This is a genomic window from Paramaledivibacter caminithermalis DSM 15212 (assembly GCF_900142245.1).
GTDB classification, from domain to species: domain Bacteria; phylum Bacillota; class Clostridia; order Peptostreptococcales; family Caminicellaceae; genus Paramaledivibacter; species Paramaledivibacter caminithermalis.
In genome coordinates, this window is the sequence record NZ_FRAG01000024.1 from 1 (window position 1) to 51,625 (window position 51,625).

52 protein-coding genes are annotated in these 51,625 nt (G+C 30.4%); 44 read left to right on the forward strand and 8 right to left on the reverse strand.

Annotated elements, in window-relative coordinates; all coding sequences use genetic code 11:
* The coding region (locus tag BUB36_RS10400; protein WP_408633780.1) for a transposase at nt 1-320 on the reverse strand (320 nt) is incomplete at its 3' end.
* A gap of 291 nt (nt 321-611) precedes the next feature.
* The gene (locus tag BUB36_RS10405; protein ID WP_242655766.1) at nt 612-1,397 is read right to left on the reverse strand and encodes a transposase; all 786 of its coding nucleotides are present in this window, start codon (nt 1,395-1,397) and stop codon (nt 612-614) included.
* A gap of 514 nt (nt 1,398-1,911) precedes the next feature.
* On the opposite strand from BUB36_RS10405, the gene BUB36_RS10410 reads away from it, so the two are divergent.
* Nucleotides 1,912-3,162: a serpin family protein gene (locus BUB36_RS10410; RefSeq protein ID WP_073149690.1), complete on the forward strand. Its 1,251-nt coding sequence runs from the start codon at nt 1,912-1,914 to the stop codon at nt 3,160-3,162.
* Between the two features lie 35 nt (nt 3,163-3,197).
* Here BUB36_RS10410 and BUB36_RS10415 read toward each other — a convergent pair whose 3' ends face one another.
* The gene (locus BUB36_RS10415; protein ID WP_073149692.1) at nt 3,198-3,434 is read right to left on the reverse strand and encodes a sodium ion-translocating decarboxylase subunit beta; all 237 of its coding nucleotides are present in this window, start codon (nt 3,432-3,434) and stop codon (nt 3,198-3,200) included.
* Between the two features lie 201 nt (nt 3,435-3,635).
* Nucleotides 3,636-4,997, reverse strand: a complete 1,362-nt coding sequence (locus BUB36_RS10420) for a sodium-dependent transporter (RefSeq protein WP_073149694.1) — start codon at nt 4,995-4,997, stop codon at nt 3,636-3,638.
* Nucleotides 4,998-5,850: 853 nt separating this feature from the next.
* On the opposite strand from BUB36_RS10420, the gene BUB36_RS10425 reads away from it, so the two are divergent.
* From BUB36_RS10425 to BUB36_RS10475, 11 genes are all read left to right on the forward strand, one after another.
* Nucleotides 5,851-8,550: a sigma 54-interacting transcriptional regulator gene (locus tag BUB36_RS10425; RefSeq protein WP_073149696.1), complete on the forward strand. Its 2,700-nt coding sequence runs from the start codon at nt 5,851-5,853 to the stop codon at nt 8,548-8,550.
* A gap of 243 nt (nt 8,551-8,793) precedes the next feature.
* Entirely contained in the window at nt 8,794-9,060 is a 267-nt protein-coding gene (locus BUB36_RS10430; protein ID WP_073149698.1) for an HPr family phosphocarrier protein, read from the forward strand.
* 41 nt (nt 9,061-9,101) lie between these two features.
* The gene (locus BUB36_RS10435; RefSeq protein WP_073149700.1) at nt 9,102-10,013 is read left to right on the forward strand and encodes an N-acetylglucosamine kinase; all 912 of its coding nucleotides are present in this window, start codon (nt 9,102-9,104) and stop codon (nt 10,011-10,013) included.
* Between the two features lie 48 nt (nt 10,014-10,061).
* Nucleotides 10,062-10,373 carry a PTS sugar transporter subunit IIB gene (locus BUB36_RS10440; RefSeq protein WP_073149702.1) on the forward strand — a complete coding sequence of 104 codons (312 nt, stop codon included), beginning with the start codon at nt 10,062-10,064 and terminating at the stop codon, nt 10,371-10,373.
* Nucleotides 10,374-10,456: 83 nt separating this feature from the next.
* Entirely contained in the window at nt 10,457-11,722 is a 1,266-nt protein-coding gene (locus tag BUB36_RS10445; RefSeq protein WP_073149704.1) for a PTS sugar transporter subunit IIC, read from the forward strand.
* A gap of 124 nt (nt 11,723-11,846) precedes the next feature.
* Nucleotides 11,847-13,157, forward strand: coding sequence for a 6-phospho-beta-glucosidase (locus BUB36_RS10450; protein ID WP_073149706.1), 1,311 nt, complete (start codon nt 11,847-11,849; stop codon nt 13,155-13,157).
* Nucleotides 13,158-13,184: 27 nt separating this feature from the next.
* On the forward strand, nt 13,185-13,490 hold the full coding sequence (locus tag BUB36_RS10455; protein WP_073149708.1) for a PTS lactose/cellobiose transporter subunit IIA: 306 nt from the start codon (nt 13,185-13,187) through the stop codon (nt 13,488-13,490).
* Nucleotides 13,491-13,522: 32 nt separating this feature from the next.
* Complete coding sequence (locus BUB36_RS10460; RefSeq protein ID WP_073149710.1) at nt 13,523-14,638, forward strand: DUF871 domain-containing protein; 1,116 nt, start codon at nt 13,523-13,525, stop codon at nt 14,636-14,638.
* Nucleotides 14,626-15,378 (forward strand): glucosamine-6-phosphate deaminase, encoded by a 753-nt coding sequence (gene nagB / locus BUB36_RS10465; protein WP_073149712.1) that lies wholly within the window; start codon nt 14,626-14,628, stop codon nt 15,376-15,378. Before BUB36_RS10460 ends, nagB begins: the two co-directional genes overlap by 13 nt.
* 381 nt (nt 15,379-15,759) lie before the next feature.
* Entirely contained in the window at nt 15,760-16,083 is a 324-nt protein-coding gene (locus BUB36_RS10470; RefSeq protein WP_084111943.1) for a DUF3870 domain-containing protein, read from the forward strand.
* Nucleotides 16,084-16,278: 195 nt separating this feature from the next.
* The gene (locus BUB36_RS10475; RefSeq protein ID WP_073149714.1) at nt 16,279-17,181 is read left to right on the forward strand and encodes a DUF4392 domain-containing protein; all 903 of its coding nucleotides are present in this window, start codon (nt 16,279-16,281) and stop codon (nt 17,179-17,181) included.
* 190 nt (nt 17,182-17,371) lie between these two features.
* Here the strand turns inward: BUB36_RS10475 and BUB36_RS10480 are convergent, their stop codons facing one another.
* A complete protein-coding gene (locus BUB36_RS10480; protein WP_073149716.1) occupies nt 17,372-17,575 on the reverse strand; it encodes a hypothetical protein in 204 nt (67 codons plus the stop codon).
* Nucleotides 17,576-17,887: 312 nt separating this feature from the next.
* Here BUB36_RS10480 and BUB36_RS10485 point away from each other — a divergent pair, with 312 nt between their 5' ends.
* The 18 genes from BUB36_RS10485 (at nt 17,888) to BUB36_RS10570 (ending at nt 35,572) form a co-directional block, all read left to right on the forward strand.
* Entirely contained in the window at nt 17,888-18,913 is a 1,026-nt protein-coding gene (locus tag BUB36_RS10485) for a LacI family DNA-binding transcriptional regulator (protein ID WP_073149718.1), read from the forward strand.
* Nucleotides 18,914-19,023: 110 nt separating this feature from the next.
* Nucleotides 19,024-19,692 (forward strand): deoxyribose-phosphate aldolase, encoded by a 669-nt coding sequence (gene deoC / locus BUB36_RS10490; RefSeq protein WP_073149720.1) that lies wholly within the window; start codon nt 19,024-19,026, stop codon nt 19,690-19,692.
* A 29-nt stretch (nt 19,693-19,721) separates the two neighbouring features.
* Entirely contained in the window at nt 19,722-20,111 is a 390-nt protein-coding gene (locus BUB36_RS10495) for a cytidine deaminase (RefSeq protein ID WP_073149722.1), read from the forward strand.
* Between the two features lie 59 nt (nt 20,112-20,170).
* Nucleotides 20,171-21,472, forward strand: a complete 1,302-nt coding sequence (locus BUB36_RS10500; RefSeq protein WP_073149724.1) for a pyrimidine-nucleoside phosphorylase — start codon at nt 20,171-20,173, stop codon at nt 21,470-21,472.
* A 723-nt stretch (nt 21,473-22,195) separates the two neighbouring features.
* Entirely contained in the window at nt 22,196-23,317 is a 1,122-nt protein-coding gene (locus BUB36_RS10505) for an AAA family ATPase (protein ID WP_073149726.1), read from the forward strand.
* A gap of 27 nt (nt 23,318-23,344) precedes the next feature.
* Nucleotides 23,345-24,583: a CpaF family protein gene (locus BUB36_RS10510; protein WP_073149728.1), complete on the forward strand. Its 1,239-nt coding sequence runs from the start codon at nt 23,345-23,347 to the stop codon at nt 24,581-24,583.
* The gene (locus tag BUB36_RS10515; RefSeq protein ID WP_242655774.1) at nt 24,570-25,460 is read left to right on the forward strand and encodes a type II secretion system F family protein; all 891 of its coding nucleotides are present in this window, start codon (nt 24,570-24,572) and stop codon (nt 25,458-25,460) included. The genes BUB36_RS10510 and BUB36_RS10515 overlap by 14 nt, the downstream gene beginning before the upstream one ends.
* Before the next feature lie 3 nt (nt 25,461-25,463).
* Nucleotides 25,464-26,327 carry a type II secretion system F family protein gene (locus BUB36_RS10520; protein ID WP_073149730.1) on the forward strand — a complete coding sequence of 288 codons (864 nt, stop codon included), beginning with the start codon at nt 25,464-25,466 and terminating at the stop codon, nt 26,325-26,327.
* 27 nt (nt 26,328-26,354) lie between these two features.
* Nucleotides 26,355-26,549 (forward strand): Flp1 family type IVb pilin, encoded by a 195-nt coding sequence (locus BUB36_RS10525; protein ID WP_242655776.1) that lies wholly within the window; start codon nt 26,355-26,357, stop codon nt 26,547-26,549.
* A gap of 42 nt (nt 26,550-26,591) precedes the next feature.
* Entirely contained in the window at nt 26,592-27,290 is a 699-nt protein-coding gene (locus BUB36_RS10530; protein WP_073149734.1) for a TadE family protein, read from the forward strand.
* A gap of 13 nt (nt 27,291-27,303) precedes the next feature.
* Nucleotides 27,304-29,679: a DUF5702 domain-containing protein gene (locus BUB36_RS20155; RefSeq protein WP_073149736.1), complete on the forward strand. Its 2,376-nt coding sequence runs from the start codon at nt 27,304-27,306 to the stop codon at nt 29,677-29,679.
* Between the two features lie 22 nt (nt 29,680-29,701).
* On the forward strand, nt 29,702-30,721 hold the full coding sequence (locus BUB36_RS10540) for a TadE family protein (RefSeq protein ID WP_131821243.1): 1,020 nt from the start codon (nt 29,702-29,704) through the stop codon (nt 30,719-30,721).
* Between the two features lie 246 nt (nt 30,722-30,967).
* On the forward strand, nt 30,968-31,369 hold the full coding sequence (locus tag BUB36_RS19710) for a prepilin peptidase (protein ID WP_278247824.1): 402 nt from the start codon (nt 30,968-30,970) through the stop codon (nt 31,367-31,369).
* Between the two features lie 32 nt (nt 31,370-31,401).
* On the forward strand, nt 31,402-32,955 hold the full coding sequence (locus BUB36_RS10550) for a DUF6382 domain-containing protein (protein ID WP_073149742.1): 1,554 nt from the start codon (nt 31,402-31,404) through the stop codon (nt 32,953-32,955).
* A gap of 38 nt (nt 32,956-32,993) precedes the next feature.
* Nucleotides 32,994-33,827, forward strand: coding sequence for a PP2C family protein-serine/threonine phosphatase (locus BUB36_RS10555; protein ID WP_073149744.1), 834 nt, complete (start codon nt 32,994-32,996; stop codon nt 33,825-33,827).
* 63 nt (nt 33,828-33,890) lie between these two features.
* Complete coding sequence (locus tag BUB36_RS10560; RefSeq protein ID WP_073149747.1) at nt 33,891-34,793, forward strand: serine/threonine protein kinase; 903 nt, start codon at nt 33,891-33,893, stop codon at nt 34,791-34,793.
* A 21-nt stretch (nt 34,794-34,814) separates the two neighbouring features.
* Nucleotides 34,815-35,054 (forward strand): hypothetical protein, encoded by a 240-nt coding sequence (locus BUB36_RS10565; RefSeq protein WP_073149749.1) that lies wholly within the window; start codon nt 34,815-34,817, stop codon nt 35,052-35,054.
* Entirely contained in the window at nt 35,051-35,572 is a 522-nt protein-coding gene (locus tag BUB36_RS10570; RefSeq protein WP_106406502.1) for an A24 family peptidase, read from the forward strand. Before BUB36_RS10565 ends, BUB36_RS10570 begins: the two co-directional genes overlap by 4 nt.
* Nucleotides 35,573-35,723: 151 nt before the next feature.
* Here the strand turns inward: BUB36_RS10570 and BUB36_RS10575 are convergent, their stop codons facing one another.
* The gene (locus tag BUB36_RS10575; protein ID WP_242655778.1) at nt 35,724-36,170 is read right to left on the reverse strand and encodes a DUF3842 family protein; all 447 of its coding nucleotides are present in this window, start codon (nt 36,168-36,170) and stop codon (nt 35,724-35,726) included.
* A 381-nt stretch (nt 36,171-36,551) separates the two neighbouring features.
* On the opposite strand from BUB36_RS10575, the gene BUB36_RS10580 reads away from it, so the two are divergent.
* Nucleotides 36,552-37,028, forward strand: a complete 477-nt coding sequence (locus BUB36_RS10580) for a DUF892 family protein (RefSeq protein WP_073149753.1) — start codon at nt 36,552-36,554, stop codon at nt 37,026-37,028.
* 135 nt (nt 37,029-37,163) lie between these two features.
* Here the strand turns inward: BUB36_RS10580 and BUB36_RS10585 are convergent, their stop codons facing one another.
* Nucleotides 37,164-37,955: a hypothetical protein gene (locus BUB36_RS10585; protein ID WP_131821245.1), complete on the reverse strand. Its 792-nt coding sequence runs from the start codon at nt 37,953-37,955 to the stop codon at nt 37,164-37,166.
* A gap of 231 nt (nt 37,956-38,186) precedes the next feature.
* Here BUB36_RS10585 and BUB36_RS10590 point away from each other — a divergent pair, with 231 nt between their 5' ends.
* Entirely contained in the window at nt 38,187-38,558 is a 372-nt protein-coding gene (locus BUB36_RS10590) for a hypothetical protein (protein WP_073149757.1), read from the forward strand.
* 283 nt (nt 38,559-38,841) lie between these two features.
* Here BUB36_RS10590 and BUB36_RS10595 read toward each other — a convergent pair whose 3' ends face one another.
* Entirely contained in the window at nt 38,842-39,177 is a 336-nt protein-coding gene (locus BUB36_RS10595; protein ID WP_073149759.1) for a YlbF family regulator, read from the reverse strand.
* A gap of 267 nt (nt 39,178-39,444) precedes the next feature.
* On the opposite strand from BUB36_RS10595, the gene BUB36_RS10600 reads away from it, so the two are divergent.
* The 12 genes from BUB36_RS10600 to BUB36_RS10655 form a co-directional block, all read left to right on the forward strand.
* Nucleotides 39,445-40,173, forward strand: coding sequence for a GntR family transcriptional regulator (locus BUB36_RS10600; protein ID WP_073149761.1), 729 nt, complete (start codon nt 39,445-39,447; stop codon nt 40,171-40,173).
* Between the two features lie 169 nt (nt 40,174-40,342).
* A complete protein-coding gene (locus BUB36_RS10605) occupies nt 40,343-41,545 on the forward strand; it encodes an SIS domain-containing protein (protein ID WP_073149763.1) in 1,203 nt (400 codons plus the stop codon).
* 19 nt (nt 41,546-41,564) lie between these two features.
* Entirely contained in the window at nt 41,565-42,422 is an 858-nt protein-coding gene (locus tag BUB36_RS10610) for a tagatose-bisphosphate aldolase subunit GatY (RefSeq protein WP_073149765.1), read from the forward strand.
* 14 nt (nt 42,423-42,436) lie between these two features.
* The gene (pfkB, locus tag BUB36_RS10615; protein WP_073149767.1) at nt 42,437-43,372 is read left to right on the forward strand and encodes a 1-phosphofructokinase; all 936 of its coding nucleotides are present in this window, start codon (nt 42,437-42,439) and stop codon (nt 43,370-43,372) included.
* Nucleotides 43,373-43,570: 198 nt separating this feature from the next.
* A complete protein-coding gene (locus BUB36_RS10620) occupies nt 43,571-44,077 on the forward strand; it encodes a GNAT family N-acetyltransferase (protein WP_073149769.1) in 507 nt (168 codons plus the stop codon).
* A gap of 50 nt (nt 44,078-44,127) precedes the next feature.
* Nucleotides 44,128-45,411: an ABC transporter substrate-binding protein gene (locus tag BUB36_RS10625; RefSeq protein WP_073149771.1), complete on the forward strand. Its 1,284-nt coding sequence runs from the start codon at nt 44,128-44,130 to the stop codon at nt 45,409-45,411.
* 144 nt (nt 45,412-45,555) lie between these two features.
* Entirely contained in the window at nt 45,556-46,488 is a 933-nt protein-coding gene (locus tag BUB36_RS10630) for a carbohydrate ABC transporter permease (protein WP_073149773.1), read from the forward strand.
* 15 nt (nt 46,489-46,503) lie between these two features.
* Nucleotides 46,504-47,349, forward strand: a complete 846-nt coding sequence (locus tag BUB36_RS10635) for a carbohydrate ABC transporter permease (protein ID WP_073149775.1) — start codon at nt 46,504-46,506, stop codon at nt 47,347-47,349.
* Between the two features lie 60 nt (nt 47,350-47,409).
* Complete coding sequence (locus tag BUB36_RS10640) at nt 47,410-48,663, forward strand: Gfo/Idh/MocA family protein (RefSeq protein WP_073149777.1); 1,254 nt, start codon at nt 47,410-47,412, stop codon at nt 48,661-48,663.
* Between the two features lie 289 nt (nt 48,664-48,952).
* On the forward strand, nt 48,953-49,936 hold the full coding sequence (locus BUB36_RS10645; RefSeq protein ID WP_073149779.1) for an N-acetylglucosamine kinase: 984 nt from the start codon (nt 48,953-48,955) through the stop codon (nt 49,934-49,936).
* Between the two features lie 83 nt (nt 49,937-50,019).
* A complete protein-coding gene (gene nagA, locus BUB36_RS10650) occupies nt 50,020-51,183 on the forward strand; it encodes an N-acetylglucosamine-6-phosphate deacetylase (protein ID WP_073149781.1) in 1,164 nt (387 codons plus the stop codon).
* A 213-nt stretch (nt 51,184-51,396) separates the two neighbouring features.
* On the forward strand, nt 51,397-51,625 hold a 229-nt coding region (locus tag BUB36_RS10655), incomplete at its 3' end, for an S-layer homology domain-containing protein (protein ID WP_131821247.1).

Genomic DNA, 51,625 nt, shown 5'->3' on the forward strand with positions numbered 1-51,625 from the left:
ATACCACTAGCATAAAGGGAGATTACCTTTTCTTCAATCCCAGAAATATCCCTTTTATTTTTAGGAACCACAATAGGTTCAAACTCTCCATTTCTATCCCTAGGAACATTAATATCTAGCTCTCCATACTTAGTTTTTATTGTTTTGTTAGCATATCCATTTCTTTTATTCTCTGTTTCTTTATTTTTTCTGTCTCCTTTACCGTAACCCAGCTTTACTTCAAGTTCTGCTTCAAGCATTTCCTGAAGGGCATCCTTAAACATATCTTTTAGGTATGCATAAATATCATCTGCTGTTTTAAATCCTCCATCTACTATCATTTGTCTTAATACTTTCTTCGGTAATGTACTCATAAAAATTCTCCTTTCTAACTTAATCTTTTTTAGATTCTTGCCAGAAAGGAGACATTATTTACGGTCAGACACATATTTTATGACACTACCTCTTAGGTTGGGGGTGTATACTTTTTTTTATTCATACTTTTATTTAATCTTTTATATTTTATTGTTTAAAAGAGGATATTTGAAAGTACATTATTTGGTTTTTAAATTTATAGGTTGTTGAATAATTATTGTATAACAATCGATAGGCTTAACTAGTTCAGTTATTACCTATTTATTCCAAGGGAATTTTAGATTATTAACCCCTTTTTCTTGGTTAATTAGTTTTTCAATTAAATATAATAATAAAGTCCACATTACATGAGATTTGTATTTGTTATGGCCATATAGTCTAGGTTTTTCTAAGTTATAGCGTTGTTTTAGTACTTCAAATAATCTTTCAATTGTTATTCTGTTTCTATATATTTTCTCCCCCGTAGGGGATTCAAGATATAGGATATTCTTTCTGCTATATTCATTTTTTAGAGAGTCTATAGACTTAGCTTTACGGAGATCTATATCTGTTAGTAAATTGATTGAAAGTTCATCACATAACTCAAATAATTTAACACTGTCATAGGCAGCAGCTCCTAAAAGTACGAATATATCATAATCATCCAATTCACGTATTAACTCTTTACAATTACTATCATAAACATTTGCAGTAGTGAAATTAAAGGCTATGGTAATAGAATCTAAGGAACTGACTAAATGAAGTTTATACCCTTGACACCACCCTAATCGGGTAGATTTGTCTTTTTTAGCTTCAGAATCAAACTTAGAACTTCTTAAAGCAGTTGAGTCTACAGAACAAACCCTTAAATCTGGACTTAAAAGTAATACAAACAATCTGTATACTTGATAAAACAAATTTTCTTGTATTTGTTTAATTCTAATACAAAAGGTGGAATGATCAGGAATATCAGTTAACCCAATAATCTTAATAGCTAAAGCATCATTGGATAGTTCCCATTCTAACTCTCTTAGACAACAGACATTCCTAATAACTTTATACATTAAACATTGCATTATTTGTAAGTCTGAGTACTTCTTAGGTCTACTGACTTTTTTAGCCTGAGTATTAGATACAAATTTTTAAAATATATTTTGCAATTTTTTACAAACCATATTAAAGGGGTTATTTTTTATCATGTTAAATGTTATAATCATTTTAGTCGTCCTTTCTAGATGATTGTTTTTGTGGTACTTAACATGATACTAGAAAGTGGCGACTTTTTTAATTGGTAATTTTAGTTATTCAACAACCTAAAGATAAATCAATAGGGTTTTATTTATCTTTAGGTTGTTGAATAACTATTTTTACCGAAAGTAAAATGCTATATTTTAGCTATCAAAGGTATTTTTTATAAAAATGATTCTAATTTTATAATGTAGAGAATTAGCTGAATTGCCAATTTCCAAATTTAGTTATTCAACAACTTAATATAAAAATAAATTAGATTATAAATAATATTACATTTTTGGAACAAAATAAATATTCATGCGTCTATGTAAATGAGGAGGATAGAGAATGAAAAAAATATCATTGCTATTAGCAATTAGCCTGTTGCTATCAAGTATATGTGGTTGTACTCCCTTTAGCAGTACTGTGGTAATTGATAGCACCAGTACATTGAAAAAAATTGACATCAAGGAAGAGACAATTGAAGATAAAATAATAAATAATATCAACAATATTGGAATTGAGGTTATGAAGAGTACTTGTAAAGAGGGGGACAATGTAATAACTTCACCTTTTAGCTTAGCAGTTGTTCTTACCATATTAGCCAATGGAGCAGAAGGTGAGACAAAGGAGGAACTACAATCAATTATTAATCCATATAATATTTCCAAGGAAAACCTAAACAAGCAGTATTGCATACTTTTGAATATGCTTAATGATTCTGGTTATGAGGAGAACAATAAGAAGACCACGGTTATAAATACTGCAAACTCCATATGGACATCAAATGATATATCATTAAGGGAAGGCTTTAAAAAGGATTGTGCTTCATATTATGATACTGGAATTTATAATATTGATTTTCATAGTAAAGATGCTAATTCTATAATAAACAAATGGATAAATGATAAAACAAATGGAAGAATAGAGAATTATTTGAAGGATATAAATCCTGACACTTTAATGTACATATTTAATACTCTTTATTTTAAAGGGAAGTGGCAAGACGAATTTTCAAAGAACAATACGAAGGTTGAGGATTTTTATCTTAAGGATGGAAGCAAGAAAAAAGTAGATATGATGAATACACAAAGACAGATGCCTTCCTATGAAGATGATGATATTATTGCAGGAAGCTTAAATTACTATGGATGCAGTATGCAGCTTGTCATACCTAAATACGATATAGATGAATATATATGCAACTTAGATTACCAAAAACTTCAAGAGAAGCTTAAAAAGAGCGAATATGTAAAAACAAAAATAAAGCTACCTAAATTTCAATACGAAGCAGAATACTCTTATAAGAATATTCTTCAAAAGCTAGGATTAAATAAAGCCTTTAGTATAGATGATGCCGATTTCAGATATATTTCAGATAGTAAGCCATTGTTTGTAGATGATATTTCTCAAAAATGTGTTATAGGTATGGATGAAGAGGGTACAGAAGCAGCAGCCCTAACATCAGTGGCTGTATGCGGTGCAGCTGAGCCCTCTGAAAGAATCATAGAGCTCTATGCAAATAAACCCTTTATATATTTTATAAAACATAATAGAACAGGGGTCGTCATGTTTGCAGGTGTTGTGTATGAGCCTTAGAAATTTAGAAACTCATAATAATTTCATGGTGGAAACTATTTTCTAAATCTTTTTCTAAAAGAAAAAAAGATTATCAATCCAATTAAAAAAATAATACTTAAAAAAACAGCATGTGATGTTCCTTGGCTTGAGGCAAGGAAAATTTTTGTAGGACCATCTGCTCCACCAATAATTCCTATACTAGCTACTGATTGATTATGATAGTCGAAAAAGAATTTAAAAATAAAAATACTTAAGAATAAAAAAGCTACATAAATTAGTATTTTTTTCATAAATAATCTCCTTATCATTAATAAATTTACCAGTTAAAGCTAGATGTTTAATATTATTCAATACTATATTTATATTTTACAAAAAATCTAAAAAACCTTTAATCTTTATAAATGTATACTAATATCCATATAGTTTAAGGTCAGGTCTTTAATAGCCTATTGACTTAACCACTAAAGACCTGACTATCTATATATTATTTATTAATTAGAACTTAAAAGCTTACTTAGAATTCCAGTTGAATTCAATAAAATCAATAAGATAGCAGCAGGAGCTAAGAATCTAATGATAAAGCTATATAAGCCTTGCTGTTTGAACTGATACTGACCATCACTTGTAATTTCAGCAATGGCATTTTTGGTGCCCCAAACCCATCCTACAAATATACATACCAGTATTCCACCTACAGCAAGTAAAACATTTGATGTTAAAAAGTCAAACCATCCAAAGAAGGTTTTCCCTAATATGGTTATATTACTCCATAATCCAAAGGATAGTACACTAGGAATAGCTAGTAAAAATATTGCAGTAGACACTAATATAGTAGCCTTTTTTCTATGCATATTGAATTCCTCAATAGCAAAGGAAACAATTACCTCTAATAAAGATATAGTAGAGGTTAAAGCAGCAATTCCTATAAGGGTAAAGAATAACGCTCCAAAAAAGGTACCAAAGGGCATTTCTCTAAAAACAGCTGGAAGAGTAATAAATATCAGTCCTGCTCCTTGACCTGGCTCTAAGCCATATGCAAAAACAGCTGGAAAAATAACTAAACCTGCCATAAGAGCTATTACAGTATCAGCTATAGTTACTTGAATAGCTAAATTTATAATATTTTCATTTTTATCAATATAGCTACCATAGGTTAAGATAATACCCATACCTAAGCTCAATGTAAAAAATGAGTGACCAAGGGCTTCTAGAACACTTTGAGTAGTCAATTGAGAAAAATCGGGTTTGAAAAGGAATTCAATTCCCTTTGAAGCTCCTTCTAAAGTTAAAGACCTAAACATTAATAATATCAAAAGACCTAGTAGAACGGGCATCAATATCTTACAGTACTTTTCAACACCATCCTTAATTCCAGAAATAACAATAATGGCAGTTAAGACTATTATTACAAAAGTACACAATAAAGGCTCAAAAGTACCTCCAATAATGCTTTCAAAATAAGCGCCTAAATTAGCCGCTTCTATAGAAACTAGTTTTCCTGTTGCAGCTCTACCTATGTATGACAATATCCATCCAGCAATCATGGTATAATAGGATAGTATTATAAAAGCAGTTAATGTAGCTAAATAGCCAGATAGGAACCATGGCTTTCTGGGTTCTATTTTTTTAAATGCACCAACTGCATTTGCTTGAGTTTTTCTACCTAGAACAAATTCTGATACCATTACAGGTAAGCCTATTAGGGTAATACAAACTAAATATACTAAAATAAATGCAGCTCCTCCATTTTTACCAGTAATATACGGAAATTTCCAAATATTACCTAAACCTATGGCAGAGCCTGCAGCTGCAGCCAATATTCCTAATCTTGATCCAAAAGTATCTCTTTTCATAGTATGTCATCCTTTCATGTCAAATTTAGCAGAAAAAAATTAAAATTCAGAATGCGCATTCTTAAAAATAATAAAATCTTCTATGAAGATTTTAAATAAAGACTTTGATTAAACATATTGAAGAAGTTGTAGAATCACATAAATAAATTTAAAGGATTTATAATTTCAATATGTAAAAAAATCTTCCGCCTCTATAAATATTTAGCAAATACTTATAGGGACGAAAGATTAATATTCCGCGGTACCACCCTACTTTGCAATAAAAAATTGCATCTTTATTCAGGTCAAAATAAAACATGAATATAGATTTCCCATAGTGAAACTTAATTTATATATATCAAAATATCCAGAGTTTTTAAGGATTTTTGATATGTATAAATTAACTGTTTTACTGGAATATCTATAATAGATTTATTTAACCCATAGCCATATATTGGTGGCAGCCAGCCTTATTTACTCGGTAGTCCTTTCAATTTGGCAGCTCAAGAGTGATCATTATATATCTACTTTAACGCTAACTCTCAGCAAACGTTAGCTCTCTGTAGTCAAAGACTTGATATTTTTCTCTCCATCTTCGCTTTAAAATATAAATTTTTAAGACAGGTATTATTATACGAATATTATTATAATATGTCAATAAAAAATTTTCATAATGTTTGTAAAAAATAAATTGAGTAGGTTACTAAAAGGAATAATGTAGAAATAAAGAGAAAGGAGGGTTTGAAATTTTTACTACTTTGTTGTACCATATTATAAAACAAACAATTCCAAATTATTCATAAAGTGGTTTAAAATATTAAGTAGTCTTGTATTACCTTATGAATAATTTAGGATTAAATCAAGGAGAATGATTATGAAGAAGGTTAATCAGGTTTATGAGGCTTTAGTTGAATTAGAAAAAAAAAATAAAAGAGGTATTTCCGCTAAAGAAATAAGTGAAGTCCTAAACACTGATAGAGCCAATGTTAGTAGATATTTAAATATGCTTTATAGAGATAATAGAGTGGCAAAAATAGAAGGAAGACCTGTTCTTTATAAGTCTATAAAATCAGATTTAATCCAGAGAACAACTATGGGAAATAAAAATAGTTTAAATAAAATTATTGGGGCTAAGGCAAGTCTTCGAACACCTATTCAGCAGGCAAGAGCAGCAATTTTATATCCTCCAAATGGACTTCATACATTGATCTTAGGAGAAACTGGAGTAGGGAAGTCTATGTTTGCAGAATTAATGTATCAATTTGCAAAGGAATCCAAAATAATTGAAGAAGATGCACCTTTTATTCAATTTAATTGTGCCGATTATGCTGAAAATCCTCAGTTGATTATGTCTCAAATTTTTGGAGTAAAAAAGGGGGCATATACTGGAGCTGATTGTGATAAGGAAGGATTACTTAAGAAAGCTGACCGTGGCATATTGTTTCTTGATGAGGTCCATCGCTTGTCGCCTCAAGGACAAGAAATGCTTTTTACTTTTATTGATAAAGGATATTTTAGGCCTCTAGGAGAAACGGAAAAGGTTATTTATGTAGATGTACGTATTATTGCTGCTACAACTGAAGATCCCCAATCATACCTGCTTAAGACATTTACCAGAAGAATACCTATGACTATTGTTCTTCCTGCACTAAGGGATAAGGGAATGGCTGAGAGATATGAGTTAATTGAATCCTGTATTAAACGAGAATCAAAGAGAATAGGAAAAAGTATTTATGTAAATAGAAACTCATTGATTTCATTACTTTTATATGATTGTCCCAATAATATAGGTCAGCTTAAGAGTGATATACAGCTTGCATGTGCTAAAGCATTTGTAAAGTATAAATCAAAGGAAGAAAAATATATACTTATATCACAATCCGATCTTCCCCAACATGTAAAAAGAGGATTAATGAAGATTCAAAATAATAGAGAGGAAATTGATCGTATTTTTAAAGGTAAAGGAGATATTTTGAGATTTTACTATAAGGATGATAAAGATCATAATATAAGCCCACAATATCAAGTAAGCAAGGGATTTTATGATGTTATTGAAAAAAAGCTTGAAGCTTTGAAAAATGCAGGAATAGAAGATAAAGAGATAGATAATATTATTAATTTAGCTATTGAAAGCCATTTTAGAAAATATATTGAAAATCTCCCAAAGGGAATAGAAAAAAATGAAATATCAGAAATAGTAGATATAGAGATTTTAAAAGTAGTGGAAGAAATATTGAATTTTGCTGGTAAAAGACTTAAAAGAGAATACGATGAAAAAATATATTTTGGTTTAGCCCTTCATCTTCATGGATGCATTGAAAGGCTTCAAAGTGGCAATAAAATATATAATCCCAAATTAAATATGATTAGAGTTGATTATCCTAATGAATTTGTAGTTGCAATGGAAATAGCTAGAATCATTGATGATAAATTTAATATTGAAACTCCCTTAGATGAAATAGGTTATTTAACAATGTTTTTAGCATCTAATACATTGGGTATAAGGGATGAAGAAAAAGCCAAGGTTGGTATTTTAGTAATCATGCATGGAAAATCTACTGCAAGCAGCATGGTTGAAGTAGTTAATAACTTAGTAGGAGGGCAGCATGCAAAGGCTTTAGACATGCCCCTTAACATGAAGCCTCAAACTATGTATGAAATTGCAAAGCAGCATATAAAAGAAATGGATAGGGGTAAGGGTATTATAGTGATGGTTGATATGGGTTCCCTTACTAATTTTGGAGACATGATATACGAAGAAACAGGAATAATTGTTAAAACTATAGATATGGTTAGCACACCTATCGTTATCAATGCTTGTAGAAAGGCTATTTTAGGACAAGATCTTAATGAAATATATACTACTTGTAAGCAAATGAATTTAAGCAATAAAGCCACTGCAAGAAGAGAGAATATAAATGATAAGAATATAATTATTACAGCATGTTTTACTGGGGAAGGTGCTTCTGAAAGATTGAAAAGAATCATAGAGGATAAGCTATATGAAAAAAATAGCATAGAAATCATTCCATTGAATATTTTAGACCGAAGGGAATTTCTATGTAAAATTGATCAATATAGGGAAAAACATAAAATTTTAGCTGTTGTAAGTACTATAGATATTAATCTAAATGATATTCAATGTATATCAGCGGCTGAAGTATTAAAGGGAGAAGGAATAAAAAAAATCATAAATATAGTAAAGGAAGAAGACCTGTATTTGAATATCGGTAAGTCATTAAAGGAACATATGATGTATATTGATGGTAAAAAAATTGTAGATGATGTAAGATATATTGTAGATAGTATTGAGGAAAGTTTAAATATACAAGTAGTAGCTGAAGTGAAAGTAGGAATTATCCTGCACTTAAGCTTTTTAATTGATAAATTGTGTGGCAATGGAAAAGAAACACACTTTGAAGACTTGGAGGAATATAAAAATCAGTATAGCAGAGAGCTTATCATTATAAAGGACTGTTTAAGATCGTTAGAGAGTAATTATAATATTGAAATCGGTGAAAATGAATTGGCTTATATTTGTAAAATGTTTATGTTAAACAAAGAGGATATATAGTGTATAAAGTGTGTAAAATAGTGTGCAGTATAATTGCACACTATTTTTATTTATAAAAATAAAGCTATATTGATATTGTTTAAGATAGCTAAAAAATTTTTCAGTGAAATTCTGCTTAAATACTAGCTTTTATAAAAATTGAAGTTAATAAAGAATAATTTTAAAAAAAATAATTAATTTTGGCATTATTTATGCTTATATAAATAAGCACACAGAAAGTGAAAGGAGGATGCTGATTTAGGAATGCAAAAGTTAACTGTAGTAGTGAACAATAAATCTGGATTACATGCAAGACCAGCTGGATTATTTGTTAGAACAGCCAATAAATTTAAAGCAAGCATAACAGTAAGCAAGAATGGAAGATCAGTAAATGGTAAAAGTATCATGGGTATTTTAGGGATAGCTGCATCTAAAGGAGATGAATTAGAAATAATTGCAGAAGGACATGATGAAATAGAGGCAATAAACGAAATAAAAGTATTATTTAATTCTAAACTTATCCATGAATAAAGATAACCAATATTAAGAAATTCAAATGAAAGGAGGTATATATGGGATATTATATAGGAATTGATGGTGGAGGTACAAAAACCTTGGCTTGCTTATGCAATGAAAAAAAGGAGATTCTATCATCAATTCAAGTAAGCTCCACTAATTATCATAGTGTGGGAATAGAAAAAGTAAAAATAGAATTTGAAGAAATATTTAATTTTTTCAAAGCAAGTCAAGGGATAGCTTTAGATAATATTAAAGGTATTTGCATTGGAGGAGCAGGAGTAGATGGAGCAGAAGATCAAAAAATCATAAAAAGAGTTTTTAGGGATATTGGATATAAAAATAATTTGCAGGTTTACAATGATTCTATTATAGCCCTTGTTGGAGCAAATGGAGGAAAAAAAGGCGCTATACTTATTAGCGGTACAGGCTCTATAGCCTTTGGAATTGACAAAGCAGGAAAAGAATATCGTGTTGGTGGCTGGGGTCATATAATTGATGATGTGGGAAGTGGATATGCCATAGCAAGGGATGGATTAAAAAAGATAATGGAAAGCTATGATGGTAGAGAAGAAGAAAGTACAATATGGGAAGCTGTAAGCAGTGAACTTGGCATATTACATATAGGTGAACTTATTTCATTTATATATAATCCTAATACTAAAAAGCATGATATTGCTAGGCTTGCTCCATGTATAATAAATCTATATGAAATTGATAGAGTTGCAAAGAAAGTAGTTGATAAGGCAGTAAGGGATCTGTGTAAGATGATAGAGGCTTTGGCTAATAAAATGAATGAAAAGGATTTTTCATTGGGGTTAAGTGGTAGTGTATTTTTAAAATCAGATTTAATCAGGGAGCTTTTCACTAAGAATATTAATCAAAGGTATCCAAAGATTTATGTTCATTTACCTGATGAAAGCGCTGTCAAGGGAGCATTGATTTTGGCAGTAGAAGAATATAAATAGTGTTCTACTTAGGATACTTATAGAACTTGACTGAAAGGAGACTTAACTATGAAAAAAATAATGCTAGTTTGTTCTGCAGGCATGTCGACTAGCTTATTGGTTACAAAAATGAGAACTGCTGCTATAAAAAAGGGTATAAGTGTTGATATTTTTGCAGTATCTGAGGCAGAGTTGAAAAATCATACTAATGATGTAGATGTTGTTCTTTTAGGACCACAGGTTAGATTTCTTTTAAATAAAATGGAAAAAACACTTGAACCAAAGGGGATATCTATAGCAGTTATTGATAGTGTCAACTATGGGATGATGAATGGTGAAGCGGTTCTTGAACAAGCATTAGATATAATAGGAAATAAATAATTGTGAATAATTGTGTGATTAAAGCAATATAAGGTTGCATTTTATGCAATCGAATATATGATAAAAAATAAAGGAGGATTTATATGAAGAGGTTTTTTGATTTTATGGAAAAACATTTTGTACCTATAGCTGCTAAGATAGGGGCGCAGAGACATTTAGTGGCTATTCGTGACGGTTTTGTTGGTATTATGCCTTTAATTTTAGCAGGATCTATTGCAGTATTATTGAATCAGACTGTTTTTAAATGGATACCTGCATTTAGTGGATTAACTGCAATTAATGGAAATGTTTGGTGGGGAACCTTTGCAGTAATGAGTTTATTGATAGCTTTTTCAGTTGGATATAATCTAGCTAAAGGTTATGGATCTGATGCTCTTGCAGCAGGATTAGTCTCAGTAGGAGCTTTCTTGGTTGTTACTCCACAATCCCATGGAGATGCTGGTTGGGGATATATTCATTGGGGATATTTAAATGCTACAGGTTTATTTACTGCTATTATAGTGGCTATTATAGCTACAGAAATATTTGTTAGACTTTTAAACAAGAATATTATTATAAAAATGCCTGATAATGTTCCGCCTTCAGTTGGAAGAGCATTTGCAGCAGTAATTCCAGGTTTGATTGCTATATATGTATTTGGAATTTTAGCATTTTTAATAAATAAGTTAGGTGGAAATAGTTTATATGATTTAATTTTAAATTTAATTCAAAAACCTTTACAAGGATTTAGCCAAGGGGTACTGTCTGTTATGTTCTTCTCTATGCTTATAAATTTCTTTTGGTTCTTTGGTTTGCATGGAGCTAATATAATGGATCCAATAATGAATGCATTGTACTTACCTGCTTTAGAAGCAAATGCAAGTGCTATACAACAGGGGCTACAAGCGCCTAATGTAGTTACAAGAGTTTTCTTTGATGCTTATATACATTTAGGTGGTTCTGGTGCTACTTTAGCACTAATTTTAGCAATATTTATTGCTTCTAAGAGAAGAAAAGATTATAGAACAGTTGCAAAATTAGGTGCTCCAGCAGGAATCTTTCAAATCAACGAACCTATAATATTTGGATTACCTATAGTACTCAATCCAATTCTATTTATTCCTTTTATTATCGTTCCAGGAGTTTTAACACTTATTGCTTATTCTGCAACTGCCAGTGGACTAGTGCCACCAACATACGTTGTAATGCCATGGACAACTCCAGTTGGTATTGGTGGTTTTTTAGCAACAGGTGGCGACATAAGAGGAGGATTATTAGCATTGGTAAACTTTGCAGTGGCTGTAATGATATATTTACCATTTGTAATTTTAGCAGATAAGATGGCAAGTGGTGAAAGTACCGTAAAATAAAGCCGAAAGGATATTGATTCCTTTCGGTTTTACTAAGATTTTTCTCTTAAAAATAATTTACAATAAAGATTAATAAAGATTAAAAATAAACTATATTAAAGCTATTGTTTTGTGAGGTGTAAAAATGAATAAAGGACTAAAAATTGCAGTAATAGGTGGAGGTAGTAGTTATACCCCAGAACTTATAGAAGGATTTATTAAGAGAGCAAATGAGTTGCCAGTAAAAGAGATATACTTAGTTGACATAGAAAAAGGTAAGGAAAAGTTAGATATTATATATAATTTAACTAAAAGGATGATTAATAAAGCAGGCTTAGATATTAGTGTCTATAAAACCCTTAATCGTAAAGAAGCTATTAAAGATGCAGATTTTGTAGTTACTCAGCTAAGAGTAGGAGGATTAGAAGCAAGAGCAAGGGATGAAGGAATCCCCTTAAGGTATAATGTTATTGGACAAGAAACAACGGGAGCAGGAGGCTTTGCTAAGGCAATTCGCACAATACCAGTTATTTTAGACATATGTAGAGATATTGAAGAACTGTCTCCAGATGCATGGTTGATAAACTTTACAAATCCAGCGGGAATCATTACTGAAACTGTATTAAAATATACAAATGTAAAAGTCATGGGTTTATGTAACGTGCCAATTGGAATGGTTAATAATGTAGCAAAATTACTTGGTGTAAGCAGTAATCGAGTAAGAATAGAGTTTGCAGGTCTTAACCATATGGTTTATGGAAAGGAAATATATTTAGATGGCAAAAATGTAACAGATGTTGTTTTAGAAAAGCTGGGTGATGGTGGACTAATAAATATGAAGAATATTCCTGATATTAAGTGGGATACAGATTTCATTAAAACTCTAAAAATGCTACCATGCCCTTATCATAGATATTTCTATTTATCTGACGATATTCTTAAGGAAGAGCTTGAAGGACTTAAGAAAAATAAAGGAACTAGAGCTGAGCAGGTTATGAAGATTGAACAAGAGCTCTTTGAAAAGTATAAAAATCCAGCTTTAGATGAAAAACCAGAGGAACTTGAAAAAAGAGGAGGGGCATATTACTCTGATGCAGCAGTTTCCTTAATTAGTGCAATTCATAACGATAAGTCAGAGATTCATACTGTCAACATAAGAAACAATGGAGCAATTTCATCATTACCTAATGATGTTGTAGTAGAGATCAATGCGGTGATCAATAGAGCAGGAGCTAAGCCTGTTGTTCTAGGAGAATTACCAGTACAAATTAATGGGCTAATCCAACAAGTTAAAGCATATGAACTTTTAACAGTAAAGGCTGGAGTAACAGGAGATTATTATACTGCCTTAATGGCATTGACAACAAATCCTTTGGTGTATTCTGCTAATATTGCCAAGAAATTATTAGATGATATACTCTTAGAAAATAAAGATTATTTGCCTCAGTTTAACTAGAAATCAAGATATAAGGAGCGATAAAATATGGATTTTGAAATGAATATATTTACAATAATAACCTATAGTGGCGATGCCAGAAGTTCAAGTATGGAAGCAATTACCTATGCAAAACAGGGAGATTTTGAAAAGGCTAAGGAATGTATTGAAGAAGCAATAGAAAAGCTTGAATTGGCTCATAAGGAACAAACAAAGCTTATACAAGCTGAAGCCCAAGGAGAAAAGCATAATATATCCCTATTACTGATTCACGCTCAAGATCATCTAATGAATGCAATGACCGTTAAAGATCTTGCAAATGAGTTTATAGATATTTATAAAACAATAAAATAAATTTTATTAAAAATATATTATTGGAGGATAAGATGAAAAGATTAGGCGTTTCTATATATCCAGAGAATGCCAGTGTTGAAGAAAACAAGGCATATCTATCTTTAGCAGCAAAATATGGATTCACAAGGGTTTTTACGTGCCTTATATCGGTTGATGGGGATGTAGATAGAATAATTAAAGAATTTAAAGAAATTGTTACCCATGCAAAGAATTTGGGTATGGAGGTTATAGCCGATGTAAGTCCAGAAGTCTTCAAACGATTTAATATCAGCTATAAAGATTCAGTTTTTTTTCATGAGCTAAATTTAACAGGAATAAGATTAGATCTTGGTTTTTCAGGGTTTGAAGAGAGCTTTATGACCTTCAATTCTCATAATCTAAAGATTGAATTAAATATGAGTAACGGAACCAAATATCTTGACAATATTCTTTCTTATATTCCTAAAAAGGAGAACTTAATTGGGTGCCATAACTTTTATCCCCATAGATATACAGGTCTTTCTAGAAAGCATTTTCTAAAATGCTCTGAGCAGTTTAAAGAATATGGTATAAGAACTGCAGCCTTTGTGTCTTCCAGCAATGCAACCTTTGGACCATGGCCTGTAAGTGAAGGATTATGTACCCTTGAAGAACATAGAAATAAGTGTATTGAAGTTCAGACAAAGGATTTATTCAATACAGGTTTAATAGATGATGTTATTATAGCCAATTGTTTTGCGTCGGAAGAAGAGCTTAAGGTACTTGGTAAGCTTGATAAAGATATTCTCACATTAGGAGTTGAGTTAGTAGAAAATATTCCTGAGATAGAAAGGAAGATTGTTCTGGATGAACTTCATTTCAATAGAGGTGATGTTTCTGAGTATATGATCCGTTCTACACAAAGCAGAGTAAAATATAAAGGTAATCACTTTGAATTATTTAATCCAAAACCTATAAAAAGAGGTGATATTTTAATTGAGAGTTCCTTATATAATAGATATGCTGGAGAATTTCAAATTGCATTAAAGGACATGGATAATAGTGGAAAGACAAATGTTGTGGGAAAAATAGCAGATGAAGAATTGTTTTTAATTGACTATATTGAACCCTGGCAGAAGTTTAAACTTGAATTAAAAAATAAAAGAGGAGAAATAAAATGCGAATTATAGTTGAAAAGGACTATAAGGAGTTAAGTAAAAAAGCTGCTAATATCTTGGCAAGTCAAATTATACTAAAACCCGATAGTGTTCTAGGGCTTGCTACAGGATCTACCCCTATAGGCACATATGAAGAATTAGTAGGTATATATAAGAAAGGGAATATTAATTTTTCAGAGGTTGTTACCTTTAATCTTGATGAATATTATGGATTAGACAGCTCTAATCAGCAGAGCTATTATTACTTTATGAATAAATATCTATTTAGACATATAAATATAAAAACTGAAAACATTCATATACCTAATGGAAGAACAAAGGATGTTGATTTAGAGTGTAGAGATTATGAAGAAAGGATTAAAGCTGCAGGGGGTATAGATATTCAATTATTGGGTATAGGAAGGAATGGACATATTGGTTTTAATGAACCCGATGTAAAATTTGAGGCTCTAACACATTTGGTTACTCTAGATGAAGATACTATTAAAGCAAATTCAAGGTTCTTTCCTTCAATTGAAGATGTACCAAAGCAAGCAATAAGTATGGGAATAAAGACTATCATGCGTTCAAAAAAGATTCTTTTATTAGCTAGTGGAAGACAAAAATCACAAACAATATATGAGATGATAAAAGGCAAAATAACACCTAAGCTACCTGCATCGGTATTACAATTGCACCCTGATGTCACTGTTATAATAGATGAAGAAGCAGCAATTCTTTTAAAAAAGATAAATTATGCTCAAGTAGTATAATTTATCTTTTTTTATGATATTTTAAGAGGTAGCAGCTTCAGTAGAGGAACAGACAGCTACTATGACAGATATTGCTGAGATGGTAGAAAAGCTAAGAGTTATAGCTGATAACATAGAAGAAAAGGTTATGATTTTTAAGGTTTAAACAAAAAACCTTACCATATAGGAATTTAAGTAAAGACTTTAATTTATACATGTCCAAAATGCCCAGAGACATTGCATATTTGTACATGTATAAATTAAGTTTTACTATGTAAATCCTATAGTTAGCTTTATACATAAAAAAACCTAACTAATAAAGGCAGGATTACTTTTGTTTTATGTAGAATATATGGACTATATTAAAAGGAATAGATAGATATAATTATGGAGGGGTATTAATTGATATACGATAAAAATACAATATACATTTTAGGTACCGCCAAGATAGGTAAGAACGATCCTATTTCAGCTGTATACAACATTTTCTTTGTAGGAATCATATTAGAAAGAGACAGTGGTAAAATAATTGATTCAACATGCAATATGGTAAGGGATGTAACCACTGATTTTATTAGATCTATACTTATAGGCTACAATCTTGTAGATGATATTGATCAAATTGTAGATGAGATACAGAATAGATTTTATGGAATGGCTCAAAAGGCTGTAATTGCTTCTGTTAAAGATGCACGAAACAAATATATAATGATTAAAAACAGTTGATGTAAGTAAAAAATAAGAGTATAATTGGTATGTAGTATTTTATAAAATTTCATATTACGTTTTGTTTACTAGTATATAGACTAGCCTCTATATACAATTGTAGATAAGACCCAGTTGACTTTTAGTTAAGCTGGGTTTTTTGTGTTTTTGTTAAGAATAAATATTTGTCTTTATCAATAAAGGGGGAAATATGATATGAATAGAAATTATTTTAAAGAGATTGAAAATATCATTAAGAAAAATCTAGAACAAAGAGGCATGGGTAAAATCAACCTAATTGGAGAATTAGAAAAAGGTGCCATGGATCTTGTTACAAGTTCTACAATACTAATAGTTACAGGATTTGTTATCAGAGACACACTTACAGGTGAGACCGATGGACCTATTGGAGCAATATCTTTGTCCAGTGCATTGAAGCAACTAGGAAAGAAAGTTATACTTGTAACTGATATATATTCTCAAGACATAATGTATAGCTGTTGCTTAGCAAAAGGCATTACTGTACCAATAGAAATTATTCCATGTGAAGAAGCGGAGGAGTTTTGCAACAACCTATTACAAAAATATAAACCATCCCATATAGTTGCTATAGAAAGACCTGGAAGAGCAAAAGATGGTCGCTGTTATTCCATGAGGGGAGAAGATCTTAGTGATATAGTTCCAAATACAGATATATTATTTGAAAGAGCAAAGGAGCTTAGAATAGCAACATTGGCTGTCGGAGATGGTGGAAACGAGATTGGAATGGGCAAAGTTTCTGATTTTGTAATTAATTCAGTGGATAAAGGTGAAAAAATATGTGCTGTTATTTCCACAGATTATTTAATAGTAGCAGGAGTATCTAATTGGGGTGGTCATGCTTTAGTAGCAGCTCTTTCCCTACTGACTAATAGGATGCTGCTGCATGATAGTAAAACAGAGAAACAAATACTGGAAAGCATGATTAAAGTAGGTGCTGTAGATGGGTGTACTAAAAAAAGTACATTATCAGTAGATGGCTTAAGTTTGGAAGATAATATCGAGATACTTGAAGGATTAAGAAATATAGTGTATACGGCATTGAAAACATTACAAGAAAGTAAATTGTATATAGGCTAAGAATCATAAGCGATAAATTGAAACTATTACCAGTAAAATATTGGTGCAAATTGTTTTCTTTTAAAACTTATCAGAAAAACCCCAATACTTGCAACTTGGAACATGGAACTTGCAGCTAAAAATCGTCGTTAGATGCCTTTGTTCTTGATGTATTGATTTAATATTACGCCTATGATTCTATGAATAAATATTAATGAATTTGACAACTTGGACGGTTAGTAAAGCTAAAGGATAATATTTCATAAACCATATCACTGGTTAGATTGATTTCTAAATCATTAGCATAGGTTTGTATCAATATTCTTTGTGTATTAATAGGCACATTTTCTCTTTTAAGTTTGTCAACGTAACTTAGTATTAAGATTAATTTATTTTGAAAAGTATCTAAATTCATAAAGCATCCTCCTAAAAAACATATTATATTAACTATATATAATATAATTCGATAATATGCATAAATTTAGGGGTTTTTTTTGTGCTGTAATTAAATATATATTGAAATTAATTTTAAAAAAATGTATAATTGAGGAAATTCCATAATATATGGTATTGCTTTGTAGATTTTAAAACTATGCATGGTAGTAAGTTTTTATGGAAGGTAATAATGTAATTTGTCTAATTATATGAAATCGGTAACATATTTTGGATGAGTTAAGTATAAAGTATGATTATATATTAGGCTTTTATATCGTTAGGGAGGATGATGATGTCTGTTACAATTAATGATATAGCAAGGGCTGCAGGAGTGTCTAGGACAACTGTTTCTAGGGTTTTAAACGACTCTGGATATGTAAAGGAAGAAACTAGGAACAACATTTTAAAAGCAATAAGAGAATTAAATTATACACCTAGTGCCATAGCAAGAAGTCTATCTACAAATAAAACCAATACCATAGGTGTTATAGTTCCAGAGATCAATAATCCTTTTTTTGGAGAAATAATAAAGGGAATAGGACAAGTAGCCGATGAATATAATTTAAATCTAATACTTTTCAATACCGATGATAATAGAAAGAAGGAATTAAAAGCACTTAAGCTTCTTAAGGAACAGAGGATACAAGGAGTAATTATTACACCCACCTATCCAGAAGATGATTTTGATAGTAATTATTTAAGTACCCTTGAAAATCTAGGGATTCCTGTAATTTTAATAGATGGACATGTGGAATGTTTTAATTTCAGTGGGGTATTTATTGATCATATTAAAGGTGCCTACGATGGGACCAATGCTTTAATAGAAGCAGGTCATAAGAAAATAGCCCTAATTACAGGATGTATGAATTCTAGGCCAGCAAAGGATAGATTAATTGGATATAAAAAAGCTTTAATTATGAACAATATTCCAGTTGATGAAAACTATATATTTTATGGTGATTATAAACATGAAAGTGCATATGAGATAACAAAACAAATATTAGAAATGAAGGATAAACCTACTGCAATTTTTGTAATGAGTAATATGATGATTTTAGGATGCATGAAGGCCTTTTATGAAGAAAATATCAGGGTTCCAGAGGACATGGCTATTATAGGTTTCGATAAGATAGAGGCATTAAATATAGTTGGAATGAATATTAGTTTTATAAATGGACCGACTATAGAGATGGGCAGAATTGGAATGAAACTTTTAATTGATAATCTTGAAAACAAAGAAAGTAATAAAGAATTAAAGAGAATTACTTTGTTGCCAAAGCTTGTTTTAAAGGGATCAGAAAAGCTTATAAAGAGATAGATGTGAATAAAGATTACGCACATGAATATTTAAATTATATGGAATCGTTCACATGGAAATTATAATAAACTATTTATGGATATATTAATAAATATAAGGGAGAGGATAAAATGAAAATACAAAACTATATCGACCATACTTTATTAAAACCTGAGGCTACAGAAGAACAAATAAAGAAAATATGTGAAGAAGCTAAAAAATATGGATTTGCTTCAGTATGTGTAAATCCATATTATACATCATTAGTAAGAAAAGAATTAAAAGGGACTAAAGTAAAGACTTGTGTAGTTGTAGGATTTCCCTTAGGTGCCAATACAAAGGAAGTAAAGGCATTTGAGACAAAGCAGGCCATCGAAAATGGTGCACAAGAAATAGACATGGTAATTAATATTGGAGCTTTGAAATCTAAGAAATATGATATTGTTAAAGAAGATATTAAAGCAGTTGTAGATGCTGCAAAAGGTAAGGCATTAGTTAAAGTAATAATAGAAACATGCCTTTTAACTGAAGAAGAAAAGGTAAGGACATGTGAAATTGCTAAAGAAGCTGGTGCAGACTTTGTAAAAACCTCAACAGGATTTTCTAAAGGTGGAGCAACTGTAGAAGATATTAAGATAATGAGAAAAACTGTAGGACCTGATATGGGAGTTAAGGCTTCAGGAGGTATTAGAACTAAGGAAAGTGCCCAGACAGTTATTGATGCAGGAGCTAGTAGAATAGGGGCTAGTGCTTCTATAGCTATTGTAGAAGGCACAAATAACTCAAATGCTGGATATTAGTTTGATATAAGCCATGGAGGGGAGTAATTATGGATAAAAAATTACTTATCAAAAAAGCCTTTGAGGTAAAAGAAAAAGCATATGTCCCATATTCAGGATTTCATGTTGGTGCTGCTGTTTTAACTGATAGTGGGAAAATATATACGGGTTGTAATATAGAATCTGCTTCATATACACCAACTATATGCGCAGAAAGAACAGCAATAGCAAAGGCTGTTTCTGAAGGAGAAAGAAATATTACAGCAATAGCTGTTACAGGAGATTCTCAGTGGACTTACCCCTGTGGAGTTTGCAGACAAGTGATAAGAGAATTTGGTAAAGATATTCTAGTGATTATTGCTAAAACTGAAGATGAGTATAGAGAATATGTCCTTAAAGAGCTGCTGCCCCATAGTTTTGGACCAGAGGATTTAAAATAAAAACTTAGAAATGCCAATTAAATAATCTTAAATTAATTTACTATCATGAGGTGATAAGTATGAGAATGATTGATATTATTCAAAAAAAGAAAAATGGAGAAACTCTTTCTACTAAAGAAATTAATTTCATGATAGAAGGATATACAAAGGGTGAAATTCCAGATTATCAGATGTCAGCCTTTTCAATGGCGGTATATTTCAAAGGAATGAATAAACAAGAGATAGCTGATTTAACAATGGCTATGGTGAATTCTGGAGAAAAAATAGATCTTTCAGCAATTAAAGGAATTAAAGTTGATAAACATTCCACAGGAGGAGTTGGAGATAAAATCAGCTTGATTGTTGTTCCACTAGTGGCTTCGGTAGGTATTCCAGTTGCAAAATTAAGCGGTAGAGGACTAGGTCATACAGGAGGAACAATAGACAAGTTAGAATCAATTGAAGGTTTTAATATAGAAATGGGAACAAAGGAGTTTATAGATAATGTAAATAAATATAAGATGGCGATAGCTGGACAAACGGCAAACTTAACTCCAGCAGATAAGAAGTTATATGCACTTAGAGATGTTACTTCCACCGTTGACAGCATACCATTAATTGCAAGTTCCATAATGAGTAAAAAGATTGCTTCTGGCGCTGATGCCATAGTTTTAGATGTTAAGGTAGGATCTGGTGCATTTATGAAGAACTTAGATGAAGCAAGGGAATTAGCTAAAACTATGGTAGAGATAGGAAAATCATTAAACAAAAGGACTGTAGCAGTTATTTCCAATATGAATCAACCTTTAGGATATGAAGTAGGAAATGCCAATGAAGTAAAAGAAGCTATAAAAGTTTTAAGTGGAGAAGGAGCTGAGGATGAAACCGTTGTCGCTTTAACAATAGCTTCATACATGACAGTCCTTGGAGGGGCTTTTGAAGATTTCAATATTGCCTATAAGGAACTAGAGAAAATAATTAAATCTGGTAAAGCCATAGATAAATTAAAAGAACTAATTAGAATACAAGGTGGCAATCCAGATGTAATCAGCAATACGGATATGTTGCCAAAAGCAAAATATCATATAGAAGTTAAAGCCTTGAAAAATGGTTATGTAGAAGCTATCAATGCTGAACAAATAGGTATAATAGCTATGTTACTTGGTGCTGGTAGAAAAACTAAAAAAGATAAGATAGATTATTCAGCTGGTGTAACGATAGTTAAGAAGGTTGGAGATGAGGTTAAATTAAATGATACCATATGTATTCTTCATACTAATAAAGAATCCTATAATGAAGCTAAAAAGTTAGCCTTAGAAGCCTTTAAAATAAGTAAGAATAAGCCAGAAAAAATTGAATATATATATGATGTATTTCAGTAACAAAAAAATGTAAAAAGGAGATAATCCTAAGCATAGAATATGGAAGTATAAACACATGAGTCCCTAGGAAGCAAATGGTTAAAAAGATTTTTAAAATAACTTCAAGGTCATAATCACATAAACATAGCATTAAAAATAATTTATATTTTTTGAACCTTATTTGCATGCCCTTTTATAAGGGTATTTTTTTTATTGTGAAGAAGTTCAAAATTTTTTTATGAAAAATTTTATAGTTAAAACAGAATAAAATAAAGCATTAGAAGAAAAATTGAAACTATTACCAGTAAAATATTGGTGCAAATTGTTTTCTTTTAAAACTTATTAGAAAGACCCTAATACTTGCAACTTGGAACATAGAACTTGGAACTCAGAATGCACCTTACGGGCGTCTTAGTCCACATACATAACATTTTACAAATTCTGTATAAAAACTAGTAAATAAGCCGTTTCTAAGATTGCTTTTAGAAGTATTGAAATGTAGAAATAAATCCAATTTTTCAAATTATTTGTAAACTGGTAATTATAAAAATAAAGAATTAAGATAAATAACTATAATAATCGACGTAATTCTATGAAGAAACTAACACATATAAAAAAATATAGAAATATATGTAAAACAATATTGAAATTAACAAAAATATGTAGTAATATAAATCTATATATGGAACAAATGCCCAATGAATATATTTGTATGAAAGCGTTTCTAGAGAGGATGGAAGGTTAATGGCAAAGCTAAGGCTTATAATTGCAGATAATGATAAGGCTTATGTTGAAAGTGTTTCTAATTATATAATAAATAACTATTCCCATAGATTTCAAATTAACTCCTTTACAGAAGAACAATATTTTTTAGATTATATTTCAAAAAACAATATAAATATAGATATTCTTTTAATATGTCCGCAGTGGTATACAGATCTGATTCCAAAGGAGAAAATCTGTATATCAATGATATTATCAGAAGGAATTTTTAATGATGAAGTAATTGACTGTGAAGTGATCAATAAATATCAGAGAGGTGATAAACTGGTAAGTAATATAATAAATTCCTTTGTTGAAAAGAATCCTAATAAATACTATATTGAACATAATAGTAAGAGAAGTAAAGTGATTGCAGTTTATTCTCCAATAGGTGGTATGGGAAAGACATCTATTGCTATTGGCTCTTGCTTAAAATCCGCCCAAGAGGGTAGATCAGTTTTTTATTTAAACCTAGAGAACATTCAATCTACACCAAGATTTTTTGATTGTGAAAGCAGTCAAAATCTTTCTAATATTTTGTATTACATAAAGGAGAAAAAGAAAAACATTACATTGAAAATAGAGGGTATAAGATGCAAAGATTCTCAATATAATATTCATTATTTTACACCTCCAGATAGCTGTATTGACTTAAATGAGACAAGCATTAATGAAATTCAATATCTGATCAATGAATTAAAAACAACAAATGATTATGATGATATATTCATTGATACTACATCAATCTTAGATGAGAAAAATAAGTCGGTATTAATGTTAAGTGACCAAGTTATATTGCTCGTGGGTCAAGATGATCTATCAATGACAAAATTGAATTTGTTTGTAAGGGAGTTAGATATACTCTCAAAAAGAAATGATTTAGATTTATCTAATAAAATTACAATAGTGTTAAATAAATATATCAAAGGCAAAGCTCAGCAAATAAAAGAATTAAATTTATGGGGAAAGTCTATTGATGTAAAGGTGCCAGACGTGTACGAGCCTATTTATATCTATGAAAATAGTTTTAGAAAAGGTATGAAGAGAGAATTTAAAAATGCTATTTCTGAAATATTAACAAGAATTTATGAAAATACAATCTAATAAGAGTTAAAGGGGTAGTAGAGTTATATGGATTTAATAAAAAAAGAGAAGCTTATAGGAGAGATAAGAAAGCTTGTCAGTGATAGTATCGACTTTAATAAAGATATTAATGATGAAGAGATAGAGAATATAATTACCGAAATAGTGTTTGATAAGGCAAAGGAATATTATTTGACTGTGTCAGAGAAACAAGAAATAATTAAAGCTATATTTAATTCTATGAGACGCCTAGACATACTTCAGCCTCTTATTGAGGATAAAGACATTACAGAAATCATGATAAATGGTCCAGATAATATCTTTATAGAGAAAAATGGAAAAGTTTCAAAGCTGGAGTTGTCATTTCAAAACCAGGAAAGGCTAGAGAATGTTATACAATCTATTATTTCAAAGGTCAATAGGTCTATAAACGAATCTTCTCCCACTGCCGATGCCAGACTTCCCGATGGTTCAAGGGTTAATGCTGTATTACCGCCAATAGCATTAAATGGACCTATATTAACAATTAGAAAATTCCCTGAAAAGCCCATGACAATAGATCAGCTTATTAGCTATAAATCATTAAATGAAGAAGCAGCAGAGGTACTAAGACGTATGGTTGAAGCAAAATATAATATTTTCATTTGTGGAGGAACTGGGTCAGGAAAAACGACTTTTTTAAATGCTCTATCTAACTTCATACCCTCCGATGAAAGGATTATAACCATAGAGGATTCAGCAGAATTACAGATAGTCAAAGTACCCAATATAGTAAGACTGGAGACCAGAGATGCTAATACTGAGGGAAAAGGAGAGATCACCATAAGAGATTTAATTAAAGCCTCTTTGAGAATGAGACCAGATAGAATAATAGTGGGAGAAGTCCGTGGACATGAAGCCCTTGATATGCTTCAAGCCATGAACACAGGACATGATGGATCTCTTTCTACAGGACATGCCAATTCCTGTGAGGATATGATGAGTAGATTAGAAACAATGGTATTAAGTGCAGCTGCTATGCCATTAGATGCAATTAGACAGCAGATTGCATCTGCAATTGATATTATCATTCACTTAGGAAGACTTAGGGATAAAACAAGAAGGGTATTGGAGATACATGAGGTCCTAGGATATGAAAATGGAAAAATACAATTAAATCCACTATTTAACTTTGTAGAAGAAGGAGAAACCGATGATAAAAAAATAATTGGAGTATTAAAGAGGACAAAAAATAAAATGAAGAACACACAAAAATTTAAGATGGCTGGTATCTGTGAAAAAGTATGAGGTGAAGATAATGGTAATAGCTTTTATTGTGCTTGGAGCATCATTATTGGCATTGACATTGTTTCTTTTCATTGGACAAGATAATATACATGAAATCATCAATGAAAAAAAACATAAGCTAAAAAGCAGAAGTCTTATAGATTACGATATATATATTATGACTAGAAAAGAAAAATTAATATATATACTAATTGCTTCAATAATTATATATATAATAGCATTTATATTTTATAGGAGCCATATTATATCATCTGTATTAATTCCCTTTTCATTTCTATATCCCAAGATAAAAACAAAAGAAATTATTGATAAAAGAAAAAATGAGCTTAACCTTCAGTTTAAGGAGGCAATATATGCATTAGCATCATCTTTATCAGCAGGCAAGTCAATTGAAGTAGCCTTTAAAGATTCTCTAAAGGATATTAAAGTATTATATCCTGATCCAGATACATATATAGTTGAAGAGTTTAGATATATTATTAGAAGATTAGATATGAATGAAACTATAGAGGAAGTACTTTCAGATTTTGCAGCTAGAGCACACTTAGAAGATGTAAATAATTTTGTCGATGCTATTGTAGCTTGTAAAAGGACAGGAGGGAATGTGGTAGAGATTATAAAAAATACTTCAAATGTAATTACAGATAAGATACATATCAAACATGATATCGAAGTTCTATTGGCTGAGAAAAAATTTGAACAAAAGCTTTTAAATATAATTCCCATAGGTTTGATATTAATTTTATCTTGTAATGCAAAGGATTACATGGAGCCAGTTTTTCAAACTGCTTTTGGAAAAGCTATGATGACAATTTCAGTAATTCTTTTAATAATTGCCTATGTAATGTCCAAGAAGATAATGGATATAGAGGTGTAGAAGATGATTTTTGTTTTTATAGGTTTGCTAATTAGTTTTTCAATTCTATATTTTTTATCGAGGGGTAAATATGATGGTTATATTAAGTCTCTAGATAAAAGGGAATATCCGTTAAAAAGCCTTATTCCTATAGGTTTATTCATTATGGATGCTATTAAATATAAATATAGTACAAAATATGATAGAAATATTTATATAAAGCTTTCAGAATTATATGGCATAAAAAATGCAAGGTATTATTTGAGAATTTATTGGGGAAAAAAAATCCTATATTTAATAATGGCATTACTAATAGTCCTATTATTTAGCTTAGGCATGGAAAAAATCAACTTTGGCTTTATATTTATAAGTATTGCGATACTTGGAGCTGTTTCCTATGGGACTGATAGAGAGTTAAATGAAAAGCTAAGAAAAAGATACAGAAGAATACGAATTGATTTTCCAGATTTTATAAATAAATTAACTTTTTTAGTTGATGCAGGAATGACTATTCAAAGAGCTTGGGAAAAAATCGTTATAGATAATGAAGGGGATAGACCATTATATGATGAATTACATAGGGTTTGGCTGGATATTAAGGGAGGTAAATCCCAAACTGAGGCATATGAAGATTTTGCAAGGAGATGTAGAACGCCAGAAATATCTAAGTTCATTTCAGTTATTCTTCAAAATTTAAGGAAGGGAAATGCTCAGCTAGTTACTATATTAAGAGTTCAAGGAAGTGAGTGCTGGGAGATGAGAAAAAATGAAGCCAAAAAACTTGGAGAAGAAGCAAGTTCAAAGCTGGTTTTCCCAATGATGATTATGTTTATAGCTATTTTAATAATTGTATTGACTCCAGCAGTTTTACAGCTTAAAGGAATGTAAATAAGAGTTAAAAGAGGGGGAAAGATAATGAAGATGTTTAAGGATTTTTTGAAAGAAGAGGATGGACTGGGGACTGTTGAAATAGTATTATTGATTGCTGTATTAGTTGGACTAGCATTATTGTTTAAAAAGCACATAGTAAAATTTGTAGCAGATATACTTGGAAACATCAAAGGAAATGAGATTGACCCAGATACAATAAAAGAGACAAGTGTTGAATAATATAGAGGCATTAAATGCTTTTATCTAAAGGAATGGAGTTTTATGAAAAGGGCATATTGGAGGGTAATTAGTAATAAAGGAAGTTTAACTGTTGAAGCTTCGTTGATTTTTCCAATAATATTTTTAGCAATTCTAGTGGTTATACACATATGTATTTTGTTATATCAATATGCACATCTACAATCTACTGCTAATCATGTGGCTGAAAGAGGAGCAGCATGCTGGAACAATGTTTCCAGAATGGAAATCGATACTTATGAATTTAGATTAAAGACTGGAAAGCTGAAGGAGTCAAAGGAATTACTTAAAGAAGGCTTGTACATGAGCTATAAAAAAGAAAAAATTAAAAAAATGAAAATATATCTTCTGAACAAGCTTAAGCAGAATAATATTTTAGAAGGTGAGATTTCTAAAATAGATACTAATGATATTATAAATTCAAAGGATAAAATAGATATTTGGATTAAGGATTATATTGTATACAAAGAATTAAATATTAAAATCAAAGACAGCTATAAAATACCTTTAGGGGATAGTTTAAAGATTTTTGGAATTAATGATAAATATAATATAAATGTTTATTCCAAGGCAGTCATAAATGAACCAGTGGATTTTATTAGAAATATTGATTTTATAGGGGATACATTAAATGAGCATGAATTCACTTCAAAATATATAAATAAATTTAAGGAGACTATGGGCAAAATTAAGAATAATATAGAAAGATTTTTTCAGGATTAAGGGGGATATTTACTTGATAAGAAAGGGGCAAGCTGGAGCAATAACTGTATTTTTAAGTATCATATTGCTGATTATGGTGACTTTAGCTGGAGTAATAGTAGATGTAGTCAGAATAAATACGGCTAAGCCCCAAATTCAAAGAGCAGTAGAAATATCCGTCCGTTCTGCCCTTGCAGGGTATTATACACCATTAAAGGATCAGTATGGTTTATTTGCCCTTGATGAAAATGATGAAAAAAGGCTTAAAGGAATTATTAAAGATTATTTAAGCAAGAATTTAATGATTGATAAGGAATATCTTAATAAAAACAAGATTGGAGACTATGTAGATTTATTTGATTATAAAATTGAAGATATAGAGGTACAGCCAATATTTAATTTAACTGAAAATCCTGTTTTAATACAGCAAATTCTTGAGTATATGAAATATAGGGCACCAAAGGAAATTACTCAAGATTTTTTACACAAGGTGGAGTTATTAAAAAAATCAGAATTTGCTGTAGAAACTTGTGAAAGAAAAATTGATTTTGAGAAGAAATTAAAATCAATAGATAATATTCAAAGGGAGATATACAAGAATATTTATGGTAAATATGAGAAACGTATATTTTATTTTTGGTACAAACAGAAGACTTTAGATTATTTTGTTAGAAAGCTTAATGAGGGAGATTATGATATATTGTTTGATAGATATATTGATGAGGTAAAAAAGTATAATACCTTAAAAGAGAGATTAAAAAAGCTTGAAAGAGAAAAAATAGAAGAGAGAGAAAAAATAGAAAAAAAAATAAAGAAGACTAAAGAGAGAATTGATAAGATTTATAATGAAATGATTACTGAGACAAATAGCTATTATGCTGTTAATAAAACTGCTTTAACGAAACTTGATGAGCTTATTGAAAAAAGCAAAGATTTACTGAAAAAATTGAATGAGTACAAAGCGTACTTAAATAAAAACAAAGAAAATATGAAAGAGGATTATTTTAATCATCTGATGAAGGAAGTATCAGAATATGAGAAACAGATTTTTTATATTGAAGGTGACAGTCAACATAATGACCTAAAGAAAATAAAAAATGAATTAATTAAGAATAAAGAATGTTTAAAGGGTGAAATGGATTCAAAAACATCCATACTAGGACTAATCAAGAAAATATCTCCAAGTAAAGCTAAATACCAAGTTTCTTATATTGAATCAGTAAAAAAGGATGTTATGAATAGGATAAAATCCTATAATAATGCTATTGAATATGATTATATAATTAAGAATAGAAATAAAGATTATAAGAAATATGATAATCGCAATAAGAATCAGGACTTGGGGAACAAGAAAATTAATGGTGAAGAAAAGCCGCAAAAGGGAGTTGTAATTAAAGCTGAGGAATATTCTATGTTGCCTTCAGTTGTTGAATCACAAGCAAATGAAGAAGGCATAAAGATTGGTATAGATTTTCTATTTAATAAAAATAATGACAGGATTGAAGATAATGAGAAAATCAAAGGTATTGAATTCCATGAAGAAGAAAAATTAGGATTCAGTGAATCAGCCTTTTCTTTTCTTAAGGAGATTACAGAAAAAATACACCTTGTAAATATTAGAGATAAAATATATATAAATGAATATATTATGGGAACATTCAAAAATGCTGTAACAGATATTGATGAGGAGGTTAATTTAAGAAACATTAAAAAAAGTGAAATAGATACATATTTTAATACATCTGAAGTTGAATATATTTTAAATGGAAGCAAATCAGAAAAAATTAACCAAACCTTGATGGATTCAAAAATACTTTTAACTAGATTTGGGTTAAACTCTATCTATGTATTTACATGCAAAGACAAAATAAAGACTGCTGAACTAACAGCGACAGCTGTAGCAGGATTGTTTACTGGAGGGGCAGGTATACCGATTATAAGAAGTTTAATACTTTTAGGCTGGTCTATGGGAGAAGCTATTTATGACTTAGATGAATTAAAGGAAGGAAGGGAAATTCCCCTATACAAAACGGAAGAAAATTGGCAAACTGGCTTTAAAGAAGATATTAAAAAGGATGACATTTCCCAAGCAAGTAATTATAATGATGAAGAAGATTCTTCGGACAAAACAAATCCAATAAATACTTCTTATCAGGATTATCTGAGATTTTTTCTATTAGTTCAGGATAAAGATAAAACCATAAAAAGGGTTCAGGATCTTATTCAGCTAAACATGCAAAAAACTACAGGAAATGGCGAACTAAGACTTAGCCAATTTAATACATATATAAGGATTGAAGCAGTAGTTTCAATAAAGTACCTGTTTTTAACTCAGAGTTTTATACCTAAGGAATTTAAAACAGGAAAAAATAGACATAAGTTTAAAGTAGTTATATATCAAGGGTATTAGAGGAGATAGTATGATTTTTTCCATGAAAAAGCAAAAGGGTTCTTTAACTGTGGAAGCAGCAATAGTTTTACCTATATTTATATGTGCCATTTTAACTATTGGATTTTTGACAAGAATTGTATATACCCATGAGATAATTCAACATGGGATCACAGAATCAGCAAATGAGATGGCTTCGTTAAGCTACTTGTATTATATAAGTGGAGTACATGATATAGATGACACCTTAAATAGTGAACTGGAAGAAAAAAAGAAAAAAACTCAGGAGCATATTAATAATATATTTGACTGTTATGAAGAATTAAAAAATTGTGTTTGGCAAGTAAAAGACATCACAAAGGATATCTATGGAGATGTTATTAAAGATGTAGCAAGTGACCCAAAGGGTGAAATAATAAGCTTGCTATCATTAATGGCTAAAGAGGGGCTTGATAAGGGTAAAACTGAGATCGGCAATATGATGATAAGGAAATATATAAAAAAATATGGCTTGACAGATGAAAAATTAAAAAGCTTACATATAGAGAAATTAGATTTTAGCCAGTCCTCTTATTTTAATAATAATCAAGATATTGATGTAATAGTTAAATACAAAGTAAATATTCCTTTGCCTATAAAGCTAATTAGCTATATTCCTATAACCCAAAGAGCCACCGTAAGAGCTTGGATGGCAGGAGATGATAGTGCAGCGCTGGTAAATTTAGATGATGAAGACAATGAATCACAAAAAAAAGATAAGAGGGTATATGTCTCAGTAAAAGGTTCAAGCTATCATAGATTTGGCTGTTATCATATATTTAAAGAAATTGAAGCTTTAGATTTAAAGGATGCAAAAAAGCTAGGTCTTGATCCATGTACGAAATGTAAACCACCAGTGGAAAGCAAAGGTAAGTATAGAGTGTATAAATCTAATAAAAGTTGCGATGGAAAATATCATAAAGAAGGATGTACGTATTTATTTAAAGATATTATAGAAATGGAACTGGAGGAGGCGGTTAAAAAGTACAAACCATGCAAAATCTGTAAACCTCCATGTTCTTAAGGATTATTTATGATAGGAGTTAATAATATGCTATATCTAATAATGATTACTATGACATTAATTATGTCAATTATTATAAAATTATATTTATATCCTAATAAGAATGACAATTTTTTAAAACGGGTTACAGACCTGTTTCTTAAACAAAAAATTACGTTGTTTATTGATGTTTTTTTATTCATAATTTACTTCCTTATTTATAGAAAATATGGTTTTTCATCTTTATTTTTTTCAAATATTATATTGATGTCTATCTTGTTAACTATTTCTATAATGGATATTAAAATGAAAATCATTCCTAATAATTTAGTTATCTCAGGAATTATATTAGGAACTATAATGGTGTTTTTAAATAATCATATTTCAATTATAAGTGCATTACTTGGATGCACGATTTGTGGAGGATTGATAGCCATAATTTCATTTATAACAAGGGGTTCAATTGGAATGGGAGATGCAAAGCTGTTTGCTTGTATTGGCATATTTCTAGGCTTGCATATGACTCTAGGAATATTAATTGTGGCAACAATACTAAGCGGATTAATAGGTCTTTATCTTTTAATATTTAAAAAGGCTGATAGAAAGACTCTTCTACCCTTTGCCCCATATATATTTGCAGCAACAATATTTATGATGGTATTTAATTGATAAATTTTAAGAATAAAAAAGGGGATTATTGTATGGTTGATATCATCAAAGAAAGATTTAATTTTGATTATGAGAATGATTCTACAGCAAGCTATTTAGTATTAAGCATAAAATCCAAGGAAAAAATTCTACAGTATCAAATTGAAATGATAGCCAATAATCCATGTCCAGGTATATTAAAATTTCATGCTAGATACAAAAACAATGATAGGAAACTATATTATAACATTACATCTAAAGTAAGATTATCGGAGTTCTTACAAAGAAAAGAACTAAGTAAGAATGAGTTTATTGATATATTGACGAGTATTACTAAAACTATTATAGATAGTGGAGAATATTTTTTATATGATAGAAGCTTTTTAATTAATGAAGAATATATATATATAAATCCTAGTACCCTTGATATAGGAATTATGTATATACCTATAGATTTTGATATTGATGTTAATGATAATTTCAAAAGCTTTCTAGTTAACTTAATCATTTCTTTAGCTAAGATAGATGAAAACTCAATAGGAAATTATATGCAGAAAATTTTAAATTACCTAAAGAATGATCCCTTTAATATTGCCCATTTTAATGGGCTTCTTATGGATTTGAGAAACAGTGAAATTACAATAAATAAAAAATCGACAGTAAACCAATGTGAGAATACAAGGTTAAAATTTGAAAGTAATGCGATTAGTGAAAATAATGATCAAAATACGAAAAATAGATATGAAGAAAGGTTTATAAAAGAGCCTACAGCTTATAAAGGATTAAGTATGTTAGAAGATAGAAAACACAATAAAGAAGAGACAGGTCAAAGAACAGTTAGAAAATCATATAGATTAAGATTTTTAATCATAGTAGGGTTAGTGCAAGTTCTAATTATATTCATTCTAATATTTAGTATGGATTCAATCAAAGCGTTTGTTGGAGAAGATATAAGTGCCTATGGAGGAATTACTATAATCATAGCTGCAATTGATGCTTTACTTTTAAAAAAACTATTTAAGAAGGGAAATCTAGAGGAGATTAAGACACAAAATAAAGATAAAAAATATTCGATTTTTAGCAAGGATACACAATGGGAAAAACTAACAAAAGCCCGAAGTGTTGAAAATATGACTAATATTCAGATGAATTCACTAAAAGAAGATGAAATCATAAACATGTCTAAGAGAGAAATTTATAATATAAATCAATGTAAGGATATTGATAAAGAGCATAAATCAATACCTCTAATTTCCGATGACATACCTATTGAAACTAATGACACAGTAATCTTAGAGGAAGCAAAAGGAGAATTTCCATACATGCAAAGAATAGACAATGGAATTATAGATAAAATTACTATTACTAAATCTAATTTTATTATTGGAAGACTTCCAAATTATGTGGATCACTTAATAGAGGATAATGCTGTAGGTAGAATCCATTGCGAAATTTTGTATAAAGAAGGAGAATATTTTATTAGAGATATGAACTCTAAAAATGGGACATTTATAAATGGAGATAGAATTGATAGTAATAGGGAATATAGAATTAAGAATAATGACAATATAAAATTTGCAGATGTTGAATATATATTTAAGCTTTAACTTCAATAAATAAAAGAGTGGGGAGTAGAAAGAATGATATGAGAAAACGAAGTTTTTCTATTGGTGCATTGAGCGACATTGGATATGTAAAGAAGACAAACCAAGATAGAATACTTATAGAAATAGGAGAGGAAAAATTTGGAGAGTTTGGTCTTTTTGTAGTAGCTGATGGAATGGGTGGACTTTCGGCTGGTGATAAAGCAGGCGATATTGTTATAGCAGAATTTAGAAGCTGGTGGGATAAAGAGTTATCCTTAATCCTTAATGAGAGAAAAAAATTGAATCTGAATATAATTGATAAGAAATTGAATGATCTTATTTTTAAGATCAATAACAAAGTAATGGAATTTAGTAGATCCATAAATAAGAGAGTTGGTACGACACTTTCAATGCTATTTATATATAGAGATCAGTATATAATTAAACACATAGGAGATAGTAGGATATATAAAATTAATGAAGATATGATTAAATTAACGAAGGATCATTCATGGGTAGCTCAGCAGATTAGACAAGGAAAAATGAATATACAAGAGGCAGTAAATCACCCCCGAAAAAATGTTTTGCTTCAATGCATAGGTATAAAAGAAACATTAGATATATTCTCAAAAAAAGGACAAGTATTAGAAAAGGACATATTTCTATTATGTAGTGATGGGTTTTATAATCTTTTAAAGAAGGATGAGATATTGAAAGCAGTAATAAAATATGAAAAAAAATATGAGAATCCACAGAAAATAATCGATAAACTTATAGAAAAAGTAAAAGAAAGAGGAGCTGTAGATAATGCTTCTGCAATACTTATATACCACAGGAAAGACGAGGAAAAAACCAATTTATTTAAAAGACTAAGGGAAATTATAGATTTGTAATCTTAAAGGTTTATTTTAAATGTTTATAGTTATACGTCTATATATTAATCTGGGGGACAGAAAATGATTAAAAAAGAACTTTTTGATGGTAGATATGAAATATTAAAAGTCATTGGTACGGGAGGAATGAGTACAGTTTATCTAGCCAAAAATATAAAACTCGATACTCTTTGGGCTATAAAAGAGATTAATAAGGTTCCTAGTGTAGGTATAGATTTGTTTGTAGAGCCTAATATATTAAAAAAATTGAATCATCCAGCTCTACCAAGAATATTTGACATTATAGAAGACAAAAACAGTATTTATATTATTGAAGATTATATTGAAGGTATTACTTTAGATAAAAAATTACTAAGATGCGGTAGAATACCAGAAAGGATAGTTATTAGTTGGGCAATTGAGATATGTAAAGTTCTAATTTACCTACATAATCTAAAGCCTAATCCAATTATATATAGAGATATGAAGCCTTCCAATATAATATTAACTAGTGAGGGTAAAATAAAATTAGTGGATTTTGGAATTGCAAGGGAATATAAAACAAATGTAGAAAATGATACAGCCTATATTGGGACAAGAGGATACGCTGCTCCTGAACAATATGGAAGTGCACAAACTGATGTTAGAACAGACATATACAGTCTTGGAGTGACATTATATCATCTGCTTACAGGAAAAAGTCCCAATGAGCCTCCATTCACAATTAAACCAATAACAGAGCTTAATGAAAATCTATCAAAGGGTATAGAATATATAGTAGCAAAATGTACGGAAATAGATCCAGAACAAAGATATCAATCGGCACAGGAGCTTATTGAGGACTTGATAAATCTAGATAAAATTAATTTATATTATAATAAAAGATTAGTAATCAAAAAATTAAAAATAGCTTTGATGATATTTCTATTATTGTTTTTTACATATGTTACATATATAGGTATTATTGAGATAAAAAGGTTTTTATAGAAATGAGATTAGGGAGGAAACATGCTTTTAAAAGGAATTTTTTTAACTTTTATTGGGATTAATGGAATAATTATTACAATAATATGGATTATTAAATCATTTAATGAAGCCAATAAAAAGGAAGTATATCCTTTATATAATAATAAATCTTTACAATTTCCTTTGCAAAGACAAGCGACCCAATCAACTGTATTACTAGATAGATTTATTTTAGATAAAGAAATTCAAGAGACAGTTTTATTAGATGAAGAGGAGAGGTGAATATTATCATAGTAAAATATCTAGAGATAGTAATACTTATTATATTATCTTTAATGAGCGATATAGAAACTTATAAAATAAAAAATATTATAGTTTATCCATTTATCATAATAGGAATAATAACTAATTTATATTTAGACGGTATCGGTGGATTATTTTTCTCATTAAAAGGTGTTATTATTCCAATTTTCCTATTAAATATTTTATTTATATTAAGAATGTTGGGAGCAGGTGATATAAAACTTTTCAGTGCCATTGGAGCCATAATGGGAGGAAAGTTTGTACTTTATACTATTCTTTATAGTTTTCTTTGTGGAGGTTTTATTGCATTATTATTAATCATTATTAGAAAAAATGCCATGGAAAGATTTAAAGAATTATATATATATCTAAAGAATTCTTTTATTACCTCGTCAATCTTACCCTACACAGATTTCAAAGATAAAAGTGATGGGGGAAAATTCAGATTTACTATGGCTGTTACTTGTGGGATATGTATAAGCTTAATTCAGATGTGATATTGGAACTGACATATATTTATTGAGTGGATAAAGAAAAACAATGAAGTTAAATTGTTGTATATTGAAAAAAATTTCATATAGGATTTAAAGTCATAAATTTGATGGTGAAGCTTACGACATTTATAGAAAATACTTGTGAACTAGGTTATTATATTGGAGATTTTTCAATATTTTCTTTGATACTGGAAATAATTTCGTCGATAATATCCTTTATTTTAAGCTTTGTTGTTCCAGGTATATAAATCCCGTGTTTTTGCATTGGAATTATGTATTTTGTACATTCTAATTTAAATACTGCTTGCGATATTGATGAAGTGATTTCACCTTTGATTCCACCACTACAAATTATTCCTATGGGACCTATAATACAGTCTGGATTATTGGTTTCACAAAAACTACATATATCCTTTTCTCCTGTTATTCCAGTATTTGCACCAGCCTTTATCATGTTAGATGTAGCTACAGGGTTAGTACCAAGTGCAATTAAGTAAATATCAGAATCAATTTCTTTTTTTATTTTTTTAATTATAGTTTTGCCTAATCCTGCACCTTGAGCGTCTAATACAGCTATTTTCATGCCAATCCTTCTTTCCATTATAGTTTCTTATATATAGATTTCCAAAAGTAAAACTTAATTTATACACATCAAAATATCCAGAGTTTTTAGGGATTTTTGATGTGTATAAATTAACTGTTTTACTGGAATATCTATATAGATTTCCAAAAGTAAAACTTAATTTATACACATCAAAATATCCAGAGTTTTTAGGGATTTTTGATGTGTATAAATTAATTGTTTTACTGGAATATCTATATTTATGATACTAAATTTTCAAGTATTTGTCTAAATAATCTTATCATTTGGCTCATGAAACAAATAAATATAGGTAAAGTATAAAAGGTTATAGAAATTTTGGTATAGCCATGAATAAATCCCAAAACCATGGAAAAAATAGTTGTTGGAGGTGATTTATTCATGATAAATTTAAGCCAAAAAGAAAGAATGTTGTTGGAAGATCAAAAAAGTCATGAGGATGCATGTGTAAAAAAATATACTAAATATGCAGAAGAAGCCAATGATCCAGCTTTAAAACAAATGTTCTTAAATCATGCGAATAAAGAACAGGAGCATTATAATACTCTAAATCAAATATTAAACGGTCAGCTTCCTAATATAACCCAAGAACAAGGACAGCAAAACCAACAAAGTGCTAGTCAGAATGTTATGCAATCCTTTACTAGCGAATCTTCATGTAGCCAAAAAGATGCGGATCTATGCAAGGATTTATTAATGACTGAAAAATATGTATCAAGTACCTACAATACCACTATATTTGAATGTAGAGACACAAATTTAAGACAGATTCTCAACCATATACAAAAAGAAGAACAGCAGCATGGTGAAGATATTTTTAATTATATGCAGAGTAAAGGTATGTATAATGTTCAATAAGTAGGGGCACTAAAGGTGCCTCAGGCTGTTGACAAAAGCCCAATTTCTGCGTTACTGCCAAAATCTCCTTTGCTCACTTGCCGTCTTAGCAAGCTCCGCTATTCGATTTTGGTGTGCTTTGAACTTGAACTTTTTTCAAAGCCTGCCATCTTGTAGACTTTGTCTACAAGATGGGGCACCAAAGGTGCCTTTACTAAGTATTGTTTTCGATAAAAGATTTTTATCACATTCTTCTATAGTAGTGATATCGGGGGCAAGTACGTATAAAAAGATTGAAATGTTATATTCTTTAAAATATTTTACATAAGTTCTTCCTTTCAATATAATGGTAGGAAAATCCTCACCAGCATAATACTTATCTATAGGTTTTCCATATTGAATATATGCAGTATGATTTTTAGTAGATTTGTGAATAGGACTGTTTGTTATAATTGTGGAATCTATTTTGATCCAATTATTATGGGTAATGTAATTGACATTATACTCAATGCTGTCAATGGAGACATCAAACCTCATTTTTTCCTTTGGACAGCCTAAGCTGCTTAACACCAACCTTTCTTGGTCATATTTAGGTACTGATGATATCTCCTCTAGATTAACAGTACCGTCATTATAAAAGCCAAAGGCAGACTTATCACTTGAGTTATTTTTAACTAAGTAGCCTCCATAAAAACTGCTGTAATACTTGGAATTTGGGTCGTAATAGGAGGAGGAGCCATCTTTAAATTTGAAGTGACCAAAGTTGTATAGAATAGTAAGGGAAAGATTTTTACCTATGTATTTTGAAAAACCAGCATTATCATTAAAAATCATAACGAAGGGATACCAATCTTTACTTTTTGTACTTAATCCTCCAGGAATATCAAAGATTATATTATATTTATTTAATATACTTTCTTTTTCATGGACCTTGCTGTAAAAAAACATAACTAAATAGCTCCTTAGGGGAAACCATAAGGGGGTATTTAAAATAACAGTAATTCCCAATAAAATGATAATGATAAAATTGAAAGATTTCTTCCTCATATTAATATCACCATTCTTTTTGATTTCTACATATATTTTTAAATTATTTTCACATTAATATACTTTATACATATTATAATATTGAACGTGTAATCTATAAAGAATTAAAATATATTAAGAGGTGATTTATGAATGGAAAAGTGCTGTAACTATAATAATGATTATAGTGAAATGATGCCTATGGAAGAAATGAATCAAATGATGCCCATGCAGTCAATGCCTATGCAGCCAATGATGATGCCTATGGAGGCAATGTGCACAATGGCTTCAATATGTACAATGGCAGTTATGAATGCCATGGCTTATATGAATGCCATGGCTTGTATGCAACCAATGGGATTAATGCATCCAATGAATGGTATGTTTCCCATGGTACCAATGGAACCTGTAGATCAAATGAATGAAATGTATCCTATGAATACCATGGAGCCTATGGGAACAATGAATCCAATTGGCCCCATGAATGTAATGGGAGCAATGAATCCAATGTATCCTATGAGATAATTAAAAATACTAAGAAAAAATATTAAAAAGGTTTCTATCTTAAAAAGGATAGAGACCTTTTGCTTTTACATAGGAATTTAAACTTTTTCCACAAAAAATTGCGTAGCTGAAACAGAGTAAAATAGAGTGCTAGAAGAAAAATTAAAAATATTACCAGTAAAATATTGATGCAAATTGTTTTCTTTTAAAACTTACTAGAAAGACCCTAGTACTTGCAACTTGGAACATGGAACTTGCAACCCAAGAGGCGTCAAAGACGACTATGTTCCCTGTGGAAAGAATATCACTTTTTAAATTCTGAGTCTAATAAATCCCCTATAGTTTTGTACACCTTGAACATCATATCATTGAATGCTTTTCCAGAATTAAGTAATTTATGTACCTCAGGGATTCGAGAGAGTTTCATAAAGCTTCTATTCAGCTCTAATGATAAAGCCTTTGCCTTTTCATCTTGAATATTCATATTATAAAGCTTCATTTGTTTTTCTTGAAACGATTCTATTTCTTCGCTTAAATCCTCATATTCATTTATACTTACTTTTGCTTTCTTAAATTCCTTAAATTCATTAGTTTCTTTTATGGCAGCTACTAAGTTACTGATTTGACTTTCTAAAGACATTTAATCAACCCCTTAATTCAGAAAAGTAATCTAAGCTTTAAATTGTGATTCTTAACATTATATTCTTTTTGGCTTGTATGTATTACATATAAATATTATTCAATATAAGGAACTTAAAATTAGAAGTAGCATCTTTTTATAGAAATATTCATATATTGAATAATTTTATTGACAATTTAAGGGATATGGATTATTATAGATTTAAAGAGGTACGTACCACATTATAAGTAGTAAAATATAAAGACCTATATAAAAATGAGGTGCCATATGTCAAAGATTAAAAAAGGAGATAGAGTCCCATTATACTATCAATTAATGGACATTATTATTGAAGATATTGAAAGTGGTAAGTATAAAGAAAATGATAAATTACCATCAGAAAGGGAATTATGTGAAATTTATGATATTAGTAGAGCTACAGTAAGACAGACTATTAGAGAGCTTGAGAAGGAAGGATATATATATAAGCAGCATGGTAAGGGGACTTTTGTCTCTCCAGAAAGATTTAAGCAAGATTTACTGAAGTTTTACAGTTTTACAGAAGAAATGAAAAAAATAGGAAAAATTCCATCATCTAAGGTTTTAGATTTTGAAATAATACAAAGTGATGAAAAAATAGCAGTTAAAATGGAAATAGGAATAGGTGAAAAAATATATAAATTCACTAGACTAAGACTAGCTGATGGAAAGCCTATAATGCTTGAAACAAGCTATATTCCCTATAACAGATTTGAAGGTATATCAAGAAATGATTTAGAAGAAGAAGCTATGTATGATATTTTTACTAAAAGATATAATACAGTTTTTACAAAGGCAGAAGAGAGTTTTCAACCTGTTTCAACACGAGAGGATGAAGCGGTTCTTCTTAAAAATCAACCAGGGTCTCCCAGTATGATGATTGAAAGAATTACTTATGAAGGAGATAAGATTATTGAATATACAGTAGGTATTGCTAGGGGAGACAGATTCAAATATCGTGTTGTTTTAGAAAAATAATATTGACAGAGGATAGAAAAAGAAGTATACTTAGTTTAAGTGGTACGTACCTTTCTGGTGATTTGATATATTATAAAAAATAATTTGATTTAGCAAAACTGGTAATAACAACATGACAACATCACGACAACTCACCTTGTTGATTTTAATAAAGGAGTGAAGCATATATATGAAATCAATCTTTGGATTTGATGAAGCATATCTTAAAAAAATAAAGGCTCATATAACGGCAAAGGAAATAAGACAGCAACCTAGGTTATGGAAAGAGACACTTGAGATAATAACTAATAAAAAGGAACAAATTAAGAAATATTTAGATGAAATTTTTCAAGAAGATAATTTAAGAATAATATTTACAGGAGCAGGAACCTCTGCCTTTGTGGGTGAGTGTGTAACCCCCTATCTTGATAGAAAATTACTCAATAGGGTAGAAGCTATACCAACAACAGATATTGTAAGTAATCCCGAGAACTATTTACATTCTGATGTACCTACTTTACTAGTATCCTGTGCTAGATCTGGTAATAGTCCAGAAAGCGTAGCAGCAGTAGAGTTGGCGGAAAACTTGGTTGATAACTTATATCAGATATTTTTAACCTGTAATCCTGAAGGTAGTTTAGCAAAAAAAGCTTTGGAAAGTGATAAAAACTTGCTTATCTTAATGCCTGAGGATTCAAATGACCAGGGATTTGCAATGACAGGAAGTTTTACTACTATGATTTTATCTTCATTATTAATATTTAATCTTGATGAACTAGAAGATATAGAAGAAGATATTATTAATATTGCCAATATAGGAGAAAATCTATTAAAAAATAGAATTAATGAAATTATGAATATTCAAAGTGTAGACTTTGACAGGATTGTATACTTAGGGTCATCATCTTTAAAGGGATTGGCAAGGGAAGCTGCACTTAAGATTTTAGAATTGACGAGGGGAAAGATTGTTTCAGATCATAATTCATCTCTAGGCTTTAGACATGGACCAAAATCAATAATTAATGATAATACATTAGTAGTTTCCTATCTATCAAATGATAAATATACAAGGCAATATGAAGTGGATTTATTACAAGAAATGAAGACAGATGGTGGAAATACAAAGATTATGGCTATTTCTTCATATAAAGATGAAAAAGTAGAAAATTTAGTTGATTATTTCATATCGATCCATGAAGATAAAAAAGAATATAGAGATGATGTATTTTTAGTCTTTAATTATATATTAATTGCTCAAATATTTGCGTTTTTAAAATCAATTAAGCTTGGTATATCTCCCGATAATCCAAGTCCAGACGGAGTTGTTAACAGAGTAGTAAAGGGCGTAGTTATATATCCATATCATATAAAAGATGCAGTTAAAGTACTGTAGAAATAGGGAGGCATTATATATGACTATTGTATCGACTAAGGAAATGCTTTTAGATGCTCAAAAAAGAAAATACGCAGTACCTGCATTTAATATACATAACCTAGAAACCATAAGGATAGTTGTAGAAGCTGCACAGGAACTAAAATCACCAGTTATACTTGCGGTTACACCTAGTACAGTTGAATATGCAGGAGCAGAATATTTAATTGCTATTGCAAGGGTGGCTGCCTTAAAACATTCGATTCCTATAGCTTTGCATTTAGATCATTTTAATGATATAAAGCTTATAAAAAAATACATAGATTTAGGCTTTTCATCAGCCATGATAGATGCTTCACATGACCCTTTTGAAGAAAATATAAAAAAAACCAAGGAAATAGTAGAATATGCAAAAAATTTAGGGGTAACTGTTGAAGCAGAACTTGGAAGATTAGTTGGACAGGAGGATGATTTAGTAGTCGAAGAGAAAGATTCTGTATTTACAAATCCGACTATGGCATTAGAGTTTGCGGAAAGAACAAATATTGATTCGTTGGCAGTTGCAATAGGAACAGCCCATGGATTATATAAATCAGAGCCTAAGCTAGACTTTGATAGATTATCACAAATAAAAGAAAAGGTAAGTATACCATTGGTATTGCATGGAGCCTCTGGTGTACCCGTTGAAAGTATAGGAAAGTCAATAGAGCTTGGCATATGTAAAGTCAATATAGCTACTGAACTGAAAATTCCATTTGCTGATGGAGTTAAGAAATTTTTTCAAAAAAATCCTGATGCTAGTGATCCAAGAAAGTATCTTAGTGCAGGTATGTTACCAATGAAGGAAGTTGTTATGGAAAAGATTAAGATGTGCAAAAGCGAAGGAAAGGTTTCCTAAAGGAGGCATTTTGATTGATTGCAACTATAACTTTAAACCCATCCTTAGATAAAAGATATATAATAGAGAATTTTAAAAAAAATGGGGTATTTCGTGTAAAGGAAATGTCAGAAACAGCAGGTGGGAAAGGATTAAATGTGGCCAAGGTAGTAAAGCTTTTAGGAGAACCAGTTGCTGTATCAGGTCTTATAGGTGGAAAAAATGGAGATATCATTGAGGAAAAGCTGATGAATTTAGGAATAACAAATGAATTCGTGAAGATAAAAGGGGAAACTAGGAGTTGTATAGCAATTTTATCAAATGATTTGAGTCAAACAGAAATATTAGAAGCAGGTCCCAGTATATCACAAGAGGAAACTGAGAGATTTTTAAAAAAATACGATGAAATGATTAAAAGAACAACTATAATATGTGCTTCTGGAAGCATACCACAAAATGTTCCATCTAGTGTATATAGAGAATTAATATCAAGGGCTAAAAATAATAATGTAAAATTTCTATTGGATACAAGTGGCAAGGCTCTGAAGGAAGGGATAAAAGCTTTACCCTATCTTATAAAACCTAATAAAGATGAGTTAATAGAATTAACAAATGTAGAAATAAAGTCAGAAAAAGACATATTGAATAGTGGAATAAAACTAGTGCAAAAGGGCATAGAAGTGGTGGTGATATCTTTAGGTGGAGAAGGTTGTATAGTTTTCAATAAAGATAGAATATACAAAACATTATTACCTAAGGTTGAGGTGGTAAATCCTGTTGGATCAGGGGATTCTATGGTTGCAGGCTTTGCAGTAGCTTTAGAAAAAGGATATAGCTTTAAAAAAATGATAAAATTTGCTTCAGCAGTAGGTACCGCAAATGCAATGGAACATGAAACAGGGAAGGTATCAAAAGATGTAGTAGAAGACTTAATGAATAAGATAGAAATTGAAGAAATTATAAATCATTAAAACAGTTTATTCAGGAAGATCGCAATTCATAAAAAGCTACGAATTATATGACAATATAATAGGATTAGGGTTGTATATACATAAATAAATATTATAAGGATTTGGAAAGCGTTAACATGTAAGCTGTAGATAATGTTACTATTTTATTACAAATTTTAAATTTATATCAATATATTAACTTGCTTGGAGTGAATTTAAGTGAAAAATATTACAATTAGAAGGCTGCAAAGAAAAGACTGTGAAATTATATCTCAGTCCTTTGCCAAGCAAGGATGGAACAAGCCTAAAGAGCAATATGAAAATTACTTTGAGGAGCAAGAAAAAGGTAAAAGAGTCGTAATTATCGCAGAATATTGTAAAAAATTTGCTGGATATGTAACTATAAAATGGGATTCAATCTATCCAGCCTTTAAAGAAAGAAATATACCTGAAATAAAGGACTTAAATGTTTTAATAAAATACAGAAAAAATCGTATTGGAACAATGCTAATAAATGAAGCAGAGAAAATAGTAAAGTGCAGATCAGAGCTTGTAGGTCTAAGGGTAGGACTTACCTCCGATTATGGGGTAGCTCAAGCTTTATATATTAAAAGAGGCTACATGCCAGATAAATTGGGAATACACTATAAAAATAGACAATTAAATTATGGAGAAGAAATATTTGTAGATGATGAATTGACATTGGGATTTATAAAGAATCTTTAGCGATAAACCTTGAAAAAGGTTATAAATAAAAAAATAAAGGGGAGTTGTATATGAAAAAAATATTATCTATTATCTTATGTGTAGCTTTAATGACTACTATGTTGGTTGGGTGTGGAGATAAGGCGACTAGTGGTCAAAGTGATCAAGGTCAAAAACAGGGCAATGAGCCTGTAACACTGACATTTGCCCTTTGGGACAAAAACCAAGAACCAGTTATGCAAGAAATAGTAAAGAAATTTGAAGAAACTCATCCAAATATTAAGGTTGATGTTCAGCTTACACCTTATAAGCAGTATTTTACTAAGCTTGAAACAGCAGCACAAGGCGGAGAAGTTCCTGATGTATTTTGGATGAATGGTCCTCGGTTTATGAAATATGCTGCAAATGGGATATTGATGCCAATCACAGAAAAAGTAAAATCAGAAAATATTGATTTAAGCAAATATCCTCAAGGGCTGATAGATTTATACTCCTATAAAGATAATCTTTATGGAATTCCAAAGGACTGGGATGTTACTGCACTTTGGTATAATAAAAGGTTATTTGATGAAGCAGGAGTAGATTATCCTACAAATGAGTGGACTTGGGAAGATATGAAGGAAGCAGCAAAAAAACTGACAAATACTGATAAAGGAGTGTATGGTATTGCAGCTAGGGCAGATACTCAAGAAGGTGCATATAATACAATACCTGCATGTGGAGGATATATAATTTCAGATGATAGGACTAAATCAGGATATGATACTGCAGGAAATGCTGAAGGGATAAAGGTTTGGATAGATTTAATAAAAGAAGGTGTATCACCTACAGTGCCTGAAATGGATGATACTAGTCCTATATCTATGTTCCAATCTGAAAAAGTGGCTATGATTTATGCTGCTTCATGGAATGTTCCAGAATTTATGAAAAACGAGATGATAAAAGACAATGTTGATTTAGTTGTGATGCCTAAGATTAAAGGTAATCGTGGGGCAGTTATTCATGGGCTTTCAAATGTTATATATTCAGGAACAAAGCACCCTGAAGAAGCTTGGGAATTAGTAAAATACCTAGCTAGCAAAGAAGCCAATGAGATTTGGGCAAAGTCTGGGGTTGTTATTCCAGCTCACACAGAAGCTTTAGATATTTGGAAAAATTCATATCCAAATATAAATCTTCAAGCATTTATAGATACCCTTGATTATGCTACTATGTATCCATCAACTGTAAACACAAAATGGTTTGAAGTAGAATGGGATACTTATATAGAAATGTGGAATGAGCAAATATCTGTTGAAGAAGGTTGTAAAATTATTTATGATGAAATGACTAAAGCCCTTAAGCAAGATAAATAAGAAATATATAATTATTCAGCTTTGTTTTAAAACAAAGCTGAATAATTATACTAACAAAAATGATAACAAATTTATTTTTTATTTAGATAATATGCGACTTATAGTAATGGATATAAATATATTCATTATAAGAGGAGGTTATAAATGGACTCACAAGCTGTCAATATAAAGAATAGCAAATCCAAGAAAAAAATATCAAATAGGCGTAAAAATGATATAAAATGGGCGTATATTTTAATATTACCAACGGTTTTAGGTATCACTATATTTTATGTAGGAGCGTTTTTTCAAAATCTATTTTATAGTTTCACTGATATGGGTGCTTTTGGAAAATGGTCGTGGATTGGAATCGATAACTATAAAAGACTAATATTTGATCCAGAGGTTAGGCAAACATTAATAAATACCCTTAAATATACTATTTTTTCTGTACCCTGTACAATAATAGTTGCAATAGTTGTAGCTGCCCTTTTAAACTCAAAGATTAAAGGCATAGGTATATATAGAACATTGTTTTTTTTACCAGCAGTAACAATGCCTGCAGCTATTGCTATGGTTTGGAAATGGCTTTACAATGGTCAATTTGGTCTTGTTAATTCTCTTCTAGCTAAAATTGGTATTAATGGTCCCGCATGGATAGCGGATCCTAGGTTTGCACTGCCTGCAATAGTAGTAGTATCTGTATGGATGAGTATTGGCTTTAATATGGTTATTCTTTTAGCTGGATTACAGGGGATACCACAAAGTTATTATGAGGCAGCTTCTATTGATGGTGCAACTCCTATTCAACAGTTTTTCAAAATAACTATACCTCTTTTATCTCCAACAATTTTTTTTATTTCAATTATGGCATTAATAAAGGCATTTCAAACCTTTGATTTGATTTATTTAATGATAGGTAAAAGCAGTGTAGCAATGGATAAGACTAGAACTATAGTGTATTTATTCTATAAGTATGCATTTGAATGGTATGAAAAAGGATATGCAGCAGCCATTGCAGTACTTATATTTATAATAATTATGATTGTAACAATAATACAGCTTAGACTTCAAAAAAAATGGGTTCATTATGAATAGATGGGGGTTTAGTTAATGATTTTAAATAATAAAAAACAAAATAAGTTTTTTAATCAAAAATTATTAGTCCATATAGTTCTTTTAATAGGAGTGGTTGTTACAATAACTCCCTTTGTATGGATGGTTCTCACATCGCTAAAAACCGTTGGCGAATCAACTTTGGTTCCTCCTAAAATATTGCCAGAAGTACCTCAATGGAAAAACTATAGTGAAGTACAAAAGACTTTACCATTTTTAAAGTTTTATTATAATACCATAGTTTATACTGTTGTTAGAACCTTGGGGCAAATTATTCTTTGCTCAATGGCAGGATATGCTTTTGCCAGAATAGAATTTCCAGGGAAAAAATACATATTTATAGGATTGCTATCTGTACTTATGATTCCTGGACAATCTTTTTTATTACCTCAATTTATGATTATGGCAAAGCTAAAGCTTTTAAATACAATTAGGGCATTAATTATTCCTGGGTTATTTAGTTCCTTTGGAACTTTTTTGATGAGGCAGTTTTTTATGCAGATTCCAAAGGAGATTGAAGAAGCTGCTATATTAGATGGATGTAATCACTTTCATATCTTTAAAAATATAATGCTACCTTTGGTAAGACCTGGTATTATAGCTTTAGCAATAACTTGTATCTTAGATAGTTGGAACCAATTGATGTGGCCACTTATTGTAAACACTAATATAAATAAAATGACCTTATCTGCTGGAATAGCATCATTATCTGGACAGCATTTCACTAACTATCCTGTGATGATGGCAGGGGCAGTTTTAGCTATATGGCCAATGATTGTAGTTTTCATTATATTCCAGAAGCAATTTATACAAGGATTAGCATTTACAGGTTCTAAGGGGTAGGAATTCAATTCGAGAGAAAAATAATTTCATAATATATTTATTCAAAAGGGGGCAATTATTATGTCTAAAGTAAAAATCGCACTTATTGGTGCTGGAGACAGAGGTAAGGATAGATATGGAGAATTTGCAATCCAGTATCCAGAGAATATTGAATTTGTTGCAGTAGCTGAACCAAATGGAATAAAGAGACAAGAATTTGCTAATAAACATAATATAAAACCAGAACTTCAATTTGAATCATGGGAACCATTGTTAGAAAAAGATAAATTTTGTGATGGAGTGATTATTGCTACCCAGGATGATATGCATTTTGAGCCTTCTAAAAAGGCTTTGGAGAAAGGATATCATGTTCTTTTAGAAAAGCCTATGTCTAATGATTTAAAGGAATGTATAGAACTGGGCAAAATTGCAAAAAAATCTGATAAAACCTTTATGATATGCCATGTTCTTAGATACACACCTTTTTTTAGTACTATCAAAAAGATTATTGAGGATGGAACTATAGGTGACGTAATGTCAATTCAGCATAATGAGAATATAGGTTATTTTCACATGGCACATAGCTTTGTAAGAGGAAATTGGAGAAATTCTATACAGTCGAGTCCAATAATTCTTGCTAAAAGCTGTCATGATATGGATATATTACTTTGGTTGGCTGGGAAAAGATGTACTAAGATATCTTCCTTTGGCAATCTGTCATATTTCAGACCAGAAAGAGCACCAGAAAAGGCAGGAGATAGATGCTTATATTGTCAAATAGAAGAGACCTGTCCTTATTCGGCTAAAAGGCTTTACTATAAGCATATAGGCTCATGGCCTACAACAGTTATTACTGAGATACAAACAAAGGAAGCAGTTACAAAGGCTTTAGAAGAAGGGCCATATGGAAAATGTGTATTCAAATGTGATAATGATGTATGCGACCACCAAGTAACCATAATAGAATTTGAGGATGGGATAACTGCTACCTTTAATCTTAGTGCATTTACAAATAAAGTACATAGAAGTATAAAAATAATGGGAACTGAAGGTGAAATTAGGGCAATCGACAGTAAAAATGAGATAGAGGTCCATAAATTCGATTCCAATGAAAGAACAATAATTAATCCTGAAGTAATAACAGGTGGTCACGGTGGCGGCGACCATGGAATAATGAGGGATTTTATTTCTCTCATAAAAGAGGGAAGTGGAAAGGCTCTTACTTCAGCAGATATATCTGTTGAAAGTCATGTTATGGCATTTGCAGCTGAAGAATCAAGGGTAAATAACAGAACAATAAGCTTAGAGGAATTTTATAAACAATTTAACAACTAAGCAATAGTATAAATTTTATGATTATTAAGAAAAACTGTTATGTTAATTTCTATGGAGGAAATTTTTATATTCCCTTTCTGTAATATAAAAATAACAAATTGAATCCCCCTTAATATATTTTTTTAAAAGATTGTGTAGTTGGAGATTATTGTTTATCAAAAAAGTCTCTACTACACAATCACTAATTAGCGGTGTTTTTTATGGATTACTTATATTCATTAGAGCTTATTAGGGTACACCTATAGAATTATTTCAAATTTGAATGCAGTTTTAGTTTGGAGATGATTGAATGATATATTTAGGAGTAGATGGTGGAGGGACAAAGACTGCTTTTATGCTTATTAATGACGAAGGGAAAATTCTAGGCTGTATAACGAAGGGGACCTGCCATTACAAGCAAGTTGGTATGGATGGTTTTAGTAAAACGTTAGAACAAGGAATAAATGAAATTTGTAATAAAATTCAAATAGATATAAAGGATATTGATTTTTCCTTCCTTGGAATACCTGGATATGGAGAAATAATAGAAGATGCAAAGAATATGGAAAATAAGATTGAGGATATATTTAAGTCAGATTATTTTAAGTGCGGAAACGATGTAGAAGCAGCATGGGCTGGATCATTGGCATGTAAACCTGGTATCAATATAGTAGCTGGTACAGGAGCAATAGGAGTAGGTGTAGATAAATATGGCAAAGTTGCAAGGTCAAGTGGATGGGGACATTTTTGCGGAGATGAGGGTTCCGCATATTGGCTAGGTAAAAAGGCTATAGAGATATTTGGAAAAGAGTCAGATGGGAGGCTAGAAAAAACTCCATTATATGAAATTGTACGTCAAGAATTAGCCATAGACAGGGATTTTGATTTAATATCGTTGGTTTTAAATAAATATGGCATGAATAGGGGCAAGATAGCAGAGTTAGCTAAACTTATATTTATGGCTGCTAAGGCAGGTGATAAATATGCAATCAAAGCATTCGAAGAAGCAGCTTATGAACTTAGCTTAATTGTATTTTCCATAATAAAGCAATTAGATTTTGATGATAATGATGAATTATTAATATCCTATTCAGGTGGAGTATTTAGATCAGGGGAATTCATATTAAATCCATTTAAAAAATATATTTTAGAAACTCAAAAGAATATTAAAATTGTTACACCTAAACTGCTACCAGTAACTGGAGCAGCATTGTATGCCCTTAAAATAAAAGGCAGTGAATTTAATGAAAAAATTGTTGATATTTTAATGAAAGAAGAATCAAAACTATTATAAAAAATTTCTAAATATTTTAATATGCTCAAGTTAGATGATATAATGTAAAAATAGGAATATATACTATTAAAGGGGGATAAAAAATGCCATATTTAATAAAAGCATCAGAAATTTATTGCGAGAATGAAGTGCTAATGAATGGTTGCTTAGCAATCAATAATAATCTTATAGAAGATATAGGCACTCATTTAGATGAAGAAGGAACAGAGATAATAGATTTAACAGGATATAAAATAATACCAGGATTAATAGATTTACATATTCATGGTGCAAATGGTTATGATACTATGGATTCAAACTATGAGGCGGTAAATGAAATATCTAAATACCTTGCTAAGAATGGAGTAACCAGGTTTTTGCCTACAACTGTGACGGCTGATTGGGCGAAAATAATTAATGCTGTTAGAAATATTAGAGAGATAATGAAAAGGAATGTAGAAGGAGCTGCTATAATTGGTTCCTATATTGAAGGACCATTTATAACGGAGAAGAAGAAAGGTGCTCATCCAGCCCAGTTTATTAGAAGATTGGATGTTAAAGATATAGATGAGCTATTACATGAGGCAGATGGTAGCATTAAAGTCATTACAATTGCACCTGAAAAGGAAGATGCTCCTGAATTAATCAAAACCCTTACTGCAAAGGGAATAAAGGTTTCGCTAGGTCATACTAATGCAACCTTTCATGAAACTAAATTAGCAATAGAAAATGGAGCTAGTATTGCTGTCCATGTATATAATGGCATGAGGGGGCTTCACCATAGAGAGCCAGGAGTCTTGGGAGCAGTTTTAGGAATAGATGATATATATGCTGAGCTTATAGCCGATTTGATTCATGTACATCCTGAGTCAATTAAGATATTGGTTAAATGCAAAGGAACTGATAAGATTTGTTTAATCAGTGATTGCATGATGGCTGGAGGATTATCAGATGGAGAATATAAGCTAGGGGAATTGGAAGTTGCTGTAAAGGATGGGATTCCACGACTCAGTAATGGTTCACTAGCGGGAAGCACCTTAAAGATAATAAATGCTGTTAAAAATATGATTGAAAAGGTAGGAGTAAGCCCATTGGAGGCTGTTCATATGGCTTCATTAGTACCTGCTAAAATACTAGGGATTGATGATGAATATGGAAGTATAAAGATAAATAAGAAAGCTGACCTAACTATAATCGATAATGATTTTAATGTTATTATGACAATAGTAAATGGCAAAATTGTCTATAGAAAAAAGAGTCAAAGGTGACCAGAGTCAAAGGTGACGGTTCCCTTTGACTCTTTTTTGTGTTCTAATGCCTAGCAACTAGGTAATATCTAAAAAACAATGCTAAGAACACAAAAAAAATCAAGCATTTACAAATTCCTACACAATTTTTACAAAAAATGTATTATATTTATTAGTATATAAGCTTTATATAAATAATAAAACCAAAAAAAGTTTAGGAAAGGAAGATTTTTTATGAAAAAAATAATATCAATGCTAATCACTATAACCCTAATAGCAGCAAGTACAGCCTTTGTATTTGCAGAAAAGGGGGAGGTATCACAAAATGAAGTAGGGAAAATAAAGGAATTTACAGACCTTACAAAGCACTGGGCTAAGGGCTACATAGATAAGCTAATAGCCTTAGAAACGATAAATGGATATGAAGATGGGACATTTAAACCAGATAATCCAATAAAGGTAG

Bases quoted from the DNA above. Each gene is read 5' to 3' on its own strand.
- BUB36_RS10635 (WP_073149775.1), top strand. From the start codon at position 46,504: ATGATTTTAAATAATAAAAAACAAAATAAGTTTTTTAATCAAAAATTA.
- BUB36_RS10450 (WP_073149706.1), top strand. From the start codon at position 11,847: ATGAATAAAGGACTAAAAATTGCAGTAATAGGTGGAGGTAGTAGTTAT.
- BUB36_RS10500 (WP_073149724.1), top strand. From the start codon at position 20,171: ATGAGAATGATTGATATTATTCAAAAAAAGAAAAATGGAGAAACTCTT.
- BUB36_RS10565 (WP_073149749.1), top strand. From the start codon at position 34,815: ATGCTTTTAAAAGGAATTTTTTTAACTTTTATTGGGATTAATGGAATA.
- BUB36_RS10505 (WP_073149726.1), top strand. From the start codon at position 22,196: ATGGCAAAGCTAAGGCTTATAATTGCAGATAATGATAAGGCTTATGTT.
- BUB36_RS10405 (WP_242655766.1), bottom strand. From the start codon at position 1,397: ATGTATAAAGTTATTAGGAATGTCTGTTGTCTAAGAGAGTTAGAATGG.
- BUB36_RS10540 (WP_131821243.1), top strand. From the start codon at position 29,702: ATGAAAAAGCAAAAGGGTTCTTTAACTGTGGAAGCAGCAATAGTTTTA.
- nagA (WP_073149781.1), top strand. From the start codon at position 50,020: ATGCCATATTTAATAAAAGCATCAGAAATTTATTGCGAGAATGAAGTG.
- BUB36_RS10625 (WP_073149771.1), top strand. From the start codon at position 44,128: ATGAAAAAAATATTATCTATTATCTTATGTGTAGCTTTAATGACTACT.
- BUB36_RS19710 (WP_278247824.1), top strand. From the start codon at position 30,968: ATGTCTATCTTGTTAACTATTTCTATAATGGATATTAAAATGAAAATC.
- BUB36_RS10585 (WP_131821245.1), bottom strand. From the start codon at position 37,955: ATGTTTTTTTACAGCAAGGTCCATGAAAAAGAAAGTATATTAAATAAA.
- BUB36_RS10605 (WP_073149763.1), top strand. From the start codon at position 40,343: ATGAAATCAATCTTTGGATTTGATGAAGCATATCTTAAAAAAATAAAG.
- BUB36_RS10575 (WP_242655778.1), bottom strand. From the start codon at position 36,170: ATGGAAAGAAGGATTGGCATGAAAATAGCTGTATTAGACGCTCAAGGT.
- BUB36_RS10590 (WP_073149757.1), top strand. From the start codon at position 38,187: ATGGAAAAGTGCTGTAACTATAATAATGATTATAGTGAAATGATGCCT.
- BUB36_RS10520 (WP_073149730.1), top strand. From the start codon at position 25,464: ATGATTTTTGTTTTTATAGGTTTGCTAATTAGTTTTTCAATTCTATAT.
- BUB36_RS10610 (WP_073149765.1), top strand. From the start codon at position 41,565: ATGACTATTGTATCGACTAAGGAAATGCTTTTAGATGCTCAAAAAAGA.
- BUB36_RS10550 (WP_073149742.1), top strand. From the start codon at position 31,402: ATGGTTGATATCATCAAAGAAAGATTTAATTTTGATTATGAGAATGAT.
- BUB36_RS10485 (WP_073149718.1), top strand. From the start codon at position 17,888: ATGTCTGTTACAATTAATGATATAGCAAGGGCTGCAGGAGTGTCTAGG.
- BUB36_RS10460 (WP_073149710.1), top strand. From the start codon at position 13,523: ATGAAAAGATTAGGCGTTTCTATATATCCAGAGAATGCCAGTGTTGAA.
- BUB36_RS10595 (WP_073149759.1), bottom strand. From the start codon at position 39,177: ATGTCTTTAGAAAGTCAAATCAGTAACTTAGTAGCTGCCATAAAAGAA.
- BUB36_RS10555 (WP_073149744.1), top strand. From the start codon at position 32,994: ATGAGAAAACGAAGTTTTTCTATTGGTGCATTGAGCGACATTGGATAT.
- BUB36_RS10475 (WP_073149714.1), top strand. From the start codon at position 16,279: ATGAATAGAAATTATTTTAAAGAGATTGAAAATATCATTAAGAAAAAT.
- BUB36_RS10415 (WP_073149692.1), bottom strand. From the start codon at position 3,434: ATGAAAAAAATACTAATTTATGTAGCTTTTTTATTCTTAAGTATTTTT.
- BUB36_RS10430 (WP_073149698.1), top strand. From the start codon at position 8,794: ATGCAAAAGTTAACTGTAGTAGTGAACAATAAATCTGGATTACATGCA.
- BUB36_RS10420 (WP_073149694.1), bottom strand. From the start codon at position 4,997: ATGAAAAGAGATACTTTTGGATCAAGATTAGGAATATTGGCTGCAGCT.
- BUB36_RS10640 (WP_073149777.1), top strand. From the start codon at position 47,410: ATGTCTAAAGTAAAAATCGCACTTATTGGTGCTGGAGACAGAGGTAAG.
- BUB36_RS10525 (WP_242655776.1), top strand. From the start codon at position 26,355: ATGAAGATGTTTAAGGATTTTTTGAAAGAAGAGGATGGACTGGGGACT.
- BUB36_RS10580 (WP_073149753.1), top strand. From the start codon at position 36,552: ATGATAAATTTAAGCCAAAAAGAAAGAATGTTGTTGGAAGATCAAAAA.
- BUB36_RS10645 (WP_073149779.1), top strand. From the start codon at position 48,953: ATGATATATTTAGGAGTAGATGGTGGAGGGACAAAGACTGCTTTTATG.
- nagB (WP_073149712.1), top strand. From the start codon at position 14,626: ATGCGAATTATAGTTGAAAAGGACTATAAGGAGTTAAGTAAAAAAGCT.
- deoC (WP_073149720.1), top strand. From the start codon at position 19,024: ATGAAAATACAAAACTATATCGACCATACTTTATTAAAACCTGAGGCT.
- BUB36_RS10425 (WP_073149696.1), top strand. From the start codon at position 5,851: ATGAAGAAGGTTAATCAGGTTTATGAGGCTTTAGTTGAATTAGAAAAA.
- BUB36_RS10600 (WP_073149761.1), top strand. From the start codon at position 39,445: ATGTCAAAGATTAAAAAAGGAGATAGAGTCCCATTATACTATCAATTA.
- BUB36_RS10440 (WP_073149702.1), top strand. From the start codon at position 10,062: ATGAAAAAAATAATGCTAGTTTGTTCTGCAGGCATGTCGACTAGCTTA.
- BUB36_RS10495 (WP_073149722.1), top strand. From the start codon at position 19,722: ATGGATAAAAAATTACTTATCAAAAAAGCCTTTGAGGTAAAAGAAAAA.
- BUB36_RS10410 (WP_073149690.1), top strand. From the start codon at position 1,912: ATGAAAAAAATATCATTGCTATTAGCAATTAGCCTGTTGCTATCAAGT.
- BUB36_RS10510 (WP_073149728.1), top strand. From the start codon at position 23,345: ATGGATTTAATAAAAAAAGAGAAGCTTATAGGAGAGATAAGAAAGCTT.
- BUB36_RS10435 (WP_073149700.1), top strand. From the start codon at position 9,102: ATGGGATATTATATAGGAATTGATGGTGGAGGTACAAAAACCTTGGCT.
- BUB36_RS10445 (WP_073149704.1), top strand. From the start codon at position 10,457: ATGAAGAGGTTTTTTGATTTTATGGAAAAACATTTTGTACCTATAGCT.
- BUB36_RS10560 (WP_073149747.1), top strand. From the start codon at position 33,891: ATGATTAAAAAAGAACTTTTTGATGGTAGATATGAAATATTAAAAGTC.
- BUB36_RS10530 (WP_073149734.1), top strand. From the start codon at position 26,592: ATGAAAAGGGCATATTGGAGGGTAATTAGTAATAAAGGAAGTTTAACT.
- BUB36_RS10480 (WP_073149716.1), bottom strand. From the start codon at position 17,575: ATGAATTTAGATACTTTTCAAAATAAATTAATCTTAATACTAAGTTAC.
- BUB36_RS10455 (WP_073149708.1), top strand. From the start codon at position 13,185: ATGGATTTTGAAATGAATATATTTACAATAATAACCTATAGTGGCGAT.
- BUB36_RS10630 (WP_073149773.1), top strand. From the start codon at position 45,556: ATGGACTCACAAGCTGTCAATATAAAGAATAGCAAATCCAAGAAAAAA.